At 70.7% G+C, this 56,875-nt stretch carries 46 protein-coding genes, 1 tRNA gene and 2 rRNA genes (1 of these 49 cut by a window edge); 26 read left to right on the forward strand and 23 right to left on the reverse strand.

Annotated elements, in window-relative coordinates; genetic code table 11:
* The 4 genes from ACFQVC_RS00005 to ACFQVC_RS00020 all read left to right on the forward strand — a co-directional run.
* Positions 1-105 (forward strand): 23S ribosomal RNA (locus tag ACFQVC_RS00005); the annotation flags it as partial.
* A gap of 87 nt (positions 106-192) precedes the next feature.
* Positions 193-309: ribosomal RNA gene (gene rrf, locus ACFQVC_RS00010) — 5S ribosomal RNA — on the forward strand.
* 118 nt (positions 310-427) lie between these two features.
* Entirely contained in the window at positions 428-1,090 is a 663-nt protein-coding gene (locus tag ACFQVC_RS00015) for a DegT/DnrJ/EryC1/StrS family aminotransferase (protein ID WP_381826986.1), read from the forward strand.
* A 91-nt stretch (positions 1,091-1,181) separates the two neighbouring features.
* Positions 1,182-1,257: transfer RNA gene (locus ACFQVC_RS00020), tRNA-Thr, on the forward strand.
* A gap of 92 nt (positions 1,258-1,349) precedes the next feature.
* On the opposite strand, the gene ACFQVC_RS00025 is transcribed toward ACFQVC_RS00020, so the two are convergent.
* Positions 1,350-4,019 (reverse strand): SpoIIE family protein phosphatase, encoded by a 2,670-nt coding sequence (locus ACFQVC_RS00025; RefSeq protein WP_381825039.1) that lies wholly within the window; start codon positions 4,017-4,019, stop codon positions 1,350-1,352.
* A gap of 277 nt (positions 4,020-4,296) precedes the next feature.
* Between ACFQVC_RS00025 and ACFQVC_RS00030 the strand changes: the two genes are divergently transcribed.
* From ACFQVC_RS00030 to ACFQVC_RS00075, 10 genes are all read left to right on the forward strand, one after another.
* Complete coding sequence (locus ACFQVC_RS00030; protein WP_381825040.1) at positions 4,297-9,828, forward strand: HAMP domain-containing protein; 5,532 nt, start codon at positions 4,297-4,299, stop codon at positions 9,826-9,828.
* A 254-nt stretch (positions 9,829-10,082) separates the two neighbouring features.
* Positions 10,083-10,766: a response regulator gene (locus ACFQVC_RS00035; protein WP_381825041.1), complete on the forward strand. Its 684-nt coding sequence runs from the start codon at positions 10,083-10,085 to the stop codon at positions 10,764-10,766.
* A gap of 117 nt (positions 10,767-10,883) precedes the next feature.
* Positions 10,884-13,652, forward strand: coding sequence for a DNA translocase FtsK (locus tag ACFQVC_RS00040; protein WP_381825042.1), 2,769 nt, complete (start codon positions 10,884-10,886; stop codon positions 13,650-13,652).
* Positions 13,653-13,870: 218 nt separating this feature from the next.
* Positions 13,871-14,713, forward strand: coding sequence for a helix-turn-helix domain-containing protein (locus tag ACFQVC_RS00045; RefSeq protein WP_381826988.1), 843 nt, complete (start codon positions 13,871-13,873; stop codon positions 14,711-14,713).
* A 152-nt stretch (positions 14,714-14,865) separates the two neighbouring features.
* A complete protein-coding gene (gene rimO / locus ACFQVC_RS00050) occupies positions 14,866-16,344 on the forward strand; it encodes a 30S ribosomal protein S12 methylthiotransferase RimO (protein WP_381825043.1) in 1,479 nt (492 codons plus the stop codon).
* Positions 16,341-16,997, forward strand: a complete 657-nt coding sequence (gene pgsA, locus ACFQVC_RS00055; RefSeq protein WP_381825044.1) for a CDP-diacylglycerol--glycerol-3-phosphate 3-phosphatidyltransferase — start codon at positions 16,341-16,343, stop codon at positions 16,995-16,997. Before rimO ends, pgsA begins: the two co-directional genes overlap by 4 nt.
* Positions 16,998-17,068: 71 nt before the next feature.
* On the forward strand, positions 17,069-17,575 hold the full coding sequence (locus tag ACFQVC_RS00060) for a CinA family protein (protein WP_381826990.1): 507 nt from the start codon (positions 17,069-17,071) through the stop codon (positions 17,573-17,575).
* Between the two features lie 109 nt (positions 17,576-17,684).
* Complete coding sequence (locus tag ACFQVC_RS00065) at positions 17,685-18,086, forward strand: helix-turn-helix domain-containing protein (RefSeq protein WP_381825045.1); 402 nt, start codon at positions 17,685-17,687, stop codon at positions 18,084-18,086.
* Positions 18,087-18,251: 165 nt separating this feature from the next.
* On the forward strand, positions 18,252-18,722 hold the full coding sequence (locus ACFQVC_RS00070; RefSeq protein ID WP_381825046.1) for a Dps family protein: 471 nt from the start codon (positions 18,252-18,254) through the stop codon (positions 18,720-18,722).
* Between the two features lie 337 nt (positions 18,723-19,059).
* The gene (locus ACFQVC_RS00075; protein ID WP_381826992.1) at positions 19,060-19,371 is read left to right on the forward strand and encodes a hypothetical protein; all 312 of its coding nucleotides are present in this window, start codon (positions 19,060-19,062) and stop codon (positions 19,369-19,371) included.
* On the opposite strand, the gene ACFQVC_RS00080 is transcribed toward ACFQVC_RS00075, so the two are convergent.
* From ACFQVC_RS00080 to ACFQVC_RS00095, 4 genes are all read right to left on the reverse strand, one after another.
* On the reverse strand, positions 19,319-20,104 hold the full coding sequence (locus tag ACFQVC_RS00080) for an SDR family NAD(P)-dependent oxidoreductase (protein ID WP_381825047.1): 786 nt from the start codon (positions 20,102-20,104) through the stop codon (positions 19,319-19,321). The genes ACFQVC_RS00075 and ACFQVC_RS00080 overlap by 53 nt on opposite strands.
* Before the next feature lie 67 nt (positions 20,105-20,171).
* Positions 20,172-20,966 carry an Fpg/Nei family DNA glycosylase gene (locus ACFQVC_RS00085; RefSeq protein WP_381825048.1) on the reverse strand — a complete coding sequence of 265 codons (795 nt, stop codon included), beginning with the start codon at positions 20,964-20,966 and terminating at the stop codon, positions 20,172-20,174.
* A gap of 196 nt (positions 20,967-21,162) precedes the next feature.
* Positions 21,163-21,726, reverse strand: a complete 564-nt coding sequence (locus tag ACFQVC_RS00090) for an EF-hand domain-containing protein (protein ID WP_381825049.1) — start codon at positions 21,724-21,726, stop codon at positions 21,163-21,165.
* A gap of 147 nt (positions 21,727-21,873) precedes the next feature.
* Positions 21,874-26,532, reverse strand: coding sequence for an ATP-dependent helicase (locus tag ACFQVC_RS00095; protein ID WP_381825050.1), 4,659 nt, complete (start codon positions 26,530-26,532; stop codon positions 21,874-21,876).
* Between the two features lie 298 nt (positions 26,533-26,830).
* Here ACFQVC_RS00095 and ACFQVC_RS00100 point away from each other — a divergent pair, with 298 nt between their 5' ends.
* The 4 genes from ACFQVC_RS00100 to ACFQVC_RS00115 are packed head-to-tail and all read left to right on the forward strand — an operon-like array spanning position 26,831 to position 30,242.
* Positions 26,831-27,862, forward strand: a complete 1,032-nt coding sequence (locus ACFQVC_RS00100; RefSeq protein WP_381825051.1) for an AraC family transcriptional regulator — start codon at positions 26,831-26,833, stop codon at positions 27,860-27,862.
* The gene (locus tag ACFQVC_RS00105; RefSeq protein WP_381826994.1) at positions 27,763-28,524 is read left to right on the forward strand and encodes an AzlC family ABC transporter permease; all 762 of its coding nucleotides are present in this window, start codon (positions 27,763-27,765) and stop codon (positions 28,522-28,524) included. The genes ACFQVC_RS00100 and ACFQVC_RS00105 overlap by 100 nt, the downstream gene beginning before the upstream one ends.
* The gene (locus tag ACFQVC_RS00110; protein WP_381825052.1) at positions 28,521-28,826 is read left to right on the forward strand and encodes an AzlD domain-containing protein; all 306 of its coding nucleotides are present in this window, start codon (positions 28,521-28,523) and stop codon (positions 28,824-28,826) included. The genes ACFQVC_RS00105 and ACFQVC_RS00110 overlap by 4 nt, the downstream gene beginning before the upstream one ends.
* Before the next feature lie 3 nt (positions 28,827-28,829).
* A complete protein-coding gene (locus tag ACFQVC_RS00115) occupies positions 28,830-30,242 on the forward strand; it encodes a PucR family transcriptional regulator (protein ID WP_381825053.1) in 1,413 nt (470 codons plus the stop codon).
* 39 nt (positions 30,243-30,281) lie between these two features.
* On the opposite strand, the gene ACFQVC_RS00120 is transcribed toward ACFQVC_RS00115, so the two are convergent.
* Positions 30,282-31,250 (reverse strand): hypothetical protein, encoded by a 969-nt coding sequence (locus tag ACFQVC_RS00120; protein WP_381825054.1) that lies wholly within the window; start codon positions 31,248-31,250, stop codon positions 30,282-30,284.
* 80 nt (positions 31,251-31,330) lie between these two features.
* Between ACFQVC_RS00120 and ACFQVC_RS00125 the strand changes: the two genes are divergently transcribed.
* Both ACFQVC_RS00125 and ACFQVC_RS00130 read left to right on the forward strand, forming a co-directional pair.
* Positions 31,331-31,549, forward strand: coding sequence for a DUF3046 domain-containing protein (locus tag ACFQVC_RS00125; protein ID WP_381825055.1), 219 nt, complete (start codon positions 31,331-31,333; stop codon positions 31,547-31,549).
* A 159-nt stretch (positions 31,550-31,708) separates the two neighbouring features.
* Positions 31,709-32,908 carry an AI-2E family transporter gene (locus ACFQVC_RS00130; RefSeq protein ID WP_381826996.1) on the forward strand — a complete coding sequence of 400 codons (1,200 nt, stop codon included), beginning with the start codon at positions 31,709-31,711 and terminating at the stop codon, positions 32,906-32,908.
* 63 nt (positions 32,909-32,971) lie between these two features.
* Here the strand turns inward: ACFQVC_RS00130 and ACFQVC_RS00135 are convergent, their stop codons facing one another.
* The 4 genes from ACFQVC_RS00135 to ACFQVC_RS00150 form a co-directional block, all read right to left on the reverse strand.
* Entirely contained in the window at positions 32,972-35,128 is a 2,157-nt protein-coding gene (locus ACFQVC_RS00135) for an MMPL family transporter (protein ID WP_381825056.1), read from the reverse strand.
* Complete coding sequence (locus tag ACFQVC_RS00140; protein ID WP_381825057.1) at positions 35,125-35,382, reverse strand: DUF5957 family protein; 258 nt, start codon at positions 35,380-35,382, stop codon at positions 35,125-35,127. The genes ACFQVC_RS00135 and ACFQVC_RS00140 overlap by 4 nt, the downstream gene beginning before the upstream one ends.
* A 103-nt stretch (positions 35,383-35,485) precedes the next feature.
* On the reverse strand, positions 35,486-36,265 hold the full coding sequence (locus ACFQVC_RS00145; RefSeq protein WP_381825058.1) for a cytochrome d ubiquinol oxidase subunit II: 780 nt from the start codon (positions 36,263-36,265) through the stop codon (positions 35,486-35,488).
* A gap of 9 nt (positions 36,266-36,274) precedes the next feature.
* Positions 36,275-37,546 (reverse strand): cytochrome ubiquinol oxidase subunit I, encoded by a 1,272-nt coding sequence (locus ACFQVC_RS00150; protein WP_381825059.1) that lies wholly within the window; start codon positions 37,544-37,546, stop codon positions 36,275-36,277.
* 210 nt (positions 37,547-37,756) lie between these two features.
* Between ACFQVC_RS00150 and ACFQVC_RS00155 the strand changes: the two genes are divergently transcribed.
* Positions 37,757-38,668, forward strand: a complete 912-nt coding sequence (locus ACFQVC_RS00155) for a DMT family transporter (protein ID WP_381825060.1) — start codon at positions 37,757-37,759, stop codon at positions 38,666-38,668.
* A gap of 128 nt (positions 38,669-38,796) precedes the next feature.
* On the opposite strand, the gene ACFQVC_RS00160 is transcribed toward ACFQVC_RS00155, so the two are convergent.
* From ACFQVC_RS00160 to ACFQVC_RS00175, 4 genes are all read right to left on the reverse strand, one after another.
* Positions 38,797-39,504: a response regulator gene (locus tag ACFQVC_RS00160; RefSeq protein WP_381825061.1), complete on the reverse strand. Its 708-nt coding sequence runs from the start codon at positions 39,502-39,504 to the stop codon at positions 38,797-38,799.
* Positions 39,505-39,706: 202 nt separating this feature from the next.
* A complete protein-coding gene (locus tag ACFQVC_RS00165; protein ID WP_381825062.1) occupies positions 39,707-40,897 on the reverse strand; it encodes a sensor histidine kinase in 1,191 nt (396 codons plus the stop codon).
* A gap of 85 nt (positions 40,898-40,982) precedes the next feature.
* Complete coding sequence (locus ACFQVC_RS00170; protein WP_381825063.1) at positions 40,983-41,552, reverse strand: hydrolase; 570 nt, start codon at positions 41,550-41,552, stop codon at positions 40,983-40,985.
* Between the two features lie 128 nt (positions 41,553-41,680).
* Positions 41,681-42,103 (reverse strand): MarR family winged helix-turn-helix transcriptional regulator, encoded by a 423-nt coding sequence (locus tag ACFQVC_RS00175; RefSeq protein WP_381825064.1) that lies wholly within the window; start codon positions 42,101-42,103, stop codon positions 41,681-41,683.
* Positions 42,104-42,276: 173 nt separating this feature from the next.
* Here ACFQVC_RS00175 and ACFQVC_RS00180 point away from each other — a divergent pair, with 173 nt between their 5' ends.
* The 3 genes from ACFQVC_RS00180 to recX all read left to right on the forward strand — a co-directional run bounded on the left by ACFQVC_RS00180 (position 42,277) and on the right by recX (position 45,472).
* Complete coding sequence (locus ACFQVC_RS00180) at positions 42,277-43,293, forward strand: hypothetical protein (RefSeq protein WP_381825065.1); 1,017 nt, start codon at positions 42,277-42,279, stop codon at positions 43,291-43,293.
* Between the two features lie 196 nt (positions 43,294-43,489).
* The gene (gene recA, locus ACFQVC_RS00185; RefSeq protein WP_381825066.1) at positions 43,490-44,641 is read left to right on the forward strand and encodes a recombinase RecA; all 1,152 of its coding nucleotides are present in this window, start codon (positions 43,490-43,492) and stop codon (positions 44,639-44,641) included.
* 3 nt (positions 44,642-44,644) lie between these two features.
* Entirely contained in the window at positions 44,645-45,472 is an 828-nt protein-coding gene (recX, locus tag ACFQVC_RS00190) for a recombination regulator RecX (RefSeq protein WP_381825067.1), read from the forward strand.
* A gap of 333 nt (positions 45,473-45,805) precedes the next feature.
* On the opposite strand, the gene ACFQVC_RS00195 is transcribed toward recX, so the two are convergent.
* The 8 genes from ACFQVC_RS00195 to ACFQVC_RS00230 form a co-directional block, all read right to left on the reverse strand.
* Positions 45,806-46,225: a rhodanese-like domain-containing protein gene (locus ACFQVC_RS00195; protein ID WP_381825068.1), complete on the reverse strand. Its 420-nt coding sequence runs from the start codon at positions 46,223-46,225 to the stop codon at positions 45,806-45,808.
* Complete coding sequence (locus ACFQVC_RS00200) at positions 46,222-46,779, reverse strand: cupin domain-containing protein (RefSeq protein ID WP_381825069.1); 558 nt, start codon at positions 46,777-46,779, stop codon at positions 46,222-46,224. The genes ACFQVC_RS00195 and ACFQVC_RS00200 overlap by 4 nt, the downstream gene beginning before the upstream one ends.
* 74 nt (positions 46,780-46,853) lie before the next feature.
* The gene (locus ACFQVC_RS00205; RefSeq protein WP_381826998.1) at positions 46,854-46,940 is read right to left on the reverse strand and encodes a putative leader peptide; all 87 of its coding nucleotides are present in this window, start codon (positions 46,938-46,940) and stop codon (positions 46,854-46,856) included.
* A 154-nt stretch (positions 46,941-47,094) separates the two neighbouring features.
* Positions 47,095-48,795: an FAD-dependent monooxygenase gene (locus ACFQVC_RS00210; protein ID WP_381825071.1), complete on the reverse strand. Its 1,701-nt coding sequence runs from the start codon at positions 48,793-48,795 to the stop codon at positions 47,095-47,097.
* 232 nt (positions 48,796-49,027) lie between these two features.
* Positions 49,028-49,966 (reverse strand): amino acid ABC transporter permease, encoded by a 939-nt coding sequence (locus ACFQVC_RS00215; protein WP_381825073.1) that lies wholly within the window; start codon positions 49,964-49,966, stop codon positions 49,028-49,030.
* Complete coding sequence (locus ACFQVC_RS00220; protein WP_381825075.1) at positions 49,963-50,610, reverse strand: amino acid ABC transporter permease; 648 nt, start codon at positions 50,608-50,610, stop codon at positions 49,963-49,965. Before ACFQVC_RS00220 ends, ACFQVC_RS00215 begins: the two co-directional genes overlap by 4 nt.
* A 121-nt stretch (positions 50,611-50,731) precedes the next feature.
* Positions 50,732-51,652 (reverse strand): glutamate ABC transporter substrate-binding protein, encoded by a 921-nt coding sequence (locus tag ACFQVC_RS00225; protein WP_381825077.1) that lies wholly within the window; start codon positions 51,650-51,652, stop codon positions 50,732-50,734.
* Between the two features lie 75 nt (positions 51,653-51,727).
* The gene (locus ACFQVC_RS00230) at positions 51,728-52,504 is read right to left on the reverse strand and encodes an amino acid ABC transporter ATP-binding protein (protein ID WP_381825079.1); all 777 of its coding nucleotides are present in this window, start codon (positions 52,502-52,504) and stop codon (positions 51,728-51,730) included.
* A gap of 300 nt (positions 52,505-52,804) precedes the next feature.
* On the opposite strand from ACFQVC_RS00230, the gene ACFQVC_RS00235 reads away from it, so the two are divergent.
* Together ACFQVC_RS00235 and ACFQVC_RS00240 are read left to right on the forward strand one after the other, a co-directional pair.
* Positions 52,805-53,524: a response regulator transcription factor gene (locus ACFQVC_RS00235; protein WP_381825081.1), complete on the forward strand. Its 720-nt coding sequence runs from the start codon at positions 52,805-52,807 to the stop codon at positions 53,522-53,524.
* A 9-nt stretch (positions 53,525-53,533) separates the two neighbouring features.
* Positions 53,534-54,943, forward strand: a complete 1,410-nt coding sequence (locus tag ACFQVC_RS00240) for a sensor histidine kinase (RefSeq protein ID WP_381825083.1) — start codon at positions 53,534-53,536, stop codon at positions 54,941-54,943.
* On the opposite strand, the gene ACFQVC_RS00245 is transcribed toward ACFQVC_RS00240, so the two are convergent.
* Positions 54,912-56,875, reverse strand: the 3' portion of a protein-coding gene (locus ACFQVC_RS00245) for an alpha-mannosidase (protein ID WP_381825085.1). It continues 1,081 nt past the right edge of the window; 1,964 of the gene's 3,045 nt are visible here — the last part of the coding sequence; its start codon lies beyond the right edge, outside the window; it ends in the stop codon at positions 54,912-54,914. The genes ACFQVC_RS00240 and ACFQVC_RS00245 overlap by 32 nt on opposite strands.

Raw genomic sequence — 56,875 nt, forward strand, 5'->3', positions numbered from 1 at the left:
TTGATTGGTTAAGGCTCCCAGTAGACGACTGGGTTGATAGGCCGGATGTGGAAGCCCTGTAAGGGGTGGAGCTGACCGGTACTAATAGGCCGAGGGCTTGTCCTCAGTTGCTCGCGTCCACTGTGTTGGTTCTGAAACCACGAACAACCCCGCCCATGGTCACGGGTGGTGCGGTTGACAGTTTCATAGTGTTTCGGTGGTCATAGCGTGAGGGAAACGCCCGGTTACATTCCGAACCCGGAAGCTAAGCCTTACAGCGCCGATGGTACTGCAGGGGGGACCCTGTGGGAGAGTAGGACGCCGCCGAACTAAATTTGATGAGGACGCTGGTCCCTGAACTTCGGTTCGGGGACCAGCGTCTTTTTGTTTTGCGTTACCTGGTGTTCACGTTGCGCGACCAACATCCCCAGACATGGGGACAGTTGGAATGCTCAAGGCTGCCGGTGTCGGTCTCGGTGACGAGGTCGTCGTACCTGCCTACGGGAACGCCGACGTGGCGGAGGCCGTGGTCCTCGCGGGCGCGCTGCCGGTGTTCGCGGACATCGACCCGACGACGTACTGCCTCGACGCGGCCGCGGTCGATGCCGCCGTCACCTCGCGAACCGCAGCCGTGATCGTCGTGCATCGCTTCGGACTGCCCGCCGATATGGGGGCGTTGGGAGAGCTCGGTCGGCGACACGGGCTGCTCATGCTGGAACAGGCCGAGGGGAACGAGGCCTACGACCAGGTGGCGCGGCGGCGTGCGGTTGCTGCCTATCTCGACGCGCGGCTCACCGGCGTTCGCACTCCTGACGCGGGGCGCGGCCACACGTATCAGCAGTATGTGGTGCGCGTTCCCGGGAACGGCAGGCCCGACCGGGACGCCTTCGCACGGGCCGTGCGGGCCAAGGGAGTTGACTGCCGGGTGCCCGTGAAGACGCCTGTGCACCGGATGCCGCAGTACCGCCGTGACGTGATGCTGCCCGAGACCGAGCGCGCGGCCGACGAGACGCTCGCGCTGCCGGTGCGGGCCGAACTGACACGGCGCGAACTGCAGCGCATGGTGTCCGCCTGCAACGCGCTGGGCGGGCTTCTGCAGCCGGCGTTCTAGCCCGGCTCAGAAGCGACGGGTGGTTCGAGGCACCGGCTCATTCGGGGTATGATCTATCCCGTTGCCGCGCGGGAGACCGCGAAGGCAGCAGGCCCCTATAGCTCAGTCGGTAGAGCGTCTCCATGGTAAGGAGAAGGTCTGCGGTTCGATTCCGCATGGGGGCTCCAGCACAGAAGGCCCCGCCCGAATCTTCGGGCGGGGCCTTTTTGCGTACTACGGCTCCGCGAGGCCGAGTTCCGGCCAGTTCCCGGCCGGCCCGTCAGTCCTGGTGCGGCTCCGGGACGCGCATCGCCAGGATGGCCATGTCGTCGGAGGGGGCGTCGGTGGCGAAGCGTTCGACGGCGCGCATGATGCGCGCGGCGACCGCTCCCGCGGTCAGGCCCGTGCAGGTCGTCAGGACATCGGCGAGGCCGTCGTCGCCGAGCATGCGGGTGCCTTCGCGGCGCTCGGTGACACCGTCCGTGACGCAGAGGAGGACGTCGCCCGGGTCGAGGGTCACGGTCTGCTCGTAGAGCTCCAGGTCGTCCATCACGCCGAGGAGCGGCTGCGGCTCCGCGTACGGCTCGACGGTGCCGTCCTGGCGCAGCCGGAGCGGGAGCGGGTGGCCAGCACAGACGATCTTGAGGATGGCCGAGCCGTCCTCCTGGGGCCACAACTCGCCGTACAGGAGCGTGAGGAAGCGGCTGCGGGAGCCCTCGTCGAGGATCGCGGCGTTCAGGCGCTCCAGGACCGCGGGGCCGCCGAAGCCCTCCCGGGCGAGCAGGCGCAGGGCATGGCGGGCCAGGCCGGTCACAGCGGCCGCCTCGGGGCCCGTACCGCAGACGTCGCCGATCGCGAAGCCGTAGGCGCCGTCGCGGATGGGGAAGAGGTCGTAGAAGTCGCCGCCCACTTCGTTGCCCTCGCCGGCCGCGCGGTAGATGACCTCGACCTCGACGCCGGGGACCTGGGGCAGGCCAGGCGGCAGGAGGCTGCGCTGCAGGGACTGGCTGATGGCCATGCGCTCCGAGTACAGGCGCGCGTTGTCGAGGGCGAGGGCGGCCCGGCGGGAGAGGTCCTCGGCGAGTTCGAGGATCTCCTGGCGGAAGTGTTCCTCGGTGGGCTTGCCGAGGGTGAGCATGCCGATGACGCGGTTACGGGCGACCAGGGGCAGGACCACGGTCTCGCCGCCGACCGCGGAGGCCGTGGCGAGGGTGGTGCCGATGCCCGCGCCGAGGCGGGTGGGCTCGCCCAGGCCGAGGCTGCGCATGGAGGAGCGCAGGGCGGCCTGGTGGGCGGCATCGGCGGGCGCCTTCCAGACGCGGGCGCCGGGCGTGGGCACGGGCTCGGGTGCGTCGATACGGGAGAGCAGGGCCTTGAGGCCGTCGATGCGCTCCTCGTCCTCGTGAAGTACGTAGGAGAGATACGGCTCCGACGACTGGTCGGCGATCGTGTAGACGGCGCACCAGGTGGCCAGGGTGGGGACCGTCATCTGGGCCATGAGGGCCAGGGTCTGGTCGCGGTCCAGGGTGCCGGCGAGCAGGTCGGAGGCCTCGACGAGGAAGCTCAGGGAACCGCGGCGCAGGCGCTCCAGTTCGCCGAGGCGGGCCGATTCGACGGCCAGGGCGATGCGGTCGGCGGCGAACTGCAGGCGCAGCGCCTCTTCGTTGGAGTACCGGCCGGGGGATTCCGCGGCGACGCCGAGGGAGCCGGTCAGGCGGCCCTCGACCTTGAGCGGGACCGTGACGACGGAGCGCATGCCGGTGTCGTTGAGGAGCGGGGCGGCGCCGGGGACGGCGACGAGGTCCTCGTGCACGGCGGGCATACGGGCGGAGCCGTACCGCCCGGTGCCGGCCTCCACGGGGACGCGGGCGAAGCGCTGGCGGGCCGAGGGCAGGCCGGTGGAGGCGCGGACTTCGAGTTCGGTCTCGTCGTCGGTGGCCAGGAGCAGGAAGGCGGCGTCGCCGTCGAGCATGTCGCGGGCGCGCTCCACGGTGCGCTGCAGGAGGCCGTCGAGGTCGTCAGGGGGCGGGGAGCCGATGAAGGCGTCGAAGGGGTCGGTGCTCTGGCCGCCCTCGGGAAGGGTGGCGGCGTCGGGCGCGGGGCCGCGCAGGGGGGTCTGCAGGACGGCGCGTTCGTGATCGCGTACGAGCAGGCAGACCGTGGAGGGTTCGCCGGTGGTGTCGCGGACCCGCAGGTGCGAGGCGTAGACGGGGATGACGCGGCCGTCGGCGCCGCGGAGGCCGTAACTGCCCTCCCAGCGGGAGAGTTGGAGGGCCTCGGCGATGCCGGTGCCGGTGCCGGGGGTGTGCGGCCAGGCGGCGAAGTCGTTGAGGGGCTTGCCGTTGACTTTTTCCGCCGGGTACCCGAAGAGTGTCTCGGCGTCCTCGTTCCATGCGGAGATGTTGCCGGCGCGGTCGATCTGGACCACGGCGACGCGTACCCGGCTGTCGGCGAGGGGCAGGAGGTCGGCGGCGACGGCGGGGCCCGCGGTGCGGGTGCCGACAGGACGTTCCGGGAGGTCGAGTTGGAACCAGACCTGCTTGTGCGTGGAGGTGTACTCCACGCCCCAGCGGGCGGCGAGTGCGGCGCACAACTGCAGGCCGCGGCCGCCTTCGCGATCCGGGCTGCCCATGGAGCGGGCGGACTGCTGGAGCGGGATCTCGCGTTCCGGATAGCGGTCGGCGACCTCGATGCGTACGGAGTCGTCATAGCGCAGGCACAGGACGTCGGCGGTGGTCCCGGCGTGGACCACGGCGTTGGTGACGAGCTCGCTGGTGAGGACGACGGCGTCATCGACGATGTCGGACTGGCCCCAGCCCTGCAGGGTGTCGCGCACGAAGGTGCGGGCGGACGCGACCGAGCGGCCCACCGGATCGAAGGCGGCAGTTGCCCGCGCGGTGATCACAGAGCTCCTTGTACGAGTTTCGACGCCGAGATCTCCCATGCCCATGGTGCGGCCGCCCCTCCGATGCATGTCTGCCCGCTGGACTTCCTTCCACCGCCCAGGCCGGGCAGACCGGGGTGGTTGGACAGCCGGATGCCAGGTTACTTACCTTCGCGGTCCATGCGGATGCCGGTCGTCAGTGTTTCCGCCCGGAGGGTGCGGGGACGCTGTGCAAAGCTGCCGAACTGTTATGGCCTGGTTCGGGCATGGTGAAACACTGGGCAAGCTCTAAGAGAAGGCCCGAGCAACCCAGCAAGTGGTCGACCCCTGCGGGAGGGACACAGTGGAGTCTGGCGCAGCGGCGCGTGGTACTGGCACGCGCGCAAAAGGCGGCCCGTCCCGAAGCAACCAGCGCAATGGGACCACCGCGGTCGACACCGCGGCCCTGAACCGCCTTCTTGCGGCGCTCGTGGCGATGCGCGACGGCAACTTCCGCAAGCGGCTGACCGTCACCAACGACGGTGTGATGGCCGAGATCGCCGCGGTGTTCAACGAGGTGGCGGACCGGAATCTGCATCTCACCGGCGAGATGGCGCGGGTACGGCGCATGGTGGGACGTGAGGGAAAACTCACGGAACGCCTGGAGCACGGTGCGGGTGAGGGCTCCTGGGCGGCGGCGATCGACGCCTCCAACGCCCTGGTCGACGATCTGGTGCGGCCGGTCTCCGAGGTCGGCCGGGTGCTCTCCGCGGTCGCGGAGGGTGATCTCGAGCAGCGTATGGAGCTCAAGGCGCCGGGGCCCGACGGGACGGCGGCGCATCCGCTGCGGGGCGAGTTCCTGAAGGTCGGCCGGACGGTCAACGGCCTGGTCGACCAGCTGTCGCGGTTCACCGACGAGGTGACGCGGGTGGCCAGCGAGGTCGGTACCGAGGGCAAGCTGGGCGGGCAGGCCCGGGTGCGCGGTATGTCCGGTTCGTGGAAGGACCTCACGGATTCGGTCAACACCATGGCGTACCGGCTCACCGCGCAGGTGCGTGACATTGCTCTCGTGACGACGGCGGTCGCCAAGGGCGACTTGTCACGGAAGGTCACGGTTCATGTCGCGGGCGAGATGCTCGAGCTGAAGAACACCGTGAACACGATGGTGGACCAGCTGTCGTCGTTCTCCTCCGAGGTGACCCGGGTCGCCCGTGAGGTGGGCACCGAGGGCGAGCTCGGCGGTCAGGCGCGGGTGCCAGGGGTGGCCGGCGTATGGAAGGACCTGACCGATTCGGTGAACCTGATGGCCGGCAACCTGACGGCACAGGTGCGCGGTATCGCCCAGGTCACCACGGCCGTCGCGAACGGCGACCTGTCGCAGAAGGTCACGGTGAGCGCGCGCGGCGAGGTGGCGCAGCTAGCCGAAACGATCAACCAGATGACGGAGACGCTGCGTACGTTCGCCGACGAGGTCACGCGTGTGGCCAACGAGGTCGGCGCGGAGGGGCAGCTGGGCGGGCAGGCCAATGTGCCGGGCGCGGCGGGGACTTGGAAGGACCTCACCGACTCGGTGAACACGGTCTTCCGGAACCTGACGACGCAGGTGCGGGACATCGCCACGGTCACCACGGCGGTCGCCAGCGGTGATCTGTCGCAGAAGGTCACCGTCGATGTGGCCGGCGAGATGCTGGAGCTGAAGAACACCGTCAACACGATGGTGGACCAGTTGTCGGCCTTCGGTTCCGAAGTGACGCGGGTGGCGCGGGAGATCGGTGTCGAGGGTGAACTGGGCGGCCAGGCGCAGGTGGTGGGCGCGGCCGGCACCTGGAAGGACCTCACGGACTCCGTCAACACGGCCTTCCGCAACCTGACCGGTCAGGTGCGCAACATCGCGCAGGTCACGACGGCGGTGGCCAACGGTGATCTGTCGCAGAAGGTCACGGTCGACGTCTCCGGCGAGATGCTGCAGCTGAAGAACACCGTGAACACGATGGTGGACCAGCTCTCCAGCTTCGCCGACCAGGTGACGCGGATGGCCCGTGACGTGGGCACCGAGGGGCGTCTGGGCGGTCAGGCGCGCGTGGACGGCGTATCGGGCACCTGGAAGGAACTGACCGACTCCGTCAACTTCATGGCGGGCAACCTGACTTCACAGGTACGGCAGATCGCGCAGGTCACGACGGCGGTGGCCCGGGGCGATCTGTCGCAGAAGATCGATGTGGACGCCCGCGGCGAGATCCTGGAGCTGAAGAACACCATCAACACGATGGTCGACCAGCTCTCCGCCTTCGCGGACCAGGTGACCCGAGTCGCGCGTGAGGTGGGTACGGAAGGGCGGCTCGGCGGGCAGGCCCAGGTGCCGGGAGTGGCCGGCGTATGGCGTGATCTGACCGATTCCGTAAACGGCATGGCCGGAAACCTGACCGGTCAGGTGCGCAACATCGCGCAGGTGGCGACGGCGGTGGCGCGCGGTGATCTGTCGCAGAAGATCGATGTGGACGCCCGCGGCGAGATCCTGGAGCTCAAGAACACCCTGAACACGATGGTGGACCAGCTGTCCGCCTTCGCCGAGCAGGTCACGCGGGTGGCGCGTGAGGTGGGTACGGACGGCATCCTGGGCGGCCAGGCCGAGGTGCAGGGCGTGGCCGGTACCTGGAAGGACCTCACGCAGTCCGTGAACGGCATGGCCAACAACCTGACCATGCAGGTGCGGAACATCGCCGAGGTCACCACCGCGGTCGCCATGGGCGATCTGTCGAAGAAGATCACCGTCGACGCGAAGGGCGAGATCCTCGAACTCGTCACCACCGTCAACACGATGGTCGACCAGCTGTCCAGCTTCGCCGAGCAGGTGACGCGGGTGGCGCGTGAGGTGGGTACGGAAGGCCAGCTGGGCGGTCAGGCGCGGGTGCCGGGTGTCACCGGCATCTGGAAGGACCTGAGCGACAACGTGAACCTGATGGCCAACAACCTGACCAGCCAGGTGCGGAACATCTCCCAGGTCTCGGCGGCGGTCGCCAACGGTGATCTCACCAAGAAGGTCACGGTCGAGGCGCGCGGCGAGGTCGCGCAGCTCGCCGACACGGTCAACACCATGGTGACGACGCTGAGTTCGTTCGCCGACGAGGTCACGCGAGTGGCCCGTGAGGTGGGTACGGACGGCATCCTGGGCGGTCAGGCGCGGGTGCCGGGCGTCGCCGGTACGTGGAAGGACCTCACCGAGTCCGTGAACTCGATGGCGTCCAACCTGACCGGTCAGGTGCGCAATATCGCGATGGTCACGACGGCCATCGCGAAGGGCGATCTGACCAAGAAGATCGACATCGATGCGCGCGGCGAGATCCTCGAACTCAAGACGACCATCAACACCATGGTCGACCAGCTCTCGTCGTTCGCCGAGCAGGTGACCCGGGTGGCCCGCGAGGTGGGCACCGAGGGCCAGTTGGGCGGCCAGGCGCGGGTGCGCGACGTGGACGGCACGTGGCGTGACCTGACCGAGTCCGTGAACGAGATGGCCGGAAACCTCACACGGCAGGTGCGCGCCATCGCCGCGGTGGCCACGGCGGTGACCCGCGGTGATCTCAACCTGAAGATCGACGTGGACGCCTCGGGCGAGATCCAGGTTCTGCAGGACAACATCAACACGATGATCGCCAACCTGCGTGACACCACGATCGCCAACAAGGAGCAGGACTGGCTCAAGGGCAACCTGGCCCGTATCTCGGGTCTGATGCAGGGCCGCCGTGACCTGGAGGACGTCGCGGGCCTGATCATGAGCGAGCTGACCCCGGTGGTCTCCGCGCAGCACGGTGCGTTCTTCCTGGCGATGCCCACGGACGACGGGGACGTGGTCGTGGACGGCGACGAGGAGGCGTACGAGCTGCGCATGCTCGGCAGTTACGGCTACTCGATGGGTTCGATGCCGACGTCCTTCAGGCCGGGCGAGACGCTCATCGGTACGGCCGCCACCGAGCGGCGCACGATCCTGGTGGAGAACGCGCCCACCGGCTACCTGAAGATCGCCTCCGGTCTGGGGGAGGCCCCGCCGGCGCAGGTGATCGTGCTGCCGGTGCTCTTCGAGGGCAAGGTGCTCGGGGTGATCGAGCTGGCCTCGTTCCAGCCGTTCACGCAGATCCAGCGGGACTTCCTCAGCCAGATCGCCGAGATGATCGCGACCAGCGTCAACACCATCTCCGTCAATACGAAGACGGAGGTGCTGCTCAAGCAGTCGCAGGAGCTGACCGAGCAACTGCGGGAACGCTCGGCCGAGTTGGAGAACCGGCAGAAGGCGCTGCAGGCCTCCAACGCCGAGCTGGAGGAGAAGGCCGAGCTGCTCGCCCAGCAGAACCGCGACATCGAGGTCAAGAACACCGAGATCGAAGAGGCCCGGCAGGTCCTGGAGGAGCGTGCCGAGCAGCTGGCGATCTCGATGCGCTACAAGTCGGAGTTCCTGGCGAACATGTCGCACGAGCTGCGTACGCCGCTGAACTCCCTGCTGATCCTGGCCAAGCTGCTCGCCGACAACGCGGAGGGCAATCTCTCCCCGAAGCAGGTGGAGTTCGCCGAGACGATCCATGGCGCGGGCTCGGATCTGCTGCAGCTGATCAACGACATCCTGGACCTGTCGAAGGTCGAGGCGGGCAAGATGGATGTCTCGCCCACGCGGATCGCCCTGGTGCAGCTGGTGGACTACGTGGAGGCGACGTTCAGGCCGCTGACCGCGGAGAAGGGCCTGGACTTCTCGGTACGGGTGTCGCCGGAGCTGCCGGCGACCCTGAACACCGACGAGCAGCGGCTGCTGCAGGTGCTGCGCAACCTCCTGGCGAACGCGGTGAAGTTCACCGACAGCGGCGCCGTGGAGCTGGTGATCAGGCCCGCCAACTCCGATGTCCCGGACGGGATTCGGGAGCAACTGCTCGAAGCGGGCTCGCTGCGGGACGCGGACGCCGATCTGATCGCGTTCTCGGTGACGGACACCGGGATCGGGATCGCGGGCAGCAAGATGCGGGTGATCTTCGAGGCGTTCAAGCAGGCGGACGGCACGACCAGCCGCAAGTACGGCGGTACCGGCCTCGGTCTGTCGATCAGCCGGGAGATCGCGCGGCTGCTCGGCGGTGAGATCCACGCGGCGAGCGAACCGGGGCGGGGCTCGACCTTCACGCTGTATTTGCCGCTGCACCCCAGCGAACTGCCGCCGCAGGGCTACACGCAGCTGCCGCCGGCCGCCGTGGCGAGCGTCGACCCGGTCACTCCGGCGCTGCCGCCGGCCGCCGAGGACGCCCTCACACAGGCCGCCGAGACCACCCCTGAGGTGGCCCCGGAGCCGCAACCGCAGGCCAGCCCCGGTGTGCTGTTCCGGCGCCGCCGGCGCGGCGTCCAGGCGCCCGAGCAGCGGCCCGCACTTCCCGGACAGCCGGGGCAGTCGGGGCAGCCGGCCAGGGCGGGCACGGGTGCTCCGTCGCCCGAGCAGTGGTCGCCCGCGGGCGAGACGGGCACGGGAGAGCGCAGGACGTTCCACTTCGGCGGCGAGAAGGTTCTGATCGTCGACGACGACATCCGCAATGTGTTCGCTCTCACCAGCGTCCTCGAGCAGTACGGCCTGTCGGTGCTCTACGCGGAGAACGGCCGCGAGGGGATCGAAGTCCTGGAGCAGCACGACGACACGACGCTGGTCCTGATGGACATCATGATGCCGGAGATGGACGGCTACGCCACGACGACGGCGATCCGCAGGATGCCGCAGTTCGCCGGACTGCCGATCATCGCTCTGACGGCGAAGGCCATGAAGGGCGACCGGGAGAAGGCCATCGAGTCGGGCGCATCCGACTACGTTACGAAACCGGTCGACCCGGATCATCTGCTTTCGGTCATGGAACGCTGGATGAGCGGAGAGTGACATCGATCGCCGGTATCCGGTAGAAATCAGGCAGAGTTGCTGACTGAACGTGGCCGATCTCGTGTAGAGGTGCGGAATTCGGGGAACCTTCTGGTCTCCGGCTCCGTTTCTGCTACGTGCACAGTGACATCGCGGTGACAGGGTGTGGCGACAGGCGGGGTGCGGCTACCATGACCGGCACAAGGACGGGCGGCGAGACGGAGTCGTCCCCTGGGGCGGCGACCGGTGCACTGCCGGGGCGAGGAGGACGGGCCATGGTGCAGAAGGCCAAGATCCTCCTGGTCGATGACCGGCCGGAGAATCTGCTTGCGCTGGAGGCCATCCTCTCCGCGCTCGATCAGACACTGGTGCGGGCATCGTCCGGGGAGGAAGCGCTCAAAGCACTGCTCACGGACGATTTCGCGGTGATTCTGCTGGACGTCCAGATGCCGGGAATGGACGGTTTCGAAACCGCCGCGCATATCAAGCGCCGCGAGCGGACCCGGGACATCCCGATCATCTTCCTCACGGCGATCAACCACGGCCCGCACCACACCTTCCGTGGTTACGCGGCCGGTGCGGTCGACTACATCTCCAAGCCCTTCGACCCGTGGGTGCTGCGCGCCAAGGTCTCGGTCTTCGTCGAGCTGTACATGAAGAACTGCCAACTGCGGGAGCAGGCAGCCCTGCTGCGCCTCCAGCTCGAAGGCGGCGGCAAGTCCGCCGTCGGCGACACCAAGGAGCCGGCCGGTCTGCTCGCCGAACTCTCGGCGCGGCTCGCGGCGGTCGAGGAGCAGGCCGAGGCGCTCTCCAAGCAGCTCGACGACGACTCCGCGGACGCCGCGGCGGTGGCCACCGCCGCCCATCTCGAACGCAAACTCACCGGCCTGCGCAGGGCCCTTGACGCGCTCGAGCCCGGCACGGGAAGCGGCGCACCCTCGGTTCCCTCGCAGAACTGACCGGGCCCCGGGAGTCGCTGAGCACGCGTCAGTTCCCCGCCACCGCGGGGGCGACACGAAAGAGTGAAGCGGTGGGCACACGTGTCCGCTGTGGTCCGCAACGGTAACCTCACCCTCATGGCCTCACGTCCGTCCGCAGCCAAGAAGGCGCCCGCCAAGAAGGCGGCCGCCCCCAAGAAGGCTCCGGCTAAGAAGGCCGCGGCGAAGAAGGCACCCCCGAAAAAGGCTCCCGCCAAGAAGGCTGCGGCCAAGAAGTCCGCGCCGAAGCCGGCCCCCAGCCCCACCGGCGGGATCTACCGACTGGTGCGAGCCTTCTGGCTGGGCATCGCGCACACCGTCGGAGCGATGTTCCGCGGCATAGGGCGCGGAGCCAAGGGCCTCGACCCCGCCCACCGCAAGGACGGCCTCGCGCTGCTGCTCCTGGGCATCGCCCTGATCTGCGCCGCCGGCACCTGGTCGCAGCTGCGCGGCCCCGTCGGCGACCTCGTCGAGATGCTGGTGACGGGTGCCTTCGGCCGGCTCGACCTGCTCGTGCCGCTGCTGCTCGGCCTCATCGCCGTACGCCTCATCCGTCACCCGGAGAAGCCCGAGGCCAACGGGCGGATCGTGATCGGCCTGTCCGCACTCGTCGTCGGTGTGCTCGGCCAGGTCCACATGGCGTGCGGATCGCCGGGCCGTGGCGAGGGCACCGAGGCCATAAGGGACGCGGGCGGACTGATCGGCTGGGCCGCCTCCCGGCCGCTGATCTTCACCATGGGCGAGGTTCTCGCCGTACCGATGCTGGTGCTGCTCACCGTCTTCGGCCTGCTCGTGGTCACCGCGACCCCCGTCAACGCCATCCCGCAGCGCCTGCGGCTCCTGGGCCAGAAGCTCGGTGTCGTGCAGCCGGATCCCGTGCAGGAGCCGGTCACCGAGGACGACGCGCGCTACGACGAACAGTGGCGTGAGGCCCTGCCCGCCAAGCCCAGGCGCCGCAGCCGGCCGAGCCAGGCCCCGGACGCGTACGACCCCGGCCAGGCCGAGGAGGAGGCGCTCACCAAGCGGCGCAGCCGGCCGCGCAGGCCCAGCGTGCAGCCCGCCTTCGACAAGCCCATGGACGCCGTGGACGTGGCGGCAGCCGCCGCGGCCGCGCTCGACGGCGCGGTCCTGCACGGCATGCCGCCTTCGCCGCTCGTTGCCGACCTCACCCAGGGTGTGTCCACCGAGCGCTCCGAGGAATCGACGCCCACGCCCGTGCCGACGGCCCGCGGCGCCGGGAAGAAGCCAGGGGAGAAGGCCACCGCGGAGCAGGCCGCCCACGAGCGGGACAAGGACTCGGACACGGGCTCGCAGGCCGTCCCCGACCTGACCAAGGCCGCCCCGGAGGCCCACCGCGACCTGCCGCCGCGCGCCGAGCAGCTGCAGCTCTCCGGTGACATCACCTACTCCCTGCCCTCGCTCGACCTCCTGGAGCGCGGCGGCCCCGGCAAGGCACGCAGCGCCGCCAACGACGCGGTCGTCGAGTCGCTCTCCAACGTCTTCACCGAGTTCAAGGTCGACGCCGCCGTCACCGGCTTCACCCGCGGCCCCACGGTCACGCGCTACGAGATCGAGCTCGGCCCGGCCGTGAAGGTCGAGAAGATCACCGCGCTCGCCAAGAACATCGCGTACGCGGTGGCCTCGCCGGATGTGCGGATCATCAGCCCCATTCCCGGCAAGTCCGCGGTCGGCATCGAGATCCCCAACACCGACCGCGAGATGGTCAACCTCGGCGACGTGCTGCGCCTCGCGGACGCCGCCGAGGACAACCACCCGATGCTGGTCGCGCTCGGCAAGGACGTCGAGGGCGGCTACGTGATGGCGAACATCGCGAAGATGCCGCACATCTTGGTCGCCGGCGCCACCGGCTCCGGCAAGTCGTCGTGCATCAACTGTCTGATCACCTCGGTGATGGTGCGGGCGACCCCCGAGGACGTGCGCATGGTCCTGGTCGACCCCAAGCGCGTGGAGCTCACCGCGTACGAGGGCATCCCGCACCTGATCACGCCGATCATCACCAACCCGAAGCGGGCCGCCGAGGCGCTGCAGTGGGTCGTACGCGAGATGGATCTGCGGTACGACGACCTCGCGGCCTACGGATTCCGCCATATCGACGACTTCAACGAGGCCGTCCGCAACGGCAAGGTGGAGGCGCCACCGGGCAGCGAGCGGGAGCTGCAGCCCTATCCGTATCTGCTGGTCATCGTCGACGAGCTGGCCGACCTGATGATGGTCGCGCCGCGTGACGTCGAGGACGCGATCGTGCGCATCACCCAGCTGGCCCGCGCGGCCGGTATCCATCTGGTGCTCGCCACCCAGCGCCCCTCGGTGGATGTCGTCACCGGCCTGATCAAGGCGAATGTGCCGTCCCGGCTCGCCTTCGCCACCTCCTCGCTTGCCGACAGCCGGGTCATCCTCGACCAGCCGGGCGCCGAGAAGCTGATCGGCAAGGGCGACGGCCTGTTCCTGCCCATGGGCGCGAACAAGCCGACCCGTATGCAGGGCGCCTTTGTGACCGAGGAGGAAGTCGCCGCGGTCGTCCAGCACTGCAAGGATCAGATGGCGCCGGTCTTCCGCGAGGACGTCGTGGTCGGCACCAAGCAGAAGAAGGAGATCGACGAGGACATCGGCGACGACCTCGATCTGCTGTGCCAGGCCGCCGAGCTGGTGGTCTCCACTCAGTTCGGGTCGACCTCGATGCTGCAGCGCAAGCTGCGCGTGGGCTTCGCCAAGGCCGGCCGGCTCATGGACCTGATGGAGTCGCGGAACATCGTGGGCCCGAGCGAAGGCTCCAAGGCGCGCGATGTGCTGGTGAAACCGGACGAACTCGATGGAGTGCTCGCGGTGATCCGCGGGGAGGCTTCCTGAGAGGTACTTCAGTCGAGGGGCTTCCGTAAGGATTCGGCAGGCAACCGTTTCCCTTTGGCGTACGTCAAGTTGGAGGGAGTGGCGGGAAGATGTCCCACCATCAGGATGTCCGGCCATTCTGATGGCGTACAAAGTGCATCCGCCCGCTTGCCCCACCCTTTCGTACCCCCCCTAGACTGAACGTCCAGCAGGTGGCTACACGCTCGAAAGGCGCCCTCGTGTCCATCGGCAACTCCCCCGAAGACGACCGTCCTTCGTTTCCCGAAGACGACCGGCCTTCCGTCGGCCGTGCCCTCCAGCAGGCCAGAATCGACGCCGGCCTGACCGTCGACGAAGTCAGCACCGCGACCCGTGTGCGCATCCCGATCGTGCACGCACTCGAACAGGACGACTTCTCCCGGTGCGGCGGCGATGTGTACGCGCGCGGTCACATCCGCACCATCGCGCGTGCCGTGGGCATCGATCCGGCGCCGCTGCTCGAGCAGTACGACGGCGAGCACGGCGGGCGGCCCGAGCCGACCGCCGCCGCGCCGCTCTTCGAGGCCGAGCGCATCAGGCCCGAGCCGCGCCGCCCCAACTGGACCGCGGCCATGGTCGCCGCCATCGTCGCCGTGATCGGCTTCGTCGGCTTCACGCTCTTCAGTGACGGGGAGAGCGGGAAGGGGTCGAAGACCCCGGTGGCCGAGGGCTCGCCGTCCGCCCAGAAGCCCGAGCCGAAGCCGACTCCCTCCAAGCCCGCCGACCAGAAGCCCGACCCCGCCGACAGCGCCATCGCGGGGGCCCCGAAGGACAAGGTCACCGTCATGGTGAACGCTGCCGACGGGCGCAGCTGGATCTCCGCCAAGGATCACAACGGCGGCATCATGTTCGACGGCCTCCTCGAGAAGGGCCAGTCGAAGTCGTTCACGGACAAGGAGAAGATCGACCTCGTCCTCGGTGACGCGGGTGCGATCAAGCTGTTTGTGAACGGCAAGGAGATCAAGGACGAGTTCAAGCCCGGCCAGGTCGAGCGGCTGTCGTATACGAAGGGCGACAACGGCGGCGACCCCGGGGTCGGCTGAGTAGGTCACGGCGCCGCGAGCGGGCCCGGTTCCCTTCGGGGGCCGGGCTCTTCGTATGGCGGGCCCTTCGTATGGCGGGCCCTATACCGGGACGAAGCTCTCGCCGCCCCTCGCGGCAGGGGGACAGGCGATAACAAAGTAGTCTTGACCCCATGCCCGAACGCCGTACCGTCGCTCTCGTCACTCTTGGCTGCGCCCGTAACGAGGTGGACTCGGAGGAGCTCGCAGGCCGCTTGGAGGCGGACGGCTGGCAGCTCGTCGAGGACGCCGCGGAAGCCGATGTCGCCGTGGTCAACACCTGCGGATTCGTCGACGCCGCCAAGAAGGACTCCGTCGACGCCCTGCTCGAAGCCAATGACCTCAAGGACCACGGCAAGACCCAGGCCGTCGTCGCCGTGGGCTGCATGGCCGAGCGGTACGGCAAGGAGCTCGCCGAAGCGCTGCCCGAGGCCGACGGCGTGCTCGGCTTCGACGACTACACCGACATCTCCGGCCGTCTGAACACCATCCTCAGCGGCGGCAACGTCGAGGCGCACGCACCCCGCGACCGGCGCAAGCTGCTCCCCATCAGCCCTGCCGAGCGCCAGGACGCCGACGGTGTGGCGCTGCCGGGGCACGCGCAGGACGCGGCCGAGAGCGCGCCCGAGGACCTGCCCGAAGGGCTGGCCCCGGCGTCCGGGCCGCGGGCGCCGCTGCGCCGCCGTATGGGCTCGTCGCCCGTCGCCTCGGTGAAGCTGGCCTCCGGCTGCGACCGGCGCTGCACGTTCTGCGCCATCCCGTCCTTCCGCGGCTCCTTCATCTCGCGCCGCCCCAGCGATGTACTGAACGAGACGCGCTGGCTGGCCGGGCAGGGCGTCAAGGAGATCATGCTGGTCTCCGAGAACAACACCTCGTACGGCAAGGACCTCGGCGACATCCGGCTCCTGGAGACGCTGCTTCCCGAGCTCGCGGAGGCCGACGGGGTCGAGCGGGTGCGGGTCAGCTATCTGCAGCCCGCCGAGATGCGGCCAGGACTGATCGACGTCCTGACGTCCACACCGGGCGTCGCGCCCTACTTCGACCTGTCCTTCCAGCACTCGGCACCCGGCGTGCTGCGGGCGATGCGGCGCTTCGGGGACACCGACCGGTTCCTCGAGCTGCTCGACCAGATCCGTGCCAAGGCCCCGCAGGCCGGTGTGCGCTCCAACTTCATCGTGGGCTTCCCCGGTGAGACCGAGGCCGATGTGGCCGAGCTCGAACGTTTCCTGACCGGAGCGAGACTGGATGCCATCGGCGTCTTCGGCTACTCCGACGAGGACGGCACGGAAGCCGCGACGTACGAGAACAAGCTGGACGAGGACGTCGTCGCCGAGCGCCTCGCGCGGATCTCACGGCTCGCCGAGGAGCTCACCGCGCAGCGCGCCGAGGAGCGCATCGGCGAGACGGTACGGGTGCTCGTGGAGTCCCTCGACGGGGATGACGGTGCCTTCGGCCGGGCCGCGCACCAGGCGCCGGAGACCGACGGACAGGTGGTGTTCACCAGCGGTGAGGGCTTGACTGTCGGTCGTATGGTCGATGCGAAGGTCGTCGGCACCCTGGGCGTCGACCTGGTGGTCGAGCAGCTCGAGCATTCTGAGGAGGCGGGCAGATGACCGGAGTCCCGGCATCCGCGGCGGGTGGCACCGGGCGGAAGCCGGCACCTGGCGGAAAGCTGGGTGCTGCGGCCGTCAATCAGGCCAGCCTGTGGAACATCGCGAACATCCTGACGATGGTGCGGCTCCTGCTCGTGCCGGGCTTCGTCGCGCTCCTGCTCGCCGACGGCGGCTATGACCCGGCCTGGCGTGCGCTCGCCTGGGCCGCCTTCGCCATCGCCATGATCACGGATATTTTCGACGGGCATCTGGCGCGTACGTACAACCTGGTCACCGACTTCGGGAAGATCGCCGACCCGATCGCGGACAAGGCGATCATGGGCGCCGCCCTGATCTGTCTCTCCGCCCTCGGCGAGCTGCCGTGGTGGGTGACCGGCGTGATCCTCGGGCGCGAGCTCGGCATCACACTGCTGCGGTTCTGGGTGATCCGGTACGGAGTGATTCCGGCCAGTCGAGGCGGCAAGCTGAAGACCCTTTCGCAGGGCGTCGCGGTCGGGATGTACGTCCTGGCCCTGACCGGGCCCCTGGCGACGCTGCGGTTCTGGGTGATGGCCGTGGCCGTCGTGCTGACCGTGGCCACCGGCCTCGACTATGTCCGCCAGGCCGTCGTTCTGCGGCGCCGGGGGCAGGCCGCCGAGGAGTCCGCGGCGTGACCGGATCGTCCCGGTCCGTTTCCCCTGCCGGTTCCGGGGGCGCTTCCCCTGCCGCCTCGCGTGCTGCCGAAGTGCTCGCGCTCCTGACCGGGCGTGGTCAGACGCTGGCCGTCGCCGAATCCCTGACCGGCGGACTCGTCGCCGCCGAGATCGCCTCCGTGCCCGGGGCCTCGGCCGCCTTCCGTGGCTCGGTGACCGCGTACGCCACCGACCTCAAGCAGCGGCTCCTCGGCGTGGACGGCACCCTCTTGGCCGAGCGCGGCGCCGTCGATCCAGAGGTCGCCCGGGAGATGGCCGAGGGAGTGCGTACGGCGCTCGGCGCGGACTGGGGGATCGCCACCACGGGCGTCGCGGGGCCCGAACCGCAGGACGGCCGGCCCGTCGGAACGGTGTATGTCGCGGTGGCCGGTCCCGGCCGTACGAACGGCTCCCGACATGGGAAAGTCGTGGCTCTGCGGTTGAACGGCGATCGTACGGAAATCCGTAGGGAGAGTGTACGGAGCGTGCTCGAGCTGCTCGCAAGCGAACTCGTCGAGAATGTGCGGGCACAGGATACGGAACAGAACGGGGGGACTTGATGTTTGCAGCCCTGAGTGAACACGACATCGCTCCCCGCACGGCCGCCGCGCGAGGCGGTACGGTGGGGCGTGAAGGATGCGGCTACGCGGTCCGAGGAGGGAGCCACCGATGATTCTGCTCCGTCGCCTGCTGGGTGACGTGCTGCGTCGGCAGCGCCAGCGCCAGGGCCGTACTCTGCGCGAAGTCTCCTCGTCCGCCCGAGTCTCGCTCGGCTATCTCTCCGAGGTGGAGCGGGGGCAGAAGGAGGCTTCCTCCGAGCTGCTCTCCGCGATTTGCGACGCGCTTGACGTACGGATGTCCGAGCTCATGCGGGAAGTGAGCGACGAGCTCTCGCTTGCCGAGCTGGCCGAGTCGGCAGCCGCCGGCGAGCCCGCTCCGGTGCGCGAACCGGTGCCTGCGGTGTCTGGTTCAGTGCGTCCGATGCTCAATTCGGTGTCCGTGGCAGGTGTCCCACCTGAGCGCGTGACGATCAAGGCACCTGCTGAGGCAGTGGACGTCGTCGCGGCCTGACGCCGCTACTTCGCAGTCTTCTCCCTGAGCCCCGGTCGGGTCGGTCCCGGCCGGGGCTCTTGGCGTCTCCTGCCTGCCGTTTTGCCCTGAGATGTTCCTTTGGTGGCGCTGTGCCATGGTGGATGGGGGAGATCGCTGGCGGGGGTTCCGTCTGGGAGGACGCGTATGTACGTCGTGAAGAGCCCGCTGTCCGATGCCGACCTCAAGATCGTCGCGGAGGCCCTGCAGGGCGCTCTGGTCGACCTCGTGGATCTGTCGCTGGTGGCCAAGCAGATCCACTGGAACGTGGTCGGGCCGCGCTTTCGCTCCGTACATCTGCAGCTGGACGAGGTCGTGGACACCGCGCGGCTGCACTCCGACACCGTGGCCGAGCGGGGCTCGACCCTCGGGGTCTCGCCCGACGGGCGGGCCGCGACGGTGGCACAGAGCAGCGGGATCGGGTCTGTTCCCGACGGCTGGGTCAAGGACACCGACGCCGTACGCACCCTGGTCGACGCCCTCGGCGCGGTGATCACGCGGATGCGGGAGCGGGTCGAGGCGACGGGTGAGGCGGACCCGGTGAGCCAGGACATCTTCATCGGGATCACGGCCGACCTGGAGAAGCATCACTGGATGTTCCAGGCGGAGAACGGCTGAGGTGCCGGTCCGGTCGGCGCGCGACTGAGGGTTCGGCTCCGTCATTTTCGAGTCGGGGTGGAGGTGCGGTCGGTTTCGGATCGAGGCCGGGTGGAGTGCGGGTCAAGGTGGTACGTCGCTGTGCGTGGGGCGCCTTGGGCGCCTGGGGGTGCTTCGGGTGCTCCAGGTGCTCTGTGTGCGCCCTCCCGGTGGGTGATCGTGCGGGTTTAGCGTCGGCCCGGAGGAGGCTGCCATGACGTGGCGCGGGCGCGGGCGCGGGGGTGAGGCGAGCGGGACGGCGCTGTGGGGTGCGCGGGGGGCATGGGTATGTGCCCGGGGTGCCCGGGATCTGCGGGATGTGCGGGGTGCGCTCGGTGTGGTCCTGGCTCTGGTGGTCGGCGCTCTGTGGTGGTGGGCCGTGCTGCGGCTCGCGCTCGTGCCCGAGAGTGCCGGTGTGGTCGAGGGGACTGTGGCGGCGGGCGGCTGGGGGCTGAGCCTGCTGCCCGTGCACTGTGTGCCGTGGTCGCAGGCGGTGGGCGCGCGGCGGCGGGCCCGCCAGGAGGCCGGGCGCTGCCACGCGGAGATCAAGCAGTGGCGGGCGGGGTTCCGGCGGGTTGCTACCAGGGCATGGCGACGCCGCCGTTGGGGCGGAGGATCTGGCCGGTCGTGAAGGACGACGCGTCCGAGGCGAGATGCAGCACTGCCTGGGCCACATCCGCGGGATCGCCGACCCGGCCGAGCGGGGACATCCGGGACATCAGGGCCTCGGTGTGGGTCTGGGCCTCGCTGTTGTTGTGGCGTTCGGTCATGGGGGTGCGGATCCAGCCGGGAGCGACGGCGTTGACGCGGATGCCGTGCGGCCCCGCCTCTGTGGCCAGGGTCTTGGTGAGCTGGACCACGGCTGCCTTCGCCGCGCCGTAGCAGAGCAGGCCGGGGCCACCGGTGTCTACTGCGCCCGAGGCCATGGTCACGATGCTGCCCCCGCGCCGGGCGGCGATCATCGCGCGGGCCGCTGCCTGGCAGGCGTAGAGGATGCCCTTGAAGTTGATCGCGAGGACGCGGTCGAGGTCCTCGTCCGTGGTCTCCAGGACGGGGCTGCTGTGCATGACGCCCGCGATGGCGGCCAGGACGTCGAGGCCGTCCGCCTCTTCCGCGGCCTGTACGGCGGCCTCGACCTGGGTGCGGTCGGAGACGTCCAGGGTGTGGATGCGGGCGGTGCCGCCGACGGCCTTGATCGCGGTGGCCGTGCCGTGCAGACCGTGCTCGTCGCGGTCCGCGCAGTGCACGGTGGCTCCCGCCTCGGCGAGCAGCACGGCGCTTGCGCGGCCTATGCCGCTCGCTGCGCCGGTGATGAACGCGGTGCGGCCGGTCAGGTCGTAGGCGTTGCGGGCGGGATTCGGCATGCCGGGACCGTACGAGGGTTTCTGACGGTCCGTCAATTGATGTGGCGGAACTGGTTGCCCGGGGCGCTCAGGGTGTGGGGCCCGACTGACAGGTGGGGCACCAGTAGGTGATGCGGTCGCGGCTGCCGTCGCCCTGGTCGGCGGAGCGGATGCCGGTGCCGCAGCGCAGACAGGGGCGCGGGGCGCGGCCGTAGACGTACAGGCGCTGGTCGCGGCGGCCCGTGGTGATGCGGGCGGGCCGGTCGCGGTTGGCTTCGAGGACGCGCTTGGCGGCGGCGACGAGGCGTGCCGGGAGGCCCTCGGGGAGTTCGCCGACCGGCAGCCAGGGTGTCACGCGGGCCAGGAAGCAGAGCTCTGATTTATAGACATTGCCGATGCCCGCGAGGTTGCGCTGGTCGAGCAGCGCCTCGCCGATGGACCGCCCGGGGTCCCTCAGGAGGTTCTGCAGGGCCCGGTCCGGATCCCAGTCGGGGCCGAGCAGATCGGGGCCGAGATGGCCCACGGCCTTGTGTTCGTCGGCGGTGCGGAGCAGTTCGAGTACGGGCAGCCGGTAGCCGACGGCGGTGCGGTGGGTGTTGCCGAGAATCGCGCGGATCTGGTGGCCGGGGCCGCCGTTCCAGCGCTCGCCGGGGGCGAACACCCGCCATGAGCCGTCCATGCGCAGATGCGAGTGGAGGGTGAGGCCGCCCTCGATGCGGGTGAGGAGGTGCTTGCCGCGCGGAGTGACGTCGAGGACCGTGCGGCCGGTGAGGTCGGCGGTGGCGAACTTGGGTACGCGCAGGTCGGAGCGGGTGAGGACCTCACCGGCGAGAGCGCTGTGCAGACGGCGGGCCGCCTGGTGGACGGTGTCTCCTTCGGGCATGGGGTCATGATGCAGGGTGCTCAGGCGGGGCGTGGGTTCTTGTGGGCGGGCGCCGTGGTGCCTCCCTCAATCTCCCCCGGCCACCTTTCCCGGCCACCTTTCCCGGCTGCCTCTCCTGGCTGCCTCTGCCGGTCACCGCTGGGGGTGCCCCAGCGGTGACCCCGGACGGGCCCGGTCTGCTTCGGGTGGGCTTGAGTCAGTTGGGGTCCAAGGGGCCCAGGAGGTAGGTGCCCGTCGAGCGGGGGTCGTCGCTGAAGTAGAACTCGCGGATCGCTTCGAGTAACTCTTCGCGGTCGAGGAGGCCGTCCATGTCCTTGTCGAGGCGGCCGAAGACCTCGCGGGCGTCCGGCTCGGGGAGGTTCATGAGGGCGCCGGTCCAGCGGACCTGTTCTTCGCGGGTGAGCTTGCCGTCGCCGTCCGCGTCGGCGATGTCCATGAGGGCGTCGAGGAAGGGGACGTACCCGGCGTCGAAGGACTCGGGGGTCTCCAACAGGCCTGCGGCGAAGGCGGCTTTGTACTCGGTCTCGCTGATCCGGCCGTCCTGGTTCGTGTCCGCGACGCGGGCCAGGTGGGCCCACAGACCGAGGGCCAGCTCGCGCAGACGGCTCAGCGGGGCGGAGTCCGGCTTGTGGCCGAAGGCCTCGCCGAGCCGGTCGACGGCAGTCTCGAAGTCGGTGCGGTCGATGGAGCCGTCGCCGTCCGTGTCGTACGTCTTGAAACGGCGGGACAACTTGCGGTCGAGGAACGCGGAGATCTGCACGGTGGCCTCCCGGTGTCTGTGTCTCTCAGTCTGTGACGGTGACGCGGCGGGACAGGGCGGGGCAGGTGCGGGTGTCGTTCCTTGCGGTGCTCAACTTAGCGGCGCAGAGGGGGAGTCGGGAGGGCGCGCTTTCGGGGCGCGTGGCTGTCAGGCGCGCAGGCGCAGACCGCGCGGGGTGGCGATGAAACCCGCTCCTTCCAGAAGGGCGCCGAACGGGGAGGTCAGGGCTGCCGCCCCATTGATCCGCTCCACGGTGACCGTGCCGAGGGAACCGGCGCGGGCGGCCGCCGCGAGGGCCTCGGCGGCGGGGCGCAGCCGCGGGTCGTCCTGTGCGGCGGGGTCCTCGGGGTCGGCGGGCCAGGCGAGCAGGGTCTTGCCGCCGCGCTCCATGTAGAGCGTCAGCTCACCGTCGACCAGGACCACCAGGGAGCCTGCCTTGCGGCCCGCCTTGTGGGTGGCGCCCGCGGGCGGCTCGGGCCAGGGGAGTGCCGCGCCATAGGCGTTGGCCGGGTCGGCGGCCGCCAGGACCACCGCTCGCTCGCCGCCTCCGCGGGTGTCGCCGCGGTCGTGCGCCGTGGCCGCGGCCCGCAGGCGGTCCACCGCGCCGTCCATCGCGAACTGGGCGGCGCCGAGGCCCTCGACGACATAGCCGCGCCGGGCCTGGCCGCTGTCCTCGAAGGCGGACAGGACGCGGTACGTCGCCGAGAAGCCGCCCTCGACGCCTTCGGCGGCGACCGCGCCACGGGTGACGACTCCGTGCCGGTCCAGGAGGGTGCGGGCCAGGGCGTGGGCGCGCACGGTGGGGTCGGGCTCGCGGCCCGGCAGCAGGGACCAGCGGCCGGCGACGGTGGGCGGGCCGGTGCGGGAGACGGGGCGCGCGCCGGTGCGGGCGGCCGCCGTCAAGGTGCCGTACCGCCCGCGCGGGACATTGCGCTTGGCGCGGTGCGCGGTGGAGCCCGCGGTGCGGCCCGAGCCGAGGAGGGCGCGCATGGGGGCCAGCGTGTCGTTGGTGAGGCGGCCGGACCAGGCCAGCTCCCAGAGGGCGTCGGCCAGTTGGGGATCGGTGGCCTCGGGGTGGGTGGTGGCGCGGACCTCGTCGGCGATCTGGCGGAAGAACAGGCCGTACCCACCGGAGAGGGCTGTCAGGACCGACTCCTGGAGTGCGGTGATCTCCAGGGGGTGGGGTTCGGGCAACAGCAGTGGCGCGGTGTCGGCGAGATAGAGGGAGATCCAGCCGTCCTTGCCGGGCAGGGCACCGGCGGCCGCCCACACCACCTCGCCCATGGTGGTGAGTTCGTCCAGGAGTGCTGGTGTGTAGCCCTGCACGCGCGCGGGGAGGACGAGTTTTTCGAGAGCGGACGCGGGGACCGTGGCCCCCTGCAGCTGCTCGACGGCGCGCACCAGGCCGTCGACTCCGCGCAGGCCGTGACCGCCCATGTGCTGCCACTGGGGGAGGAAGCCGGCGAGGGCGGCGGGCGGTACGGGCTCCAGTTCGTGGCGGAGGGCGGCCAGGGAACGCCGGCGCAGTCGCCTCAGGACGGTGGCGTCACACCACTCCTGGCCGATGCCCGCGGGGTGGAACTCGCCTTGTACGACGCGGCCGCCCGCGGCAAGGCGCTGCAGGGCGCCCTCTGTGACGGCTGCGCCGAGGCCGAAGCGGGCCGCGGCGGTGGCGGAGGTGAACGGGCCGTGGGTGCGGGCGTACCGCGCGAGGAGGTCGCCCAGGGGGTCCTTCACGGGCTCCGTGAACGCTTCCGGTACACCCACGGGGAGGGCCGTGCCCAGGGCGTCGCGCAGCCGGCCCGCGTCCTCGATCGCCGCCCAGTGGTCGGCGCCCGCGATGCGGACGCGCAGCGCCCGGCGGGCGTCCGCCAGCTCCTGCGGCCAGCCCGGGTCGGCGCCGCGCTCGGTCAACTCCGCGTCGGTGAGCGGCCCGAGGAGCCGGAGCAGGTCGGCCACGCCTTCGGCGTCCTTGATGCGGCGGTCTTCGGTGAGCCACTGCAGTTCGCGCTCGAGCTCGGTCAGCACCTCCGCGTCGAGCAGTTCGCGCAGCTCCGCCTGGCCGAGGAGCTCGGCCAGGAGCCGGGAGTCCAGGGAGAGGGCCGCCGCGCGGCGCTCGGCGAGGGGGGAGTCGCCCTCGTACAGGAACTGGGCGACGTAACCGAAGAGCAGGGAGCGGGCGAAGGGGGACGGCTCGGGGGTGGTCACCTCGACCAGGCGGACCCGGCGGGACTCGATGTCGCCCATGAGTTCGGTGAGGCCCGGTACGTCGAAGACGTCCTGGAGGCATTCGCGGACCGCCTCGAGGACGATCGGGAACGAGCCGAACTCGCTGGCCACCTCCAGGAGCTGGGCGGCGCGCTGGCGCTGCTGCCACAACGGTGTGCGCTTGCCGGGACTGCGCCGCGGCAGGAGCAGGGCGCGGGCGGCGCACTCGCGGAAGCGGGAGGCGAACAGGGCCGAGCCGCCCACCTGGTCGGTGACGACCTGGTTCACCTCGCCCTTGTCGAAGGTGACGTCCGCGGCGCCCACCGGGGCCTGCTCGGAGTCGTACTCCAAACCCGGCTTCGCCGGGTCCTGGTCGAGCAGGTCGAGGCCCATCATGTCGGCGTCGGGCAGGCGCAGGACCAGGCCGTCGTCGGCGTGCATCACCTGGGCGTCCATGCCGAAGCGCTCGGTGAGCTTGGCGCCGAGGGCGAGCGCCCACGGGGCGTGCACCTGGGCGCCGAAGGGCGAGTGCACGACGACCCGCCAGTCTCCTAGCTCGTCGCGGAAGCGCTCCACCACGATCGTGCGGTCGTCGGGGATGTGGCCGCAGGCCTTGCGCTGCTCGTCCAGATACGACAGCACGTTCTCCGCGGCCCACTGGTCCAGGCCCGCTTCCGCCAGGCGGCGGTGGGCTTCCTCTTCGGTGAGGCCGCCGATCTCGCGCAGGAACGCGCCGAGCGCACGGCCCAGTTCGAGCGGACGGCCGAGCTGGTCGCCCTTCCAGAAGGGCAGTCGGCCGGGCACTCCGGGGGCGGGGGAGACCAGGACGCGGTCGCGGGTGATGTCCTCGATGCGCCAGGAGCTGGTGCCCAGGGTGAAGACATCGCCCACCCGCGACTCGTAGACCATCTCCTCGTCGAGCTCGCCGACGCGGCCGCCGCCCTTCTTGGGGTCCGTGCCGGCGAGGAACACTCCGAAGAGGCCGCGGTCGGGGATCGTGCCCCCTGAAGTGACGGCCAGGCGCTGGGCGCCCGGGCGGCCCGTGACCGTGCCCGCCACGCGGTCCCACACCACGCGCGGGCGCAGCTCGGCGAAGGCGTCGGACGGATAGCGGCCGGCGAGCATGTCCAGGACGGCGGTGAAGGCCGACTCGGGGAGCGAGGCGAACGGCGCCGCGCGGCGCGTGACGGCCAGCAGGTCGTCCACCTGCCAGGTGTCCAACGCGACCATGGCGACGAGCTGTTGGGCCAGGACGTCCAAGGGGTTGGCCGGGACCTTCAGGGACTCGATCGCGCCGGAACGCATGCGCTCGGTGACCACCGCGGACTGCACCAGATCGCCGCGGTACTTGGGGAAGACCACGCCCGTGGAGACGGCACCCACCTGGTGTCCCGCGCGGCCCACGCGCTGCAGGCCCGAGGCGACCGACGGGGGTGACTCGACCTGCACGACCAGGTCGACCGCACCCATGTCGATGCCGAGCTCCAGGCTGGAGGTGGCGACGACGGCCGGGAGGCGGCCCGCCTTGAGGTCCTCCTCGACCAGGGCGCGCTGCTCCTTGGAGACCGAGCCGTGGTGTGCGCGGGCGAGGACCGGCGGGGCTCCCCTGGCGGCGCCGGACTCGGCCATCAGCTCGGCCGGGGAGTGGTCCTCGGGCAGCGGCTCGCCGGTCGCCCTCTCGTAGGCGATCTCATTGAGGCGGTTGCACAAACGCTCTGCCAGGCGGCGCGAGTTGGCGAAGACGATGGTGGAGCGGTGCGCCTGGACGAGGTCGGCGATCTTCTCCTCGACATGCGGCCAGATCGAGGGGCGCTCGGCCTGGGTGTCGTCCGCGTCCGCCGCGGGGGAGCCGCCCAACTCTCCCAGGTCCTCCACCGGGACGACCACGGAGAGGTCGAACTCCTTGCCCGAGGGCGGCTGGACGATCTCCACGCGGCGCTGCGGCGACAGATAGCGCGCGACCTCGTCGACGGGGCGCACGGTCGCCGACAGGCCGATACGGCGGGCGGGGCGCGGCAGCAGCTCGTCGAGCCGCTCCAGGGAGAGGGCCAGGTGGGCGCCGCGCTTGGTGCCTGCCACCGCGTGCACCTCGTCGAGGATCACTGTCTCGATGCCGGTCAGGGCCTCGCGCGTGGACGAGGTGAGCATCAGGAACAGCGACTCGGGGGTGGTGATCAGGATGTCCGGCGGCTTCGTGGCGAGCGAGCGGCGCTCGGCGGCCGGGGTGTCGCCCGAGCGGATGCCGACCTTCACCTCGGGCTCGGGCAGACCCCGGCGCACGGACTCCTGCCGGATGCCGGTGAGCGGGGAGCGGAGATTGCGCTCCACGTCGACCGCGAGGGCCTTGAGCGGTGAGATGTACAGCACCCGGCAGCGCTTCTTCGGGTCGGCCGGGGGAGGGGCGCTGGCCAGGCCGTCGAGCGCGGACAGGAAGGCGGCCAGAGTCTTGCCCGAGCCGGTCGGCGCGACGACCAGCACGTCCGAGCCCTCGGCGATGGCACGCCAGGCACCCTCCTGGGCGGAGGTGGGCGCGGAGAAGGCGCCCGTGAACCAGCCTCGGGTCGCGGGCGAGAAGGAATCGAGTGCTGTCCCTGCCATGGTCCCCATCGTGCACCGCCCCACTGACAATCGCCCGGACCTGGGGAAATACGGGGGAGGGGAGGAGAGGGGCGGCGGGCTGTGGGCCGTGGGCCGTGGGCGGGGATGCGTGGTGGGCGTGCGGGCTCGGCCGGGCCGGGCTGTCCGGGCCGGGCCGCGTGGGCGGGGATGCGCGCCGGCCGGGGCGCGCGCGGGGAGGCGTGGTGGCCGGGCAGTGTGTGCGGGGATGCGTGGCGGCCCTGCGGGCTCGGCCGGGTCGGGCGGGGCCCGCTGCGGGGCGGCTTGCGAGAATGCGGGCATGGGGAAGCAGGAGTGGGCGCGGTACTGGCAGCACGAGGCGCTGCCGGGCATCGACCTGCTGCGGGCCCGGTACGTCCGGCACTCGTTTCCCCGGCACAGCCATGAGGGCTATGTGCTCGGGGCGGTCAGTGGCGGCGTCGAGGACGTCGTGATGCCGGAGGGCACCGTGCACGCGCTGCCGGGCAGCGTGATCATGATCAACCCGGAGGTGCCGCACGCGGCCCGCGCCGGAGTGCCCGAGGGCTGGGTGTACTCGACGCTGTATCCGTCCGCGCAGGTCATCGCCGATATCGCCGCCGAGACGACCAGCATCCGCGGCACCGTGGGCTTCGCGGAGGTGGATGTGCCCGATCCGCAGGGCGCGCACCTGATCCGCGAGGTGCACCGGGCGGCGGAGGAGGGCAACGCGCTCGCGGCCGACAGCGTTCTGCGCATCCTGGTGACCCGGCTGCTGCGCCGCTACGGCAGCGCCCTGCCCGACCGCGCCCTGCGTACCGCGGGCTGTCGCAATGCGGCACGCGCGCGGGACCTTCTCGAGGAGCGGATGGCCGAGCCGCCTTCCCTGGAGGCGCTCGCCACCGAACTCGGTACCAGCCCCTTCGCGCTGCTGCGGGCCTTCAAGAGCGAGTACGGCATGCCGCCGCACACCTGGCTCACCAACGCGCGCGTGCGGCGTGCCCGCGCGCTCCTCGACGGCGGCACCCCACCCGCCGACGCGGCCGCCGCCGTGGGCTTCACCGACCAGCCGCACCTCAACCGGCACTTCACGCGGATCGTGGGCGTGCCGCCCGGCGCCTACCAGCGTGCGCGCCGGGGGCGTGCGGATGCGGAAACAGAGGCGGGTGAGAGCGGGCGCAAGAACGTACAAGAACGGCCGGGCCTCCTCCCCGTACCTTCAGAGGCGTGGCAGAACAGACAGCATCCGCAGCTATACGTGCCGGGGACGGCGATCCGCCCGGTGGTCGGGCAACCGGTCCCGAAGGCGTCGCCAAACCCGACTCCGCCGTCATCAGGGACGCACTCGGCGTAGGCATTGCCGTCGGCCTCTCCGGGTTCGCCTTTGGCGTCACCTCCGTCGGCAACGGCCTGAACCTCTTGCAGACCTGCGCCCTCAGCCTCCTCGTGTTCACCGGCGCCTCGCAGTTCGCGCTCGTCGGAGCGCTCGCGGGCGGCGGCAATCCGCTGACCGCCGCGGCCGGGGCCTTCTTCCTGGGTGTCCGCAACGCCTTCTACGGGCTGCGGCTTTCGCAGCTCCTCATGCTGCCCCGCGCGGTGCGGCCCTTCGCCGCCCACTGGGTGATCGACGAGACCGCCGCAGTCACCCTCGCCCAGCCCACCCGGCGGGCCCGCCGTATCGGCTTCACCGCCACCGGGCTCACCCTCTATGTGCTGTGGAACCTCACCACACTGCTCGGTGCCCTCGGCGCGGAAGCCCTCGGTGACACCGACGCGTGGGGCCTCGACGCCGCAGGGCCCGCGACCTTCCTCGCACTGCTCGCGCCCATGCTGCGCACCGCGACGGAGCGCGTCGTCGCGGTGCTCGCCGTCCTGTTGGGCCTGGGGCTCCTTCCGGTGCTGCCCGCCGGGGTCCCGGTCCTGGTGGCGGCGCTCGCCGCGCCGCTCGTGCTCTTCGTGGAAGGCCGCAAGATCGCCTCCCGACGCTCCGATTCCGCACAGAGGAAAGACCGTTGAACATCTGGCTCGCCATCGCCCTGACCGCCGTCGGCTGCTACGCCGTCAAGCTGCTCGGCCTCCTGGTGCCCGCCGGAGTGCTGGAGCGGCCGCTCGTCCAGCGGCTCGCCGCGCTGCTTCCCGTGGCGCTGCTCGCCGCGCTCACCGCGCAGCAGACCTTCGGTGACGGACAGCAGTTGGTCCTCGACGCCAAGGCGGCCGGACTCGCCGCCGCCGGAGTGGCCCTCCTGCTGCGGGCACCGTTCCTCGTGATCATCGCGGCCGCGGTTGTCGTCACGGCGGGCGTGCGGGCGATCGGCTGACCCATGGCACCGTCTCCCGAGGCCCGTGCGCTGGCCGCCCGCGTCGCTCCGAAGGCCGACGAGCTGGCCCGGCGCATGGCCCGTGAGGCCTTTACGGCGCTGCCGGGCTATGCCGAACTCCCCGGCGACGTCAAGGACGTCGAGATCACCGCGACGGCCCGGCACGGCATCCGGCTCTTCCTGCGCCGGGCCAGCGCCTCGCGCGCGGACCGCGCCGAGCCGCGTCCTGATCGCATCGCCCCGCGCCCGGACCGACCCGAGCCGCGCCTGGACGGCACCGTCCTGCGCCTGGACGGCACCGTCCCGCGCGCGGACCGCGCCGTCCCGCGCGCGGACCGCGCCGTCCCGCGTCCGGACGGCACCGTCCCGCGCGCGGACCGCATCGACCCGCGCGCGGACCGCACCGGTCTCGGTCTGTTCCGTGAGCGCGCCGCCCAGCGGGCCGAGGAGGGCATGCCGCTGCACCTGCTGCTGCGCACCCACTCCCTGGGGATGTACGTGCTGTGGCAGGCGCTGCGGGACGCGGCGCTGCCCGGCGAGGAGGCCGCGCTCGCCGAGCTCGTCGACCTGCTCCTCGAGTCCCACCACCGAGTCGTGGGCGCCGTCGCGGAGACCTACGTGGACGAGCGTGCGGCCCTGGACGCCGACGCCCGGGCCCAGCGCAGCTCGCTGCTGCGCGGCCTCCTGGACGGCGTCCTGCCGCCCGGTCACGTCCTCCTGGACGAGCTGCGCCTGCACGGGCCCACCGTGGTCCTCGCGCTACGGCTCGGCACCGGGGCGCCGCCCGGGTCGGTGGCCGAGCGGCGCCGTCGGCGGCGGGTGCAGACAGCGCTCGACCACGCCTTCGGCACGGAGGTCCCGATGCTTCTCGACGGGGGCCTAGGGCGGGCCGTCGTGCCCAAGCCGTGCGAGCCGCCCGAGGATCTCGCGGTACGGCTCGGCCGGGCCTGCGGCGGGCAGGTCCGGGTCGCCTGGGCGGCGGCCGGCGCACCGGACGAGATTCCCGGGGCGGTGCGAACGGCCGTGGAGATTCTGCGCGTCACGCGCGCGTGCGGCCTGCCGCCGGGGCTGCACCGCCTGGACGACGTCCTGCTGGAGTTCCATCTGTCGCGGCCCAGCGGGTCGAGCCGTCAGGTGGCCGCGCTCCTCGACCCGCTCGCCGACCGCCCCGAACTGCTGCAGACCCTGCGCACTCATCTGGCCGAGCGGCAGGACCGGCGGGCGACGGCCGCCGTGCTCGGCCTGCACCCCAACACGGTCGACAACCGGCTGGCGAAGATCGTCGAGCAGACCGGCATCGATCTGCTGTCCCCGCGCGGGACGGCACTCGCCATCGCGGCCCTCCTGCTGCGGGACGCCGACGAGGCCGAAGAGACGGATCCGGAGCCCGGTGGTGGCCGGCCCGGGACCGGCTGAGCGCCCCCGGCGCGGCCGGCCGGGACAGGTGCCCGGCTCTCAGTCCAGGTTCCGGCCGTACGCCCGCAGGGTGCGCAGGGCTTCGATGGTGACGATCGGGCGCCATTCGAGGCCCGAACCGGGGGCCCATTGGCGCCAGTTGACCGGCCAGCCGCCGTCCTCCTGCTGTTGGTGTCCCAGGTGGTCAAGGGAGCGGTTCATCTCCTCGTCGGTGAACCACATACGGGCCAGGGACTCAGGCACGCGCGCGTAGTCGTGCGGGAAGTGGTGCTCGTCCGGGGCGTAGCCGGGCGCGACCGGGTAGTCGTCGCGCTGCTCCGGGTCGAGTACGGCAAGGCGCTGGTCCCGCACCAGACGCCCCAGGCGGTCGGCCGCGGCCTGCGCGCGGGAGCGGTCGGGGACACCGTCCAGGAAGGCGATGGCCGCGTGGATCTCGTACGGGTCGGACTTCTCGAGCGACTCGACCGCGGCCCAGCAGTAGTCGGTGGCGCGGAACAGCCAGGCGTGCCACACCTCGTTGCGGTGCAGCAGGCCCACCACCGGGCCGGTGGCGAGCAGATCGCTCGGCGGGTCGTCCTCGATCGGCACGAAGGGCGCCATGGGGTAGCCGCGCTGGCTCGGGTGGATCGCGGGCAGCGCACCGTCCGCGGTCGACACCTCGGACAGGTAGCGGCACATCCGCTCCACCCGCAGCCCTCCGCAGTGCCCGATGGCGTCCAGGACGCGCAGCGCGTGGACGGTGTGCAGCGGCTGGCTCACCGGGCCGCGCAGGTCGGGGTCGAGGGCGTGGCCGTAGCCGTCGTCCTCGTTGCGGTAGGCGCAGAGGGCGGTGTCGACCGCCTCGGCGGAGCCGCCCAGGAAATGGTGGGCGAACCTGCGCTGCTCGAGCACGCGCGCGGTGAGCCAGATGAACTGCTCTGCGCGGGCGAGCCGGGAGGGCTGCGGGGCCCTCTGACGGGGGGCGCGCACGGGCGCCTGAGGCGCTCCTGGGGGTGCGGATTCAGCCATGCACCGAACCGTAGGGCGGTGAGCGCTTCCAGACAGCTCCTCGGGCCCGGGCCCACTCTCAGGGGCGCGATACTGGAGTCATGCGGTTGACGGTCTTCTGGGAGCGGATGGCGGAGCAGTTCGGTGCCTCGTACGCCGACTCCTTCGCGCGTGATCATGTGATGGCGGAGCTCGGTGGGCGCACGGTGCACGAAGCGCTCGACGCCGGCTGGGAGACCAAGGAGGTCTGGCGGGCGGTGTGCAGTGCGATGGGCCTGCCGCCCGACCGCCGGGGGACGCTTCCGGAGGACAAACGCTGAAGGCCGCGTCGAGCCCCGCCGAACCGTCCGTCCGGTGGCCGCGGAAACCGCGAACGGTGGGACGGCTGCCCGATTGTCGGCCGGGTGCGCGAGACTGACCCCGTGGCACCCAGCGAAGCACTCAGTGAGACAACGGCGCAGGACACGGGCCCGCCGTCGATGACGCCCCCCGACGGGCCCGCAGCGGAGGGGCCGGGCAGCCGCATGCCACGGTGGCTGCCGCGCGCCATGGTGCTCGCGCTCGCCCTGATCGCCTGTTTCCAGTTGGGCAGTTGGGCTTTCCACCAGCTGATCGGTCTGCTGACCAACATCCTGATCGCGTTCTTCCTCGCCCTGGCCGTGGAGCCCGCGGTCAGCCGGATGTCCCACCGGGGCATGCGCAGGGGGATCGCCACCGCTCTGGTCTTCCTCGGCGTGGTCGTCGCCGGTGCGGGCTTCGTCACACTGCTCGGCTCGATGCTCGCGGGCCAGATCGTCGACATGGTCGAGGACTTTCCGCAGTACCTCGACTCGGTCATCAGCTGGATCAACTCGACCTTCCACACGGAGCTGTCCCGGGTCGAGCTGCAGGACAGCCTGGTGCACTCGGACTGGCTGCAGAAGTACGTGCAGAACAGCGCGACCGGCGTCCTCGACGTATCCGCGCAGGTCCTCGGCGGGCTCTTCCAGCTCCTGACGATCCTGCTGTTCTCGTTCTACTTCGCGGCCGACGGGCCGCGACTGCGCCGCGCCCTGTGTTCCGTGCTGCCGCCCGCCAAGCAGGCCGAGGTGCTGCGCGCTTGGGAGATCGCCGTCGACAAGACCGGCGGCTATCTGTACTCGCGCGGCCTGATGGCGCTGATCTCCGGTGTCGCGCACTACATCCTGCTGCAGGCACTCGGGGTGGCCTACGCGCCCGCGCTCGCGATGTGGGTCGGCCTCGTCTCGCAGTTCATCCCCACCATCGGCACCTATCTGGCGGGTGCGCTGCCGATGCTGATCGCGTTCACGGAAGACCCCTGGTACGCACTATGGGTGCTGGTTTTCGTGGTGGTCTACCAGCAGTTCGAGAACTACATGCTGCAGCCCAAGCTCACCGCGAAGACCGTCGACATCCACCCCGCGGTCGCCTTCGGCTCGGTCATCGCGGGCACGGCGCTGCTCGGAGCGGTCGGCGCGCTGATCGCCATTCCGGCGGTGGCGACGCTGCAGGCCTTCCTGGGGGCGTATGTGAAGCGGTACGACGTCACGGACGACCCGCGCGTGCACGGGCACAGGCGGCGAGCGGGCCCGCCCCTGGTGCGGCTGCGGCGGGCCCTGCGCACCAGGAACGAGGACCCGCCGCCGCCGGAACAGCGCACTCCCGAGAAGGACGGCTGAACGAAACCACCCCTCTAGTGCCTGTCCAGTGCCCTTTGGTGCCGCTCAACTGCTCCGGCTCTCTCAGGGGCGCCGCAGTCCCTGGCGCCGTTCCAGTTCCACCTTCGGCAGCAGTCGGCGGAGCCATGACGGAAGCCACCACGCGCGCGTGCCGAACAGCTGCATCACCGCGGGGACGATCAGGCAGCGGATCACCACGGCGTCGAGCAGGATCGCCACCGCCAGGCCGAGGCCGAACTGCTGCAGCATCCGGTCGGGGCTGAGCATGAACGCCGCGAACACCACGATCATGATCGCTGCGGTGGCCGTGATGACCTTGCCGGTGGCCGCCAGGCCCTCGCGCACCGCGACCTGCGGGTCCTTGGTGCGTTCCCATTCCTCATGGATGCGGGAGAGCAGGAAGACCTCGTAGTCCATGGAGAGCCCGAAGACGATCGCGAAGATCATCACGGGGATGAACGCCTCGATGGGACCGGCTTCGACGCCGAACCAGCCGTGCTGGAACACCAGAGTGATCGCGCCGAGCGCGGCGCCGATGCTGACCAGGTTGAGCAGCGCCGCCTTCAGAGGGATCAGCACGGACCGGAACACCACGAGCAGCAGCAGCGTGGAGAGGCCCACCACGATCGTGACGAAGAGCGGCATCCGGTCCGACACGGTGGACGCGAAGTCCTCGGTGGCGGCGGTGCTTCCGCCGACCAGGAGCTCGGCGCCGGTCTGCCGCTCCAGGGACGGCAGGACGTCGCCGCGCAGCCGGTCCACGAGCTGCGAGGTCGCCTCGGCCTGCGGGGCCGAGTCGGGGAAGGCGATGACGGTGGTGACCGAGGCGTCGTCGGACGGGAGCGGGCCGGCGGCCGCGGCGACACCCGGAGTGTCCGTGAGCGCCTGCCGTACCGCCGCGCCCGCCTTCTGGCCGCCGCCGTCCGCGACCACGAACAGCGGCCCGTTGAAGCCGGGGCCGAAGCCGTCGGCGAGCATGTCGTAGGCCTGACGGCTGGTGCTGGCCTCCGTGTCGTTGCCCGCGTCAGCGAAGCCGAGCCGCAGGTCGAGGGCGGGCGCCGCGAGGGCGCCGAGCGCCGCCACGGAGACCAGCAGCGCCGCCCACGGCCGCCGCTGCACCCCGCTCGCCCAGCGCCGCCAGGCAGCGCCCTCCACGCGCGTGCTCTTCGCGGCGCGCCTGGTGACCTGGCGCCGGATGCGGGCGCCGCAGACACCGAGCAGGGCCGGCAGCAGGGTCAGGGAGGCGGCCATCGTCACCAGGACGGTCAGGGCGACCGCGAGGGCCACTCCCTGCAGTGAGCCGAGGCCGAGCGCCACCAGGCCCATCAGCGCGATGATCACCGTGCAGCCCGCGAAGAAGACGGTGCGGCCCGCCGCGTCCAGGGCGCTGCGGGTGGCCTGCTCGGGCTCCGCGCCCCGGAGGAGCTCGCTCCGGTAGCGCGAGAAGATCAGGAGTGCGTAGTCGATGCCCACGCCGAGGCCGACCAGCATCATGACCGGCGGTGTGAAGTCCGCGATGTCCGCGACGTGCGAGGCGAGCGCGATCAGTCCGATCGAACCGCCCACCGCGAACAGCGCGGTGACCACCGGCAGGCTCGCCGCGACCAGCGACCCGAAAAGGAAGACAAGGATCACCAGGGCGCCGAGGATGCCCGCGCCCTCCGCCGCGCCGCCCCCGGCCTCCTCTGCGCCCCGCGCGGCGTCACCGCCGACCGCAGTCCGCAACCCGTCGCCCTCAAGGGACTTGGCGGTATCGATGATCTTCCGTATGTCCCCCTTGGGGATGTTCTGGGCCTCTCTGTCGAGGGTGACGGTCGCATAGGCGACGGTGCCGTCGCGGGAGACGGCCGCGTCGTCCGCATAGGGACTGCGTACGTCGCGCACGCCCGGCAGATCCCGGACCTCGTCGAGCATCGTCCCGACTCGCTGCTCGGTGTCGCTCTTGCGCAGGCCGCTCTCATCCTTGAGGACGATCTGCACGGACGCGTCGGCCTGTGCGGAGCCGTTCCTCTCCAGGACACTCTGTGCCTGGTGCGAATCGGTGCCGGGCAGCGAGAAGTCGTTGTGGTAGGAGCTGCCGGCCGCCATTGAGGCGCCGGTGATGCCGATGAGGACAGCGATCCACAGGACCAGGGCCCGCCATCGGTGGCGGAAGGAGAAGGCGGCCAGACGCTCGAAAGGGCTCGCCTGGCGGGTGCGGGCGGGTGCCGTGACGGTCATCGGGGGTCTCCATAGGGCGAGTTGGTGCCGCGGCCGGTGGCGTGCGGGCCGCCGGAGGGGAAGCCGCGGCGGGCGAGTACCCAGGGGGCGGCCACCGCGCCCGCGAGCGCGAGGTAGAGGGGCATGAGCTTGAGGGCGAACGGCATGTCCGCGTCGAAGGCGAGATGCGCGGTGACGCCGATCGCGGCCGCGACCATCTCCCCGACGACGAAGCCGCCGACCAGGCCGCCCAGAACGGCGAGTACGTATTTCATGGAGGGCTCCTCTAGAGGGGGTTCGGAGGTGCGGGCCGCCGGGCCGTCTTCAGAGGTACGAGGGCGCCAGCAGGCTTCAGAGGTACGAGGGCGCCAGTCGGCTTCAGAGGTACGAGGGCCGCGTCACGCGGTGCCGGAACGTGCGCCACATCCATGCCTGGACGGCCACGAGCAGCGGCGTCACCACGAGCAGCGCGGGTACCAGGAACGCGAGCGTGGCGCCGTCGGCGGCCGAGTCGGCGAGGGGCAGCGCGGCGCCGGCGAGCAGCGGCAGCGCCGCCATCAAGGCGGCCGTCAGGGCGAAGGACTGCCACGGGCGCCCCGTGCGGCCGACCAGTACACGCGCGCGTGCATAGGGGTTTCCGGTCAGGCGCAGGGCCGCGAAGCCGAGCCCGTGTGCCGCGAACAGGGCGGCGACGGCCAGCGCGGTGACCGCGGCGACCGGGCCGGTGGCAGGCTCGTGCGTGGAGCCCGTCAGCAGCGAGGCGAGCAGCCAGCCCCAGGAGAGCGAGACGGCCCAACTCCCGCTCACCACGGCCCCGTCGCATACGGCACGCAGTCGTGGTCCGCCGCCGCGGCCGCGCAACCACAGGCCCATGTCGCGCACCACCCACCCGGTGAGCAGCGGCACCACCACCGCGAACTGCCCGCTCAAGAGCTCCCCTTCGAGTTCCGGGAAGCAGCCGATGAGCAGCCCGGCAGTGGCCACCAGCCACACTTCGTTGCCGAGGAAGAACGGTGCGAACGACGTGATCACAAGGCGCCGTTCGGCATCGGTGCGCCCCAGGTACGGAGTGAGCATCCCGGTGCCGATGTCGGCGCCGCCGAGCACGAAGTACCCGGCTGCGAAGAACGCGAGCAGACAGACAGCGAGGGTTTCCATGAGCGCTCCTCAGTAGCTCGCGGCGGCAAGGGAGTCGGCCGGGTCGGCGGCGTCGCGGTCGTCATGGCCGAGGCCCCGCTCGACGGGCCCCACGCGCGCGTGCCGCAGGAGAAGCCAGATGTTGACGAGGGCGAGCAGCACGAACAGGGCGGTGAAGGTGATCAGAGAGGCGCGCATGGCGTCGGGGGAGACCGCGGAAACCGCGTCCTCGGTCTTCAACAGGCCGTATACGACCCAGGGCTGGCGCCCCGCCTCACGGAAGAGCCAGCCGCTGATCATCGCCAGATAGGGCAGCGGAACCGCCGCCATGAGGACCACGTGCCACAGCCGGAAGCGGAAGACCGCCTTCTTGAAGCAGGCGAGCACGAACCCCGCCAGGCACAGGTACATCATCAGCGCGAAGGCGAGCAGCATCAGGATGCCGGCGCCGCGCGTGAGGGCTTCCGACGGCACATAGTCGCCGGGCCCGAACCGGGTCACCATCTCGGCCTGGAGCCGGGCCACTTCGGCCCCCTTCTTACTGAAGACGGCCTCCTTCATGGGCTGCATCGCGACGAACTGCACCCCGCCGAAGGCCGCCGTCACGAACAGCGCGGGCAGTGACACGAACACCCCGATGCGCAGGCTGCGCCCGAAGAACTCCCACTCGGGGGTACGCCTGAAGAGGTGGTAGGCGCTGACCCCCGCCATGAAGAACCCGGCCGTCAGCAGGGCTCCGCTCAGGACGTGCCCGAAGGCCGCCAGCGTGCTCGGGTTGGTGAACACGGCCGCCGCGTCCGCCAGGACGAGCCTGCCGCCCTTCTCGCGGTGCCCCACCGGGTTGTTGAGGAAGCCGTTGGCGACCAGGATCCAGTACGCCGAGGCGTACGCGGTGAGGGTGACGACCCAGATCAGCGCCAGGTGCACCCACTTGCTGAAGCGATGCCAGCCGAAGATCCACAGGCCCAGGAACGTCGACTCGACGAAGAACGCGACGACCGTCTCCAGGGCCATGGAGGCGCCGAAGACATCGCCCGCGTAGTGCGTGAGCCCGCTCCAGCTCAGACCGAACTGGAACTCCATCACGATGCCGGTGACGATCCCGACCGCGTAGTTGATGACGTACAACTGGCCCCAGAACCGCACCATGCGCGCGTGCAGCGCGCTGCCGCTCAGCGTCGCCCGTGTCTGCAGGCAGGCGACGACGGTCGCGAGGCCCAGAGTGAGGGCGACGAACAGGAAGTGGCCGCCCGCGGTGAGGGCGAACTGCAGCCGCGCGAGGTCGAGGGTCTCTGGATTCACGCTGCCAGAGTCGCCGTACGGCTTGCGCCGGGGCGTCGGCCGCCGGTGGGCAGTGTGCGTACATCCCCAGTTGTGGGTGGCGTCGTCGGCGTACCCCAGAAGTTGCGTCCGCATGAGGAGGCGCAGCATGGGTAATCGGGGCGGACGGTCAGGAAGGCACGGGCAGGGCGGAAGGGGCAGGGCGGAAGGGGCAGGGCGGAAGGGGCAGTTGTGAGTGCGCGGTGGTGGGTCGCCGTAGGGGCGCTGTCCTTGTCGCTCGCACCGGTGCTGATCGACCTGTCGGGAACCGACGCCGCGACCGCTTCGTTCTACCGGTGTCTGCTCGCCCTGCCGTTCCTGCTGCCGGTCGTCCTGCCCGAGTACCGCCGCGAGGGGCTGCCGGGACGCAGGCAGTACGCCTATGGGCTGGCCGCGGGTGTCTGTTTCGCCGGGGACATGGTGCTGTGGACCCAGGCGATCCGGGAGGTGGGCGCGGGCCTTTCCACCGTGCTCGTCAACATCCAGGTGGTCCTGGTGCCGCTGCTCGCCTGGCTGGTCGACCGGGAGCCGGTGCCGCGCCGCTTCCTGTTCTGGCTGCCCGTGCTCGTGGCCGGCACGGCCCTCACCGGCGGCCTGGTCGACAGCGGTACGAGCGGCAGCGACCCCCAGGCCGGGACGGTGCACGCGGTCCTCGCCGCCCTGTGCTACTCGGGTTTTCTGTTCCTGCTGCGCAAAGGGGGCTTCCAGGGGCACGTCAAGGTCACCTACATGCTGGTGGTCGTCACCGCCGCCGCGGTGTCGGCCCTGGCCGGCGTGGTCCACTACGGACTCGACTTCGCGCCGGGCCTCCCTGCCGTCGCCCTGCTGGCCCTGGCGGCCGTGAGCAGCGGCGTGATCGGCTGGCTCCTGGTCGCGATCCACTCACCGCATCTGGCCAGCCACGTGGGGGCCGTACTGCTCCTGCTGACCCCCGTGGGCGCGCTCGGCCTGGGCGTCGCCGTCCTCGGGGAGCGGCCCACGGCCCTGCAGCTTGTGGGCTGCGCGTTGATCCTCGCCGCCGCCTATTTCACGGTCGGGCGGCGCGGGCGTCCGTCACGGGCCGCCGCCGACTCCGGCTCTGCGCGAAGGGTCCCGGCCGGTTGAGAGTGACTGCCGGCTGAGCATGACTGCCGGCCGAGGCTGGGGGGGGGGCTGGGGGACCGCTGAGCGGCTTGGGGAGCGGCAAGGCGCGACGCACCCGCGGGTGCCATCCCGGATTTCCCGCGGAGCGCTCAGCCGAGCCAGCCGGGGGTGATCATTCCGGATTCATACGCGAGGATCACCAGCTGAGCCCGGTCCCGGACATCCAGCTTGGTCATGATCCGGCTGACATGGGTCTTCGCGGTGGCCGGTGAGAGCACCAGGCGCTGGGCGATCTCGTCGTTGGAGAGTCCGGCACCGACCAGACCCATGACCTCGCGCTCCCGCTCGGTCAGTGCGTTGAGGCGCGGACCGGGGTCGGGCTGCTTGCTGCGGCCCGCGAACTCGGCGATCAGGCGGCGGGTGACGGCGGGGGCGATCAGGGCGTCGCCGCGCGCCACCACCCGTACCCCGTGCAGGAGTTCCATCGGCTCGGTGTCCTTGACCAGGAAACCGGAGGCGCCGGCGCGCAGTGCGCCGTACACGTAGTCGTCGACGTCGAAGGTCGTGAGGATCACGACGCGTACGCCTTCCAGAGAGGGGTCCGCGGTGATGCGCCGGGTGGCTTCGAGGCCGTCGAGCCCCGGCATCCGGATGTCCATCAGAACGACGTCCGGGCGCAGCCTGCGCGCGAGTGCCAGTGCCTGCTCGCCGTCGGCCGCCTCGCCCACCACCTCGATGTCGTCCTCGTCGTCGAGCATGGAGCGGAAACCGGCTCTTACGAGTGTCTGGTCGTCGGCGAGGACGACGCGGATCCGGACGGCCGGGTTGGCCGGGTCCTGGGCGTCGGTGGCGGTCATCGGTCTCCCTTGAGCGGCGGTTGTGCCCCGACGGCACTCGTACGGGCGGCCACGGCACTCATGGCCCGGGTGTCGGCAGCAGTCGTGGTCCGGGTGCCGGCAGCACTCGGGGTCCGAGTGCCGGCAGCATCTGCGGCTTCTGTGCCGACAGCAGGCGTGGCTTGCGTGCGGGCTGCTTTCATCGCTGGCGCGTCTGCGGCGCTCATCGCTCTTCCTCGAACGGCAGCCGGGCGCTCACCCGGAAGCCGTCGGCCGTGTTCCGCGCGGTCAGTTCGCCGCCGAAGGCCTTGGCGCGCTCGGCCATTCCGTGGATGCCGCTGCCTTGTGCCGACTCGTCGGGCGAGCCCCGGCCGTCGTCGTCGATCCGCACCCGGACTTCCCCGTCGGAGTAGGCGAGCGTGACGGTGACCCGGCACGCGCGCGCGTGCCGGGTCACATTGGTGAGCGACTCCTGCACGATCCGGTACGCGGCCAGGTCCAGGGGCGGCGGCAGCGCCCGTGCCGTGCCGTGCGTCTCCAGGTGTACCTCGAGGCCGGTGCTCCTGGCCCGCTCCAGGAGTTCGGGCAGCCGCTCCAGGCCCGAGGTGGGAGCGGTCGGGGCGGCCTCGTCGGCCCGGCGCAACATGCCGAGCGTGGACCGCAGTTCGTCCAGGGCGCTCTTGCTCGTCGACTTGACCGCTTCGAGGGCCTCTTCCGCGGTGGCGAGGGAGCCCTCGGCGCGGTTCTTGCCCAGCCGGTGCAGGGCGGCGCTGGACTGCACGTTGATGAGCGAAATGCTGTGCCCCAGGACGTCGTGCAGTTCCCGCGCGATGCGCAGACGCTCCTCCGAGGCACTCTGCTGTGCCCGTGCCTCCTGCTCCCGCTCGGCGGCGAGCGCACGCTGGCGTACCTCCTCCAGATAGGCGGCACGCGTGCGTTGAGCACGCGCGAGCACCAGGAGGCTGAGGAGCCAGCCCGCCAGCATCATGATCGACATGTCGTCGACCTTGCGCTGGCCCGGTTCCTGCAGGACCTCGCCGTAGACGACGAGCAGCATCGCGACGACCCCGAGGGCGACCGCCGCAGCGAACCGCCCCTCGGCCGCCGCCGTATAGAGGGCGATGACGAAAGCGACCAGCAAAGGGCCGTCGTAAGAGCTCACCGGGTAGTACGCGGCGGAGGCAAGGAGCGTGACGACCGCGACGGCGATGGGCCAGCGGCGCCGGAAGTACAGCGCCGCGCAGCCGATGCCGACGAGCGCCCAGCCGAGGACGGCCTGCCAGAAGGTCTCCTGCTTGCCCCGCATCCCCCAGAACGTGCCGCCCAGGACGACGGCCGTGACGGCGAGCGCCACGGTGATGTCCCTGGCGCGCGCGGACAGGCGCTGTTCGCGCGAGGTCGGGGGGAGTGCCATGTCCGGAAGGATATTCCGGGCGGCGTGGTGCGGCCGGTCCCGGGCGCGGGTTCCGGGGGCTCAGGCTCGGCGCGGTTCCGAGGGTTCAGGAGTCCAGCAGGCGTACGACGTCGTCGGTGGTGGCGACCTGGCCGATCCTCGGGAAGATCTTGTCGAAGGTGTGCGCGTGTGCGTCGGCGTCGGTGTCGGTGGTGGCGTCCTCGACCAGCGTCAGGTGGTAGCTGTGCTCCCAGGCCGTGCGCGCGGTGGACTCCACGCCGATGCTCGTGGAGATACCGCCGAGGACGATCTGGGTGATGCCGCGCCGGCGCAGCTGCAGATCGAGTTCGGTACCGGTGAAGGCACCCCAGTGGCGCTTGGTGATGACGATGTCGCCCTCGCCGGTGAGCTCTTCGGGGAACTCCGAGAACTCCGCGGGAGGAGCGGCCTGCGGCCCCGGCAGGTCCGCGCGTCCGACGGGCAGATCGCCGCCGTCGGGCGACCAGGCGACATTGACCAGGACGACGGGCAGGTTCCGGGCCCGGAAGGCCTCGGCCAGGCGGACGCCCTTCTTCAGGATCTCGTCCGCGGGCGTGACGGTGGGCAGGCCCAGGATGCCCTTCTGGAGGTCGATCAGGACGAGTGCGGTGCTCTTGTCGAGGGCGAGTTCGGACATTGGGGGTTCCTCTGTTCGGTGCGTGCGTACGCCGTGCTTGGGGACATACGTCGTGTTGGTGCTTGGTGCTTGGTGCTTGGTGCTTGGTGCTTGATGCACGGTGCCCGGCGTGCGTCGCTCGGTGCGTGTCAGTGCTCGGCCAGGCGCCGCAGCAGCACGGTGGCCTCGCCGAGCAGTCGCTGCTCGGCCGGGGAGAGGCGGTCCGCGATGAGCTCGGCGAGCCTGCTGTGGCCGGCCTCCCGGCGCTCGCGCAGATAGGTCAGGCCCTGGTCGGTCAGGGCGACCAGGAGGCGGCGCCCGTCGGTGGGGTGCGGGGTGCGCTCGACGAGGCCCGCGGACTCCAGGGCGGACACGATGGCCAGGACGGACTGAGGGGTGATCTTCTCGGCCCGTGCCAACTCGGCCCCCGTGGACGGCCCTTCGCGCTCGATCCGCTTGAGCACGGCCGTCTGTGACTGAGTCACTCCCGTTGCCGTGGCGGCCGCGCGCAGCTCACGGACCAGCAGGCCCACCGCGAGCTGCAGTTCCTCGGCGGTCTCGTGGGCGTTCATGGGACAACCGTAACTAATCGACAGGCAAACTGACAAGTTTGACTGTCGATCGCCGCGGGGGGGGCACGCGCCGCTGGGCGCCCTGCCGTTCCAAGGCGGGGTGCGAGAACCGTGGCTCGGCCGCCCCGCGTCCCCACTGGGAACGGATCCGGAACGTACAGAAGGCCCGCCTCATGACGCGCACCCCACAGCACGGCCGTACGGCGCCCTCGACGGCAGAGGACCCGCAACGCGGTGTCGCTGCCACGGCGTTCGCCGTTCTGCGCCGGCACCGGGGGCCTCTGGTGGGTGCGACGGCACGTGTAGTCGGCCTCTGCGGACTGGCCGGTCTGCTGATGACGGCCGCGATATTCGCGCTCGCGTGGCCCGTCTTCACCCGCATGCGGAACCAGCTCATCTATTACCGCTACGTCGAGGACCCTTACCTGCACGACGGGACGGATCTGGGGCTGGTCGCCGTCTGCGCGCTCCCGCTCTTCCTGCTGCTCCTCGGCATCGGCAGCGCGGCGCTGCAGGGCGTGTGTTCCCGGGCCGTCGCAGCAGGGGGCCGAGCGGCCGAGGAAGGGGAGCGGTCGAGTGCCCCGCTCCACGCGCGACTGCGACCGGTGCTCGCCGTGTACGCGCTGCGCGGCCTGGTCGCATGGTCCCTGCCGCTGCTCGTCACCGCCGTGGCGTACGGCTTCACCGGCAGCCATCTCGACACCCCGCTGCCTCTGGACCCCGGATCGTGGCCCTACGAGCTTGTCGTCGCCTCCCCGGCGGTGGCCGTGTGCGTCGCCGTGCTGCTGCGCCTCGCGCTCGCCCTCGCCCCGGCCGCCGCAGCCGACGGCCTCGGACCTCGCGCGGCCCTGCGCCGCTCCTGGTCGCTGACGTGGACGCGCGCCGGAGGAGTCCGCGTCCTCGCCATCGCGCTGCCGCTGGCCGCTCTCACCGCCGGGGTGCTCAGGCTGACGGTGCAGCTCGCCCTGCCACTGCGCCCCCTCGTACGCACCCTCGTCGAGCAGGCCACAGGAAACTTCTTCGCCGCTTACTACGCCGGCATCCTCGTCCCCGTCGTCGTCGGCATTCTGGTCGCGGCGGCCCTGGCTCTCCCGCTCACCTGCACGGCCTTCGCGGCCCTCCACCAGCATCTGCGCTCGCCCTGTATCCCTTCCGGGGGCGCCGGGGACACGGCGGTCGGCGCGGCCTGAAGCGGCAGCGTGGTGCGCTTGACACAGAAATCGAACATCCATTCTTATGGGATCTCCGGCTCCACTCCGCCCCTGGATTTCCGGGGTTCTTCGGTGAGTTATCCACAGGCCGGGCCGTCGTCGGGGCGCATTGTCAGTGGCAGGCGTTAGCGTCTTGGACGTGAAGCGATCGACTCAAGCAAACCGGGTGGAACCCATGGCAGGTACGGACCGCGAGAAGGCGCTGGACGCCGCGCTCGCACAGATTGAACGGCAATTCGGCAAGGGCGCCGTGATGCGCATGGGCGAGCGGCCGAACGAGCCCATCGAGGTCATCCCCACCGGGTCGACCGCGCTCGACGTCGCGCTCGGCGTCGGCGGCATCCCGCGTGGCCGTGTGGTGGAGGTGTACGGACCGGAATCCTCCGGTAAGACCACGCTGACCCTGCACGCGGTGGCCAACGCCCAGAGGGCGGGCGGCCAGGTCGCGTTCGTGGACGCGGAGCACGCCCTCGACCCCGAGTACGCGAAGAAGCTCGGCGTCGACATCGACAACCTCATCCTGTCCCAGCCGGACAACGGCGAGCAGGCTCTTGAGATCACCGACATGCTGGTCCGCTCCGGCGCGCTCGACCTCATCGTCATCGACTCGGTGGCGGCCCTGGTGCCGCGTGCGGAGATCGAGGGCGAGATGGGCGACTCGCACGTCGGTCTGCAGGCCCGTCTGATGAGCCAGGCGCTCCGGAAGATCACCAGCGCCCTGAACCAGTCCAAGACCACTGCGATCTTCATCAACCAGCTGCGCGAGAAGATCGGCGTGATGTTCGGCTCGCCGGAGACCACGACCGGTGGCCGCGCGCTGAAGTTCTACGCCTCGGTGCGGCTCGACATCCGCCGTATCGAGACCCTGAAGGACGGCACCGACGCGGTCGGCAACCGCACCCGCGTCAAGGTGGTCAAGAACAAGGTTGCGCCGCCCTTCAAGCAGGCCGAGTTCGACATCCTCTACGGCCAGGGCATCAGCCGCGAGGGCGGCCTGATCGACATGGGCGTGGAGAACGGCTTCGTCCGCAAGGCCGGCGCCTGGTACACGTACGAGGGCGACCAGCTCGGCCAGGGCAAGGAGAACGCCCGCAACTTCCTGAAGGACAACCCCGATCTCGCCAATGAGATCGAGAAGAAGATCAAGGAGAAGCTGGGCGTCGGTGTGCGTCCGGGAGCGGAGGGCGAGCCGAGCGCGGACGCCGCGGGGGAGCCGGCGGCGGACAAGGACGCGAAGGACGCGAAGGACGCGAAGGACGCGCCGAAGTCGGTGCCCGCACCGGCGGCCAAGGCCAAGTCGACCAAGGCCGTCGCGGCCAAGAGCTAGCCCGTGGTGCGGCGAACGCAATGGCCGGAGGAGAGCGGCCCGCCCGAAGGTGACGGGACCGCGTCCTGGGGACGGTCCGGGGGAACCGGACCGGGACTCTCCGCCGGCACTGGACTCTCCGCCGGCACGGCCGGTGGCCGCCGCGGTCGACGTGGCCGTCGCGGTGGGGGAGGCGGCCGGGGGTATGACGACCGCGGCGGAGAAGGCGAGGGCTTCAGTGACCGCGAAGCCTTCGCCGGCAGCTGGTTCCGCGGTGATGAGGACAGCGGTTCCCCCGACCCGTCGAGGGCCGGGCAGGGGGAGCCGCGTGCACGAGGCGGCGAGCGGGAACTGCCGCCGGAGGAGCGGGCGCGGGCGATCTGCCTGCGCCTTCTCACCGGCACCCCGCGCACCCGCAAGCAGCTCGCGGACGCCCTGCGCAAGCGGGAGATCCCCGATGAGGTGGCGGACGAGGTCCTGTCCCGGTTCGAAGAGGTCGGCCTGATCAACGACTCCGCCTTCGCCGGGGCCTGGGTGGAGTCCCGGCACCACAGCCGGGGCCTGGCCCGGCGCGCGCTCGCGCGGGAGTTGCGGACGAAGGGGGTCGACTCCACGACGATCGATGAGGCCGTCGGGCAGCTCGACTCCGAGCAGGAAGAAGTCACCGCCCGGGAGCTGGTCGACCGCAAACTGCGGTCGACGAGAGGCCTCGACCGCGACAAGCGGCTGCGCCGCCTCGCCGGAATGCTGGCCCGCAAGGGCTATCCGGAGGGCATGGCGCTCCGGGTCGTCCGGCAGGCGCTGGAGGAAGAGGGGGAAGACACGGAGGACTTGGAGTACGGGGGGTATTGAGCCTGGTACGGGGGCGGTGGGCCGTTCGCAGGGTGCCGGTGGCTGTACCCGTACCCGATGAGGGTTGCGGGCTGTGGGCTGTGGGCTGTGGGCTGCCTGACGGTGCTGCTGCGCCGGTGCCGGATGGTCAGGGGGATTTCAGGGAGCTGGGGGTGCGGGCGGGAGGCGGCGCCGGGCGCGGGGGGCTCGGCGCCGCAACTCCGGTACGGGGCCCATGAGGAGCAGGGGTCCGTCACCGTACGAGACGAGGGTCAAGGCCCCGTCACCGTATGGGCGTTGTGGCCCCGTGTCCCTATGAGACAAGGCCCCTCCCATGTTCCTGCGAGGCGGCGGTCAGGGGGGTGTGACCGGGAGGGCCGCGGTGCGCCAGGACTGGAAGCCGCCGATCAGGTCCGTGGCGCGGTGCAGGCCGAGTTGTTGCAGCGAGGCTGCGGCCAGGCTTGAGGCGTAGCCCTCATTGCAGATGATCACGATCCGCAGATCATGGCCGGTCGCCTCCGGGGCGCGGTGGTCGCCGAGCGGGTCGAGGCGCCACTCCAGTTCGTTGCGCTCCACCACGAGGGCGCCGGGGATCAGACCGTCGCGGTCGCGGAGTTCGGCATAGCGGATGTCGACGAGGAGTGCCTCGCCGGCCTGCGCGGCGTCGTATGCCTCCTGAGGGCCGATCCGGTCGAGGTGGGCCCTGACCCGCTCCAAGTGGGCGTCGATGGACAGGGGTTGGGGCGTCGCCGGTTCGTGGGTCGGGGTGCTCACTGCCAGTCCTCCGGCTGTTCGACCTGCTCGAGCCTGAGCAGTGCGTCCGTGCGGCTGAAGCGGCGGATCAGCGGCAGCGGCGGATAGTAGGCGTGGACGGAGACCGCGTGCTCGGTGGTGGACTCGTTGAGCACCTCGTGCACATGGTGGCGGCCGAAGGCGCGGCCGTGGCCGGCGGGCAGGGTGCGTTCGCGGTCGACGTCCTCGGCCAGTTCGAGGGTCTTCCAGCCCTCGCTCGGCAGCCGTACGGCGAGCGAGTTCTCCTTCAACTCGCCCGCGGCCGTGGTGAAGGCGCCGACCGACTCGGCGTGGTCGTGCCAGCCGGTGCCGGTGCCCGGCGGCCAGCCGATCAGCCAGGCCTCACTGCCGCCGGGGCCTTCGAGCCGTACCCACGTGCGGCCTTCGGGGTCGAGAGGGAGCGAGGACACGAGTTCGCTGTCGGCGGCGGTGCGGCGTACGAAGTCGAGGAGCTGCGCAGGCGTGGGCGCGGCGCCCGATACCGAGGCGGAGGCGGAAGGGGAAGCGGAGATGGAGGTGGCGCTGGGTGCGGACATGAGGGCCGTCCTGGAAGTCGCTGGAGTCGCGCGGGTACGCCGCGGGTGCGTAAGCGCGCAGGGGAAAGGCGAGTTCAACAGGAGGTGCGACAGACACAGCCCGCATAGCGGACCAGGTCCATATGGACCCTCCGCCACAGGTGCAGGCTGGTATCGCTCATGAGCCGGAGTAGAGCATGCCGCCCGGCGCGGGTCAATCGGTGTCCGGAGTGTGGGCGACGACTTCGTCAGGTTGTCTCGACGCCCACCGCGCCCACCGCGCCCACCGCGCCCACCGCGCCCGCCCAGCCGGTGCGGCCGTGCCGCCGGGCAGGCTCAGCCGCGTGCGGCCGCCTCGGTGCCTTCCGCACCCGCACCCGCATCCGCATCCGCGTCGCCTTCCCCGGCAGCCCCGGCGACTCCATCAGCCGCGGAATCCCCGTCGGCCCTCGCCCTCGCATCCGCCCCCGACTCCGCGCCCGGATCGCCGCCGCGTGCCGTGTCCGCCGCCGCGTACAGCTCAGCGGGCCGTACCCCGGAAAGGGCTGTGACCAGGTGGCCGTCGGGCCGGATGAGGAGGACCGTGTGGGCGGCGGCGCCCGGGTAGTTCTCGGCGACCAGGAGTTCACCGCGTACCGGAAGGGCGGTCACGGCGGCGGCAAGGCGGGGCATCACCCCGGCGGTCAGCCAGTGCCGTCGGTCCCAGACACCCGTGCCGGGCGCGACGAGCACGACGAGCAGACAGCCGCGGCCGAGCCGCTCACGCAGCCGTACCGACGTCCCGTCCGGGGCTGTCACCCGCACATCGGCGACCGGAGCGCCCGGCTCCGTGCCGACGACGGTCTCCGACTCCGTGGGCGCGGCGGCCGCGGGCGAGGCGGCGTAGGACGGAGGGGCGCCGAGCGGGCCGCGTCCCACATGGCCGTCGGTGAGCAGGGTGTCGTGGCCGCGCGCGCTGCCCGGCACATAGGCGCGCAGGCCACCGCCGCCCCGCAGTATCGGCAGTGCCTGGTCGGCGGCGCGCAGGCGGGCGGCGACGGCGCCGCGCCGCTCCGCCTGGTAGCTGTCGAGCAGCGCGGGAGACGCGCCGTGGTGCCAGCACTGGGCCAGCTTCCAGGCGAGGTTGCCGGCGTCGCGCAGGCCTTCGTCGACGCCCTGCGTGCCGAGTGCGCCGAGCAGATGGGCGGCGTCACCGGCGAGGAAGCAGTGCCGGGAGCGCCAGGTGCGGGCGAGCCGGTGGTGCACGGTGTGCACGCCGGTGTCGAGCAGCTCGTACGCGGGTGTGGTGCCCTCGCACCAGCCCGCGAGGGTGTCGCGGATCTTGGTCACCAGGGCGTCGGGGGTGACCAGTTCGCTGCGTGCGGGCAGCAGCCAGTCGAGGCGCCAGACGCCCTCGGGCAGGGGCCGCGCGGTGACTTCGGCGGCGGCGCCCGGCCAGGGCGGCATCCGGTGCAGGACCGCTTCGCCCGGCCAGGGGAGTTCGGTGCGCAGCGCGGCCACGGCGTGGCGTTCCACCGCGGTGCGCCCGGGGAAGCGGATGTCGAGCAGCTTGCGCACCGTGGAGCGCGGGCCGTCGCAGCCGACCAGGTAACTCCCGCGCCACCATGTGCCTTTGGGGCCCCGGGTGTGGGCCGTCACTCCGTCCGCGTCCTGCTCGATGGAGTCGAGGCGGCTGTCGGCGGAGAGTTTCACGAGCCGCTCGTCGTCGGCGGCCTCGCGCAGGGCGGCGGTCAGGGTGTGCTGGGCGAGGTGGACGGGGGGCGGGCTCACCTCGTCCACGGTGAAGGCGTGCCGCCGCATCTCCTGCTTGCGCCGGTAGGAGCGCCAGCCGGCCCAGCGCGCCTCGCTGAAGTCTCTGCCGGTGAGGCGTGCGACCAGGTCGGCGGTGTCCTCGCGGAGCACGGCCGTGCGCGCCAGGCGCTGTTCGTCCTTGCCGGGGCCTTCGTCAAGGACCACCGAGGGCACACCGGCGCGGGCGAGTGAAAGGGCGAGCGTGAGCCCGACGGGCCCCGCTCCGACGACGATCACCGGATCCACGGCGTGCGGCCTCCTGCCCGGTCGGCCGTGGTGGCCGCAGTGGCCGTGTCGGCCGTAGTGGCCGCGGTGGCCGTGGTGCTGACCTTCGTACAGGTCCTTGAAAATGGGGCAGTTGGAGCGGGGTGCACGATCACAGAACGTATGCAACCCATTGCCGGTGCTTGCGTCAAGTGACGGAGGCAGCGGCATGACGCCGCTGCCTCCGTAGGTGTCGCTCGGGTCCGACTGTCCGTCAGTTCCCGGTGGTGGGCGGGTCCTCGGGGGCCGTCGTCTCACCGCGGGGGTCGAGCGCGACGATCGTGGTGCCCTTGCCCTGTGCGGCCTCGGAAGCGACCGGTTCCATCGCCTTGGCCGTCTTGATACCGGTCTTCGCGCGCCGGCCCCGCTTCTCGAGCCAGGTGGCGATCCACGACAGGACCATGCAGAGCGCGATGTAGATGGCGCCGAAGACGGCCACCGTCTGGACGAACGGGTAGACGCCGTTGACCGGGGTGTTGTTGGCGATCAGACGGGCCGAGTGCAGCAGCTCCGGGTAGAGGATCATAAAGCCGAGCGAGGTGTCCTTCAGGGTCACCACGAGCTGGCTGATGATCGTCGGCAGCATCGACCGGATCGCCTGCGGGAACAGCACCGTCGACATGACCTGGGTCTTGCGCAGGCCGAGCGCGTACGCCGCTTCCTTCTGGCCCTTGGGCACGGCGTTGATGCCGGCGCGCAGCACCTCGGCCTGGACACAGCCGTTGTAGATCGTCAGGCCCAGGACCAGTGCCCAGAAGGGCGTCATGGAGCCGAGCAGGCCGACCCACAGGGCGAAGATCGTGATGAGCAGCGGGATCGACCGGAACAGGTCGATGAAGGCCACCGCGAGCCAGCGCACCGGCTTGTGCTCGGAGAGCCGGGCCACACACAGGACCACGGCGAAGGCGAGCGAGAAGACACCGGCGAGCGCGAACACCTTCAGGGTGGCGAGCAGGGCGTCGAGGATGTTCTGCCGGATGCCCGAGTAGTTGAAGATGTCCCACAGGGCGGCGTCGAACTCGCCCTTCTCGTTGAGGCGCAGGATCACCCAGACGATGCCGCCGATGACGGCCGCGGTGCCGACGACGGTGTAGATGATGTTGCGGACCCGGGCCTTGGGGCCGGGGGCGTCGAAGAGAACGCTCGCGCTCATCGGGCGACCTCCAGGCGGTGCTCCAACAGCCGGAACAGACCGTTGATGGCGTACGTGATGATCAGATACGCGAGGGTGATCCAGACGAAGATGACCGCGATGTCATAGCCGTCGTTGCTCAGCGTCTTGGAGACGTTGAACAGGTCGACGTTGTTGAACGCGCCCGCGATCGCGGTGTTCTTCGTCAGGGCGATGAAGATGCTCGACAGCGGCGGCACCACGGTGCGGGTGGCCTGCGGCAGCACGATCACGCCCATGGTCTGCGTGAACGTCATACCGATCGAGCGGGCGGCCTCGGCCTGGCCGAGGGGCACGGTGTTGATGCCCGAGCGCACCGCTTCGGCCACGAACGCCGAGGTGTAGAAACCACAGGCGGCGACGGCGAGCAGGAACGAGTCGAGGTCCGGGAAGAGGACCTTGGGAACGATGAAGAAGGCCACCAGGAACAGCAGCGTCAGCGGGGTGTTCCGCAGCAGCGTGACCCAGAGGGTGCCGAATATCCGCAGCGGCGGCACGGGGGAGACCCGGAACCCGGCGATGATGACACCGAGCACCATCGCCACCAGGGCGCTGGCCCCGGTCAGTTCGAGGGTCCCGATGAACCCCTCGCGGAACAGCGACAGGTTGTCGAGCAATACGTTCATGAATTCTCCGCGAGGGGTTCGCGACGGTCGCAGGTCTTCGCGACGGTGGGTCCGGAAGCGAGGCGCACAGGGAGCGCCCCGCCCCGCGCGGCTTCAGTGCGGCGGAGCGGGGCGCCAGGGCTTACTTCGGGTCGGTGAAGGCCGGCGGGTCCTGGTAGTCGGAGCCGGACTTGCCGAGGGTGGCCTCGTAGGCCTTCTTGTAGTCGCCGTTGTCCTGGTGCGCCTTGATGGCGTCCGCGACGGCCTTCTGCAGGCCCGCGTCACCCTTCTTCATGCCGACGCCGTAGGGCTCGTCCGAGAAGGGCTCGCCGACGACCTTGAGCTTGCCCTCGTTCTGCGCGGCGTAGCCCATCAGGATCGCGTCGTCGGTGGTGACGGCGTCGACCTGGTTGTTCAGGAGCTGGGCCACGCACTCCGAGTACTTGGACAGCTCGCTGACCTTGGCGCCGTACTTCGGCTTCTTGATGTTCTGCAGCGGCGTGGAGCCGACGATGGAGCAGACCTTCTTGTCACGGACGGTCTCCGGGCCCTTGATGTCCTTCTCGTCCTTGCGGACCAGGAGGGAGGCACCGGCGTGGAAGTACGGGCCCGCGAAGTCGATCTGCTTCTTGCGCTCGTCGTTCATCGTGTAGGTGCCGATCATCAGGTCGACATCGCCCTTGGAGACCGCGGTCTCGCGGGCGCCGGAGTCGACCGTCTTCCACTCGATCTGCTTCGGCGAGAAGCCGAGATCGGCGGCGATCATCTTGGCGATCTCGATGTCGAAGCCGGAGTACTCCTTGGTGGACTGGTCCTGGAAGCCCAGGAACGGCTGGTCCGCCTTGGCGCCGATGACGATCTTGCCGCGCTTCTTGGCCGCCTCGAAGACCGGCGAGTCGACCTTGGCGTCCTTCTTGACGTCATAGCTGAGGGCCTTGGTGCCGGAGGTGTCCGGGCCCTTCTGCTTGTCGCCGGCGGAGCCCTCCTTGCCGCCACACGCGGTGGCGGTCAGCGCGAGCGCGGCGACAACTGCCGCTGTGGCGGCGGACTTGCGGAGCTTCATCGTGAACATCCTTTGTGTCGGCAGGTGCTGAGTAGACGCGGGGGACGTGGCGGGACGTCGGTGACGTCCCGGACGTCAGTGGTGCAGGATCTTCGACAGGAAGTCCTTGGCCCGGTCGCTGCGCGGGTTGCTGAAGAACTCGTCGGGGGTCGCCTCTTCGACGATCCGGCCGTCGGCCATGAAGACCACGCGGTTGGCGGCGGAGCGGGCGAAGCCCATCTCGTGGGTGACCACGACCATCGTCATGCCGTCCCGGGCGAGCTGCTGCATCACCTCGAGCACCTCGTTGATCATCTCCGGGTCGAGCGCGGAGGTCGGCTCGTCGAAGAGCATGACCTTCGGGTCCATCGCCAGGGCGCGGGCGATGGCGACGCGCTGCTGCTGGCCGCCGGAGAGCTGCGCCGGGTACTTGTCGGCCTGGACGCCGACGCCGACGCGGTCGAGCAGGGCCCGCGCCTTCTCCTCGGCCGCCTTCTTGTCGGTCTTGCGAACCTTGACCTGTCCCAGCATCACGTTCTCGAGCACCGTCTTGTGCGCGAAGAGGTTGAAGGACTGGAAGACCATGCCGACGTCGGCGCGCAGCCTGGCCAGTTCCTTGCCCTCCTGGGGGAGCGGCTTGCCGTCGATGGTGATCGTCCCGGACTCGACGGTCTCCAGGCGGTTGATGGCGCGGCACAGCGTCGACTTGCCGGAGCCGGACGGCCCGATGACAACGACGACCTCGCCGCGGGCGATGGTCATGTCGATGTCCTGGAGCACATGCAACGCGCCGAAGTGCTTGTTGACGTTCTTCAGCGCGACCAGTTCGTCCGCCGCGGGCACGGCGTCCTTGGTCACTGATACTTCGGCCATGGGGGTCCTTGCTCCATCCTCCTCGGTTGGGAGGACAGTAATAACGCGGTACGACCAGCGTCATTACATCTGAGGGGAAATTGAGCATAACGATCCGGCCGCAACCGGACACTCCGCGTGAAGGGGACGCACAGGCTGCGTACCGGCTGCATAACGGAACACGGACGTAACCAGATCGCTCTTGACGCCGTCCTTATCCATCAGCGTGACTGCCTTGGTGCGCTTCGCGTGCGCGCGCAGGATGTGCGCGCACAGGGTGCCCGCGGCGACCGAACGACCGATGAACCGAAGGGGGCCGGAATGAGACTGCTGCTCGTCGAGGACGACGACCATGTGGCTGCCGCGCTCTCCGCGGTCCTGGCCCGCCATGGCTTCGAGGTCGTGCATGCGCGCAGCGGCGAAGAGGCCCTGCAGGCGCTGCTCCCGCCGGACGAGAACGATCCTGATAAATCCGGCAAGTCAGGTTTCGGGGTGGTGCTGTTGGACCTCGGTCTGCCCGACCAGGACGGCTATGAGGTCTGCGGCAAGATCCGTAAGCGCACGGCCACCCCCGTGATCATGGTGACGGCCCGTGCCGACGTACGCAGCCGCATACACGGCCTCAATCTGGGCGCCGACGACTACGTCGTAAAGCCCTATGACACAGGGGAGTTGCTCGCCCGGATCCACGCCGTCAGCCGCCGCACCGCCGCCGACGACTCCACCGCGGGCATCGAGACCTCGCTCAAGCTCGGGGCCGTGCAGATCGAACTGCCCACCCGGCAGGTCAGCGTCGAGGGCCAGAGCGTCCAGCTGACCCGCAAGGAGTTCGATCTGCTCGCCCTGCTCGCCCAGCGGCCCGGCGTCGTCTTCCGCCGGGAACAGATCATCAGCGAGGTCTGGCGCACCAGCTGGGAGGGGACCGGACGGACCCTCGAGGTGCATGTCGCCTCACTCCGCTCCAAACTGCGGATGCCGGCGCTCATCGAAACCGTGCGCGGCGTCGGCTACCGGCTCGTCGCGCCCCCCGCCCAGGGGTAGGGCACCCGCGTGCGCACTCGACTGCTCCCGCTGCTCATCGTCCTCATGGCGGGTGTGCTGCTCGCGCTCGGCTTCCCGCTCGCGGTGAGCCTGGCCGCGGCCCAGCAGCAGAAGGTCGTCATCGACCGGATCGATGACACCGCCCGGTTCGCCGGACTCGCCCAGTTCGTCACCAAGCGGCCGTCAGCCGGATCGCGGCACGTGCAGCAGGACGAACGGCTCGTCACCCTGGAGAAGCAGCTGATCCGCTACCACGACGTGTACGGCGTCAGGGCGGGCGTCTTCTACCGGGACCGCGATGTCATGGCCAGCACCAGCGACTTCGGGGTGCCGGACCGCGGTGAGGGCGACGAGGCCTTCCGTGAGGCGCTCGCCGGGCGTGGCAGCCACGACCCCAAGCAGGTCTGGCCCTGGCAGGACCGGCGCCTGTACGTGGCGTCCTCCGTCATCCGCGACGGCGATGTCATCGCGGTCGTGGTCACCGAGTCGCCCACCGGCAAGATGCGTTCCGAGACGCTGCACGGCTGGCTGCTCATCGGCGCGGGCGAGTTCGCGGCGATGCTCCTCGCCATCGGGGCGGCGCTGCGGCTCACCGGCTGGGTGCTGCGGCCGGTGCGGGTGCTCGACGCCACGACGCACGACATCGCCACGGGACGCCTCAAGTCGCGGGTCGCGGCGGCCGGCGGTCCGCCCGAACTGCGGCGCCTCGCGCGGTCGTTCAACGAAATGGCCGACAACGTCGAGGATGTCCTGGAGCAGCAGCGCGCGTTCGTCGCCGATGCCTCGCACCAGCTGCGCAACCCTCTGTCCGCGCTGCTGCTGCGGATCGAGCTGCTCGCCCTGGAGCTGCCGGACGGCAACGAGGAGATCGCGTCCGTGCGTACGGAGGGCAAGCGGCTCGCCCAGGTCCTCGACGACCTCCTCGATCTCGCCCTCGCCGAGCACGCCCCCGCCGATCTTCAGCTCACCGATATCGGCGAACTCACGGCCGAACGCGTCGACGCCTGGAGGCCGTTGGCCGACGACCGTGGGGTGCGGCTCTCGTGCGAGGGTCTGTCGGCGGCCACCGCCTGGGCCGATCCGGTCGCCCTGTCCAGCGCCCTCGACGCCGTGATCGACAACGCGCTGAAGTTCACGCCCGCCGAGGAAGCCGTGACGGTGACCGTCGCGTCCATCGGGGACAGAGCGACGATCACCGTGGCCGACGGCGGTCCGGGGCTCGCGGAGGAGGAGCTGGAGCGGGTCGGTGACCGGTTCTGGCGCAGCAGCCGGCACCAGAACGTGAAGGGCTCCGGGCTCGGGCTCTCGATCACACGCGCCCTGCTGGCGGCGGGGGGCGGGTCGATCGCGTACGCGCCGAACGCTCCGCACGGGCTGCGGGTGACGGTTACGGTGCCTCGGACGGCGAGTACGGGCTGATCCGGAAGCGCAGCGTCAGCAGCTCGAACGGGCGCAGCGACACAGGGACCTCGCCGTCCCGCAGTGCGTACTGCGGCGCCTCGGCCAAAGAGCGTTCCAGCAGATCCGTCGCCCACACCGAAGCCGCGGGGAAGCCGGGCCGCAGCACGGTCCTCGCCCGGCCGCCGGCCGCCTCGTAGAGACGTACGACCACGTCACCGGAGCCGTCGTCGGCCAGCTTGACCGCGCTGATGACGACCTCGTCGCGGTCCACGGACGCCAGCGGGGCCACCGTGCCGGAGCCCGGAAGGCGGCGTTCCGGGAGGTTGATGCGGTAGCCCTCGCGCACCGCGTCGGTCACGGTCGCGCCGGGCACGAGGGCGTGCCGGAAGCGGTGGACGCCCTGGTCGGTCTCCGGGTCGGGGAAGCGCGGGGCGCGAAGGAGTGAGAGGCGGACCGTGGTGGTCGTGCCGGCGTCCGCGGGCCGCACCGTGCGCGTCACGTCATGGCCGTACGTCGAGTCGTTGACCAGGGCCACGCCCCAGCCCGGCTCCTCCAGGTGCACGAAGCGGTGGTTGCAGGCCTCGAACTTGGCGGCCTCCCATGAGGTGTTGGTGTGGGTGGGCCGGTAGAGGTGGCCGAACTGGGTCTCCGCGGCGTACCGGTCGGTGTGGAGGTCGAGGGGGAACGCCGCCTTGAGGAACTTCTCCGTCTCGTGCCAGTCCACCTCGGTGGCGATGTCCAGGCGCTTCGCGTCCGCCGGCAGGCTCAGGGTCTGGGTGACCCGGCTGTCGCCGAAGCTGCGGACCACGGTGACGGCGGTGCCGTCCAGGGTCAGCGCGTCGAGATCCGTCAGATCCGTGACCACGTTGCGGTAGAACTCGTCGACGTCCCAGGCGTCCCACATGTTGGGGAAGTCCGGGTGGATCTGCAGGAGGTTGGCCGCCGCACCCGGGGCGAGGGTCTCGCGGTCCGCCTCGATGTCGTACGCCGACACCACGAGGCCGCGCGCGTCGATCTCCACCCGCAGCAGGCCGTTGTCGAGGATATGGCCGCCGTCCGGGCGTGGGCCCACGGTCACCTGCGCGGACGTGGCACACGGGCCTGCCGCGCCCGCCGCGACGCCACCGCGCGGGTGCGCCGCCGCGTTGAAGAGCAGCTCACCGTCACCCGGCCCTGCCGGACCCGCCAGGGCGCGCTGGGCCGCCGTGATGATGCCGGTCAGCTCCTGCGCGACGGCCGCGTAGGTCTTCTCCGCCTCCCGGTGCACCCAGGCGATGGAGGAGCCGGGCAGGATGTCGTGGAACTGGTGCAGGAGGACCGTCTTCCACAACCGGTCCAACTCCTCGTAGGGGTAGGGGAATCCGGTGCGCACGGCCGCCGTCGCCGCCCACAGCTCGGCCTCGCGCAGCAGATGCTCGCTGCGGCGGTTGCCCTGCTTGGTCCTGGCCTGGCTGGTGAGGGTGGCACGGTGCAGTTCGAGGTAGAGCTCGCCGACCCAGACCGGCGGCTGCGGGTTCTCCGCCTCGGCCTTCGCGAAGAACGCGGCCGGTGGCTCCCACGTGACCGTCGCCGAGCCCTCGAGGGAGCGCATCCGGCGGGCCTTGGCGATCATCTCCCGGGTCGTGCCGCCGCCGCCGTCGCCCCAGCCCGTCGGCGCGAGGGAGTGCCTGGCCACGCCCTTGTCCTTGAAGTTCCGGGCCGCGTGGGCGATTTCGCGGCCCGCCATGGAGCAGTTGTAGGTGTCGACCGGCGGGAAGTGCGTGAAGATCCGGGTGCCGTCGATGCCCTCCCACTGGAAGGTGTGGTGCGGGAACTTGTTGATCTGCGACCAGGAGATCTTCTGGGTGAGCAGCCACTTGGAGCCCGCCGCCTTGATGATCTGCGGCAGACCGGCGGCGAAGCCGAAGGTGTCCGGCAGCCAGGCCTCGTCGTTGTCGACGCCGAACTCCT

The sequence above is a fragment of the Streptomyces monticola genome (assembly GCF_042665355.1).
In the GTDB taxonomy this organism is placed as follows: domain Bacteria; phylum Actinomycetota; class Actinomycetes; order Streptomycetales; family Streptomycetaceae; genus Streptomyces; species Streptomyces monticola.

What these genes read in the sequence shown, in the direction of transcription:
- ACFQVC_RS00015 (WP_381826986.1), top strand. Translation starts at nt 428, where the DNA reads ATGCTCAAGGCTGCCGGTGTCGGTCTCGGTGACGAGGTCGTCGTACCT.
- ACFQVC_RS00025 (WP_381825039.1), bottom strand. Translation starts at nt 4,019, where the DNA reads ATGGGCATGGGAGATCTCGGCGTCGAAACTCGTACAAGGAGCTCTGTG.
- ACFQVC_RS00035 (WP_381825041.1), top strand. Translation starts at nt 10,083, where the DNA reads ATGGTGCAGAAGGCCAAGATCCTCCTGGTCGATGACCGGCCGGAGAAT.
- ACFQVC_RS00040 (WP_381825042.1), top strand. Translation starts at nt 10,884, where the DNA reads ATGGCCTCACGTCCGTCCGCAGCCAAGAAGGCGCCCGCCAAGAAGGCG.
- rimO (WP_381825043.1), top strand. Translation starts at nt 14,866, where the DNA reads ATGCCCGAACGCCGTACCGTCGCTCTCGTCACTCTTGGCTGCGCCCGT.
- pgsA (WP_381825044.1), top strand. Translation starts at nt 16,341, where the DNA reads ATGACCGGAGTCCCGGCATCCGCGGCGGGTGGCACCGGGCGGAAGCCG.
- ACFQVC_RS00065 (WP_381825045.1), top strand. Translation starts at nt 17,685, where the DNA reads ATGATTCTGCTCCGTCGCCTGCTGGGTGACGTGCTGCGTCGGCAGCGC.
- ACFQVC_RS00070 (WP_381825046.1), top strand. Translation starts at nt 18,252, where the DNA reads ATGTACGTCGTGAAGAGCCCGCTGTCCGATGCCGACCTCAAGATCGTC.
- ACFQVC_RS00080 (WP_381825047.1), bottom strand. Translation starts at nt 20,104, where the DNA reads ATGCCGAATCCCGCCCGCAACGCCTACGACCTGACCGGCCGCACCGCG.
- ACFQVC_RS00085 (WP_381825048.1), bottom strand. Translation starts at nt 20,966, where the DNA reads ATGCCCGAAGGAGACACCGTCCACCAGGCGGCCCGCCGTCTGCACAGC.
- ACFQVC_RS00095 (WP_381825050.1), bottom strand. Translation starts at nt 26,532, where the DNA reads ATGGCAGGGACAGCACTCGATTCCTTCTCGCCCGCGACCCGAGGCTGG.
- ACFQVC_RS00100 (WP_381825051.1), top strand. Translation starts at nt 26,831, where the DNA reads ATGGGGAAGCAGGAGTGGGCGCGGTACTGGCAGCACGAGGCGCTGCCG.
- ACFQVC_RS00115 (WP_381825053.1), top strand. Translation starts at nt 28,830, where the DNA reads ATGGCACCGTCTCCCGAGGCCCGTGCGCTGGCCGCCCGCGTCGCTCCG.
- ACFQVC_RS00120 (WP_381825054.1), bottom strand. Translation starts at nt 31,250, where the DNA reads ATGGCTGAATCCGCACCCCCAGGAGCGCCTCAGGCGCCCGTGCGCGCC.
- ACFQVC_RS00125 (WP_381825055.1), top strand. Translation starts at nt 31,331, where the DNA reads ATGCGGTTGACGGTCTTCTGGGAGCGGATGGCGGAGCAGTTCGGTGCC.
- ACFQVC_RS00130 (WP_381826996.1), top strand. Translation starts at nt 31,709, where the DNA reads ATGACGCCCCCCGACGGGCCCGCAGCGGAGGGGCCGGGCAGCCGCATG.
- ACFQVC_RS00135 (WP_381825056.1), bottom strand. Translation starts at nt 35,128, where the DNA reads ATGACCGTCACGGCACCCGCCCGCACCCGCCAGGCGAGCCCTTTCGAG.
- ACFQVC_RS00140 (WP_381825057.1), bottom strand. Translation starts at nt 35,382, where the DNA reads ATGAAATACGTACTCGCCGTTCTGGGCGGCCTGGTCGGCGGCTTCGTC.
- ACFQVC_RS00145 (WP_381825058.1), bottom strand. Translation starts at nt 36,265, where the DNA reads ATGGAAACCCTCGCTGTCTGTCTGCTCGCGTTCTTCGCAGCCGGGTAC.
- ACFQVC_RS00160 (WP_381825061.1), bottom strand. Translation starts at nt 39,504, where the DNA reads ATGACCGCCACCGACGCCCAGGACCCGGCCAACCCGGCCGTCCGGATC.
- ACFQVC_RS00165 (WP_381825062.1), bottom strand. Translation starts at nt 40,897, where the DNA reads ATGGCACTCCCCCCGACCTCGCGCGAACAGCGCCTGTCCGCGCGCGCC.
- ACFQVC_RS00170 (WP_381825063.1), bottom strand. Translation starts at nt 41,552, where the DNA reads ATGTCCGAACTCGCCCTCGACAAGAGCACCGCACTCGTCCTGATCGAC.
- ACFQVC_RS00175 (WP_381825064.1), bottom strand. Translation starts at nt 42,103, where the DNA reads ATGAACGCCCACGAGACCGCCGAGGAACTGCAGCTCGCGGTGGGCCTG.
- ACFQVC_RS00180 (WP_381825065.1), top strand. Translation starts at nt 42,277, where the DNA reads ATGACGCGCACCCCACAGCACGGCCGTACGGCGCCCTCGACGGCAGAG.
- recA (WP_381825066.1), top strand. Translation starts at nt 43,490, where the DNA reads ATGGCAGGTACGGACCGCGAGAAGGCGCTGGACGCCGCGCTCGCACAG.
- ACFQVC_RS00200 (WP_381825069.1), bottom strand. Translation starts at nt 46,779, where the DNA reads ATGTCCGCACCCAGCGCCACCTCCATCTCCGCTTCCCCTTCCGCCTCC.
- ACFQVC_RS00205 (WP_381826998.1), bottom strand. Translation starts at nt 46,940, where the DNA reads ATGAGCGATACCAGCCTGCACCTGTGGCGGAGGGTCCATATGGACCTG.
- ACFQVC_RS00215 (WP_381825073.1), bottom strand. Translation starts at nt 49,966, where the DNA reads ATGAGCGCGAGCGTTCTCTTCGACGCCCCCGGCCCCAAGGCCCGGGTC.
- ACFQVC_RS00220 (WP_381825075.1), bottom strand. Translation starts at nt 50,610, where the DNA reads ATGAACGTATTGCTCGACAACCTGTCGCTGTTCCGCGAGGGGTTCATC.
- ACFQVC_RS00225 (WP_381825077.1), bottom strand. Translation starts at nt 51,652, where the DNA reads ATGAAGCTCCGCAAGTCCGCCGCCACAGCGGCAGTTGTCGCCGCGCTC.
- ACFQVC_RS00230 (WP_381825079.1), bottom strand. Translation starts at nt 52,504, where the DNA reads ATGGCCGAAGTATCAGTGACCAAGGACGCCGTGCCCGCGGCGGACGAA.
- ACFQVC_RS00235 (WP_381825081.1), top strand. Translation starts at nt 52,805, where the DNA reads ATGAGACTGCTGCTCGTCGAGGACGACGACCATGTGGCTGCCGCGCTC.